Source organism: Peribacillus sp. NPDC097675 (assembly GCF_050277655.1).
In the GTDB taxonomy this organism is placed as follows: domain Bacteria; phylum Bacillota; class Bacilli; order Bacillales; family DSM-1321; genus Peribacillus.
On the sequence record NZ_JBNNSK010000006.1, the window covers coordinates 1 to 57,671 of the forward strand.

General features: G+C 33.6%; 54 protein-coding genes (1 of these 54 running past the window's edge). 48 read left to right on the forward strand and 6 right to left on the reverse strand.

The window, feature by feature from the left end; all coding sequences use genetic code 11:
* The first annotated feature begins 302 nt into the window (after window positions 1-302).
* The 8 genes from glgB to ACQKL5_RS10205 all read left to right on the forward strand — a co-directional run bounded on the left by glgB (window position 303) and on the right by ACQKL5_RS10205 (window position 9,179).
* Window positions 303-2,243, forward strand: coding sequence for a 1,4-alpha-glucan branching protein GlgB (gene glgB, locus ACQKL5_RS10170; RefSeq protein ID WP_427608492.1), 1,941 nt, complete (start codon window positions 303-305; stop codon window positions 2,241-2,243).
* Entirely contained in the window at window positions 2,243-3,409 is a 1,167-nt protein-coding gene (locus ACQKL5_RS10175; protein WP_427608493.1) for a glucose-1-phosphate adenylyltransferase, read from the forward strand. The genes glgB and ACQKL5_RS10175 overlap by 1 nt, the downstream gene beginning before the upstream one ends.
* Window positions 3,410-3,426: 17 nt before the next feature.
* Window positions 3,427-4,533 (forward strand): glucose-1-phosphate adenylyltransferase subunit GlgD, encoded by a 1,107-nt coding sequence (gene glgD, locus ACQKL5_RS10180; protein ID WP_427608494.1) that lies wholly within the window; start codon window positions 3,427-3,429, stop codon window positions 4,531-4,533.
* Between the two features lie 13 nt (window positions 4,534-4,546).
* Complete coding sequence (gene glgA / locus ACQKL5_RS10185; protein ID WP_427608495.1) at window positions 4,547-5,983, forward strand: glycogen synthase GlgA; 1,437 nt, start codon at window positions 4,547-4,549, stop codon at window positions 5,981-5,983.
* 107 nt (window positions 5,984-6,090) lie between these two features.
* Window positions 6,091-7,596 (forward strand): cardiolipin synthase, encoded by a 1,506-nt coding sequence (cls, locus tag ACQKL5_RS10190; protein WP_427608496.1) that lies wholly within the window; start codon window positions 6,091-6,093, stop codon window positions 7,594-7,596.
* A gap of 76 nt (window positions 7,597-7,672) precedes the next feature.
* A complete protein-coding gene (locus tag ACQKL5_RS10195; RefSeq protein ID WP_427608497.1) occupies window positions 7,673-8,428 on the forward strand; it encodes an exodeoxyribonuclease III in 756 nt (251 codons plus the stop codon).
* Window positions 8,429-8,490: 62 nt separating this feature from the next.
* The gene (locus ACQKL5_RS10200; RefSeq protein ID WP_427608498.1) at window positions 8,491-8,883 is read left to right on the forward strand and encodes a cytosolic protein; all 393 of its coding nucleotides are present in this window, start codon (window positions 8,491-8,493) and stop codon (window positions 8,881-8,883) included.
* Window positions 8,884-8,900: 17 nt separating this feature from the next.
* A complete protein-coding gene (locus ACQKL5_RS10205; protein WP_427608499.1) occupies window positions 8,901-9,179 on the forward strand; it encodes an HNH endonuclease in 279 nt (92 codons plus the stop codon).
* A gap of 42 nt (window positions 9,180-9,221) precedes the next feature.
* Here ACQKL5_RS10205 and ACQKL5_RS10210 read toward each other — a convergent pair whose 3' ends face one another.
* Window positions 9,222-9,752, reverse strand: coding sequence for a DUF2179 domain-containing protein (locus tag ACQKL5_RS10210; RefSeq protein WP_427608500.1), 531 nt, complete (start codon window positions 9,750-9,752; stop codon window positions 9,222-9,224).
* Between the two features lie 319 nt (window positions 9,753-10,071).
* On the opposite strand from ACQKL5_RS10210, the gene ACQKL5_RS10215 reads away from it, so the two are divergent.
* The 8 genes from ACQKL5_RS10215 to speD all read left to right on the forward strand — a co-directional run bounded on the left by ACQKL5_RS10215 (window position 10,072) and on the right by speD (window position 17,616).
* Complete coding sequence (locus ACQKL5_RS10215; protein ID WP_427608789.1) at window positions 10,072-10,650, forward strand: histidine phosphatase family protein; 579 nt, start codon at window positions 10,072-10,074, stop codon at window positions 10,648-10,650.
* 73 nt (window positions 10,651-10,723) lie between these two features.
* Window positions 10,724-11,392, forward strand: coding sequence for an NAD-dependent epimerase/dehydratase family protein (locus ACQKL5_RS10220; RefSeq protein WP_427608501.1), 669 nt, complete (start codon window positions 10,724-10,726; stop codon window positions 11,390-11,392).
* A 332-nt stretch (window positions 11,393-11,724) separates the two neighbouring features.
* Entirely contained in the window at window positions 11,725-12,783 is a 1,059-nt protein-coding gene (locus ACQKL5_RS10225; RefSeq protein WP_427608502.1) for a S1C family serine protease, read from the forward strand.
* A gap of 404 nt (window positions 12,784-13,187) precedes the next feature.
* On the forward strand, window positions 13,188-14,339 hold the full coding sequence (locus tag ACQKL5_RS10230; protein ID WP_427608504.1) for a betaine/proline/choline family ABC transporter ATP-binding protein: 1,152 nt from the start codon (window positions 13,188-13,190) through the stop codon (window positions 14,337-14,339).
* Between the two features lie 12 nt (window positions 14,340-14,351).
* Window positions 14,352-15,005, forward strand: coding sequence for an ABC transporter permease (locus ACQKL5_RS10235; protein WP_427608505.1), 654 nt, complete (start codon window positions 14,352-14,354; stop codon window positions 15,003-15,005).
* An 11-nt stretch (window positions 15,006-15,016) separates the two neighbouring features.
* Complete coding sequence (locus tag ACQKL5_RS10240; RefSeq protein ID WP_427608506.1) at window positions 15,017-15,925, forward strand: osmoprotectant ABC transporter substrate-binding protein; 909 nt, start codon at window positions 15,017-15,019, stop codon at window positions 15,923-15,925.
* A 17-nt stretch (window positions 15,926-15,942) separates the two neighbouring features.
* On the forward strand, window positions 15,943-16,614 hold the full coding sequence (locus ACQKL5_RS10245) for an ABC transporter permease (RefSeq protein ID WP_427608507.1): 672 nt from the start codon (window positions 15,943-15,945) through the stop codon (window positions 16,612-16,614).
* Window positions 16,615-16,782: 168 nt separating this feature from the next.
* Window positions 16,783-17,616 (forward strand): adenosylmethionine decarboxylase, encoded by an 834-nt coding sequence (gene speD, locus ACQKL5_RS10250; protein ID WP_427608509.1) that lies wholly within the window; start codon window positions 16,783-16,785, stop codon window positions 17,614-17,616.
* Between the two features lie 52 nt (window positions 17,617-17,668).
* Here the strand turns inward: speD and ACQKL5_RS10255 are convergent, their stop codons facing one another.
* Together ACQKL5_RS10255 and ACQKL5_RS10260 are read right to left on the reverse strand one after the other, a co-directional pair.
* Window positions 17,669-18,337, reverse strand: a complete 669-nt coding sequence (locus ACQKL5_RS10255; RefSeq protein WP_427608510.1) for a DedA family protein — start codon at window positions 18,335-18,337, stop codon at window positions 17,669-17,671.
* A 735-nt stretch (window positions 18,338-19,072) separates the two neighbouring features.
* Window positions 19,073-20,962, reverse strand: a complete 1,890-nt coding sequence (locus ACQKL5_RS10260) for a sigma 54-interacting transcriptional regulator (protein WP_427608511.1) — start codon at window positions 20,960-20,962, stop codon at window positions 19,073-19,075.
* A 523-nt stretch (window positions 20,963-21,485) separates the two neighbouring features.
* On the opposite strand from ACQKL5_RS10260, the gene ACQKL5_RS10265 reads away from it, so the two are divergent.
* The 32 genes from ACQKL5_RS10265 (at window position 21,486) to ACQKL5_RS10420 (ending at window position 54,411) form a co-directional block, all read left to right on the forward strand.
* Window positions 21,486-23,444, forward strand: a complete 1,959-nt coding sequence (locus ACQKL5_RS10265) for a lasso peptide isopeptide bond-forming cyclase (protein ID WP_427608513.1) — start codon at window positions 21,486-21,488, stop codon at window positions 23,442-23,444.
* A 4-nt stretch (window positions 23,445-23,448) separates the two neighbouring features.
* On the forward strand, window positions 23,449-23,580 hold the full coding sequence (locus tag ACQKL5_RS10270; RefSeq protein WP_427608515.1) for a paeninodin family lasso peptide: 132 nt from the start codon (window positions 23,449-23,451) through the stop codon (window positions 23,578-23,580).
* A 231-nt stretch (window positions 23,581-23,811) separates the two neighbouring features.
* On the forward strand, window positions 23,812-24,747 hold the full coding sequence (locus ACQKL5_RS10275) for an HPr kinase/phosphorylase (protein ID WP_427608516.1): 936 nt from the start codon (window positions 23,812-23,814) through the stop codon (window positions 24,745-24,747).
* A complete protein-coding gene (locus tag ACQKL5_RS10280; protein WP_427608517.1) occupies window positions 24,740-25,036 on the forward strand; it encodes a lasso peptide biosynthesis PqqD family chaperone in 297 nt (98 codons plus the stop codon). Before ACQKL5_RS10275 ends, ACQKL5_RS10280 begins: the two co-directional genes overlap by 8 nt.
* Before the next feature lie 29 nt (window positions 25,037-25,065).
* Complete coding sequence (locus ACQKL5_RS10285; RefSeq protein WP_427608518.1) at window positions 25,066-25,548, forward strand: lasso peptide biosynthesis B2 protein; 483 nt, start codon at window positions 25,066-25,068, stop codon at window positions 25,546-25,548.
* Window positions 25,541-26,728, forward strand: a complete 1,188-nt coding sequence (locus ACQKL5_RS10290; RefSeq protein WP_427608519.1) for a nucleotidyltransferase domain-containing protein — start codon at window positions 25,541-25,543, stop codon at window positions 26,726-26,728. The genes ACQKL5_RS10285 and ACQKL5_RS10290 overlap by 8 nt, the downstream gene beginning before the upstream one ends.
* The gene (locus ACQKL5_RS10295) at window positions 26,725-28,515 is read left to right on the forward strand and encodes an ABC transporter ATP-binding protein (protein ID WP_427608521.1); all 1,791 of its coding nucleotides are present in this window, start codon (window positions 26,725-26,727) and stop codon (window positions 28,513-28,515) included. Before ACQKL5_RS10290 ends, ACQKL5_RS10295 begins: the two co-directional genes overlap by 4 nt.
* A gap of 120 nt (window positions 28,516-28,635) precedes the next feature.
* Window positions 28,636-29,376, forward strand: a complete 741-nt coding sequence (locus ACQKL5_RS10300; protein ID WP_427608523.1) for a YveK family protein — start codon at window positions 28,636-28,638, stop codon at window positions 29,374-29,376.
* A gap of 18 nt (window positions 29,377-29,394) precedes the next feature.
* A complete protein-coding gene (locus ACQKL5_RS10305; protein ID WP_427608524.1) occupies window positions 29,395-30,099 on the forward strand; it encodes a CpsD/CapB family tyrosine-protein kinase in 705 nt (234 codons plus the stop codon).
* Window positions 30,100-30,373: 274 nt separating this feature from the next.
* Entirely contained in the window at window positions 30,374-32,200 is a 1,827-nt protein-coding gene (locus ACQKL5_RS10310) for a polysaccharide biosynthesis protein (protein WP_427608526.1), read from the forward strand.
* Between the two features lie 12 nt (window positions 32,201-32,212).
* Entirely contained in the window at window positions 32,213-33,091 is an 879-nt protein-coding gene (galU, locus tag ACQKL5_RS10315) for a UTP--glucose-1-phosphate uridylyltransferase GalU (RefSeq protein WP_427608527.1), read from the forward strand.
* 35 nt (window positions 33,092-33,126) lie between these two features.
* On the forward strand, window positions 33,127-34,281 hold the full coding sequence (locus ACQKL5_RS10320) for a glycosyltransferase family 4 protein (protein WP_427608529.1): 1,155 nt from the start codon (window positions 33,127-33,129) through the stop codon (window positions 34,279-34,281).
* Window positions 34,266-35,372, forward strand: coding sequence for a glycosyltransferase family 1 protein (locus tag ACQKL5_RS10325; RefSeq protein WP_427608530.1), 1,107 nt, complete (start codon window positions 34,266-34,268; stop codon window positions 35,370-35,372). The genes ACQKL5_RS10320 and ACQKL5_RS10325 overlap by 16 nt, the downstream gene beginning before the upstream one ends.
* A 7-nt stretch (window positions 35,373-35,379) precedes the next feature.
* On the forward strand, window positions 35,380-36,261 hold the full coding sequence (locus ACQKL5_RS10330; RefSeq protein ID WP_427608532.1) for a glycosyltransferase family 2 protein: 882 nt from the start codon (window positions 35,380-35,382) through the stop codon (window positions 36,259-36,261).
* 22 nt (window positions 36,262-36,283) lie between these two features.
* Window positions 36,284-37,366, forward strand: a complete 1,083-nt coding sequence (locus ACQKL5_RS10335) for an EpsG family protein (protein ID WP_427608533.1) — start codon at window positions 36,284-36,286, stop codon at window positions 37,364-37,366.
* A 65-nt stretch (window positions 37,367-37,431) separates the two neighbouring features.
* Window positions 37,432-38,523 (forward strand): glycosyltransferase family 1 protein, encoded by a 1,092-nt coding sequence (locus ACQKL5_RS10340; protein ID WP_427608790.1) that lies wholly within the window; start codon window positions 37,432-37,434, stop codon window positions 38,521-38,523.
* Between the two features lie 16 nt (window positions 38,524-38,539).
* Window positions 38,540-39,739: a glycosyltransferase gene (locus tag ACQKL5_RS10345; protein WP_427608535.1), complete on the forward strand. Its 1,200-nt coding sequence runs from the start codon at window positions 38,540-38,542 to the stop codon at window positions 39,737-39,739.
* A gap of 28 nt (window positions 39,740-39,767) precedes the next feature.
* Complete coding sequence (galE, locus tag ACQKL5_RS10350) at window positions 39,768-40,838, forward strand: UDP-glucose 4-epimerase GalE (RefSeq protein ID WP_427608792.1); 1,071 nt, start codon at window positions 39,768-39,770, stop codon at window positions 40,836-40,838.
* 10 nt (window positions 40,839-40,848) lie between these two features.
* Complete coding sequence (locus ACQKL5_RS10355) at window positions 40,849-41,001, forward strand: hypothetical protein (RefSeq protein ID WP_427608537.1); 153 nt, start codon at window positions 40,849-40,851, stop codon at window positions 40,999-41,001.
* A 19-nt stretch (window positions 41,002-41,020) separates the two neighbouring features.
* Window positions 41,021-41,635 (forward strand): sugar transferase, encoded by a 615-nt coding sequence (locus ACQKL5_RS10360; RefSeq protein WP_427608538.1) that lies wholly within the window; start codon window positions 41,021-41,023, stop codon window positions 41,633-41,635.
* On the forward strand, window positions 41,632-42,276 hold the full coding sequence (locus tag ACQKL5_RS10365) for an acetyltransferase (protein ID WP_427608540.1): 645 nt from the start codon (window positions 41,632-41,634) through the stop codon (window positions 42,274-42,276). The genes ACQKL5_RS10360 and ACQKL5_RS10365 overlap by 4 nt, the downstream gene beginning before the upstream one ends.
* Window positions 42,277-42,325: 49 nt before the next feature.
* A complete protein-coding gene (locus ACQKL5_RS10370) occupies window positions 42,326-43,432 on the forward strand; it encodes a DegT/DnrJ/EryC1/StrS family aminotransferase (RefSeq protein ID WP_427608794.1) in 1,107 nt (368 codons plus the stop codon).
* A gap of 69 nt (window positions 43,433-43,501) precedes the next feature.
* Window positions 43,502-43,843: a helix-turn-helix domain-containing protein gene (locus ACQKL5_RS10375; RefSeq protein ID WP_427608542.1), complete on the forward strand. Its 342-nt coding sequence runs from the start codon at window positions 43,502-43,504 to the stop codon at window positions 43,841-43,843.
* Between the two features lie 28 nt (window positions 43,844-43,871).
* Entirely contained in the window at window positions 43,872-44,903 is a 1,032-nt protein-coding gene (locus tag ACQKL5_RS10380; RefSeq protein WP_427608543.1) for a glycosyltransferase family 2 protein, read from the forward strand.
* A gap of 22 nt (window positions 44,904-44,925) precedes the next feature.
* Window positions 44,926-46,140 (forward strand): CDP-glycerol glycerophosphotransferase family protein, encoded by a 1,215-nt coding sequence (locus ACQKL5_RS10385; RefSeq protein WP_427608544.1) that lies wholly within the window; start codon window positions 44,926-44,928, stop codon window positions 46,138-46,140.
* A complete protein-coding gene (locus tag ACQKL5_RS10390) occupies window positions 46,100-46,516 on the forward strand; it encodes an adenylyltransferase/cytidyltransferase family protein (RefSeq protein ID WP_427608546.1) in 417 nt (138 codons plus the stop codon). Before ACQKL5_RS10385 ends, ACQKL5_RS10390 begins: the two co-directional genes overlap by 41 nt.
* 153 nt (window positions 46,517-46,669) lie before the next feature.
* Entirely contained in the window at window positions 46,670-47,848 is a 1,179-nt protein-coding gene (locus ACQKL5_RS10395; RefSeq protein ID WP_427608548.1) for a glycosyltransferase, read from the forward strand.
* 26 nt (window positions 47,849-47,874) lie between these two features.
* Window positions 47,875-49,059, forward strand: coding sequence for a glycosyltransferase (locus ACQKL5_RS10400; RefSeq protein WP_427608549.1), 1,185 nt, complete (start codon window positions 47,875-47,877; stop codon window positions 49,057-49,059).
* Window positions 49,060-49,079: 20 nt separating this feature from the next.
* Window positions 49,080-49,994, forward strand: coding sequence for a glucosamine inositolphosphorylceramide transferase family protein (locus tag ACQKL5_RS10405; protein WP_427608550.1), 915 nt, complete (start codon window positions 49,080-49,082; stop codon window positions 49,992-49,994).
* Between the two features lie 181 nt (window positions 49,995-50,175).
* Window positions 50,176-51,717, forward strand: a complete 1,542-nt coding sequence (locus tag ACQKL5_RS10410) for an oligosaccharide flippase family protein (RefSeq protein ID WP_427608551.1) — start codon at window positions 50,176-50,178, stop codon at window positions 51,715-51,717.
* A gap of 106 nt (window positions 51,718-51,823) precedes the next feature.
* Window positions 51,824-52,990, forward strand: a complete 1,167-nt coding sequence (locus tag ACQKL5_RS10415) for a glycosyltransferase (RefSeq protein ID WP_427608552.1) — start codon at window positions 51,824-51,826, stop codon at window positions 52,988-52,990.
* A 701-nt stretch (window positions 52,991-53,691) separates the two neighbouring features.
* The gene (locus ACQKL5_RS10420; RefSeq protein ID WP_427608553.1) at window positions 53,692-54,411 is read left to right on the forward strand and encodes a metallophosphoesterase family protein; all 720 of its coding nucleotides are present in this window, start codon (window positions 53,692-53,694) and stop codon (window positions 54,409-54,411) included.
* 388 nt (window positions 54,412-54,799) lie between these two features.
* On the opposite strand, the gene ACQKL5_RS10425 is transcribed toward ACQKL5_RS10420, so the two are convergent.
* From ACQKL5_RS10425 to ACQKL5_RS10435, 3 genes are all read right to left on the reverse strand, one after another.
* Window positions 54,800-56,848: a right-handed parallel beta-helix repeat-containing protein gene (locus ACQKL5_RS10425; RefSeq protein ID WP_427608554.1), complete on the reverse strand. Its 2,049-nt coding sequence runs from the start codon at window positions 56,846-56,848 to the stop codon at window positions 54,800-54,802.
* Window positions 56,849-57,219: 371 nt separating this feature from the next.
* Window positions 57,220-57,372, reverse strand: coding sequence for a hypothetical protein (locus tag ACQKL5_RS10430; protein ID WP_427608555.1), 153 nt, complete (start codon window positions 57,370-57,372; stop codon window positions 57,220-57,222).
* Window positions 57,373-57,387: 15 nt separating this feature from the next.
* A protein-coding gene (locus tag ACQKL5_RS10435) for an Ig-like domain-containing protein (RefSeq protein ID WP_427608556.1) crosses the window boundary here: on the reverse strand, window positions 57,388-57,671 show its final stretch. 2,155 nt of this gene lie beyond the right edge of the window; 284 of the gene's 2,439 nt are visible here — the last part of the coding sequence; its start codon lies beyond the right edge, outside the window; its stop codon occupies window positions 57,388-57,390.

Sequence of the window (57,671 nt, forward strand, 5' to 3'; positions counted from 1 at the left end):
ATTTTACAAGAAAAGACGGTTTTTTTGTATGCTTTTTTCAATAGAAAAAGGGCTGCCCTCAAAAGTCATTTTCCTGACTTTTGGGACAGCCCCTTAATTGATTTTTCGGGAAATATAATAACATTTATTGGTATTGTTTCCATTTAAATGTTTCGAAAAAGATTATATTGGGCATTTATTACAATATATCGCCTTTGGTTGAAGGATAAATCCTATTTTTAACGAATATATATATGAACTGGTAATTATTGAAACGAGTATGCTATCGAGTTTATATTGTTCATGTTGATGGAGGCGAATAAATGAAGACAGTGATTGGCCAACTAGAAGAAAGTTATCCAAGTGACTTTGATTTATATTTATTTCATGAAGGTACGCTTTATGAAAGTTACAAGATGCTTGGGGCACACATTCTAACATCATCAGGTAAAGAAGGTGTAAGATTTGCTGTTTGGGCACCTCATGCCAAGAAAGTGTCAGTAGTGGGGAATTTTAATGACTGGAATGGTACTGACCATAATATGAAACGTATCGAGCATTCGGGAATCTGGGTATTATTTGTCCCGGGATTAAAAGAAGGTGATTTGTATAAATATGAAATACACTCACCGGAAAATAAGCGATTTCTCAAGGCAGACCCTTATGCATTTTATTCCGAAAAAAGACCTAATACAGCCTCTATCGTTCAAAGACTGGATACTTTTGAATGGAAAGACTCTAAATGGGTAAGCGATAAGAAAAAGGGAAATATTTATCATAAACCTATGTCCATCTATGAAGTGCACCCAGGCACTTGGAAACAGACGGAGTTGTCGGACTTTTACTCGTATCGGGAGTTGGCAGATAGCCTAGTTGAGTATGTCGTTGACAATGGGTTCACCCATATTGAATTAATGGCAATAATGGAGCATCCATTCGACAAATCATGGGGTTATCAGGTGACAGGTTATTACTCAGTCAATAGCCGTTATGGATCTCCGAATGATTTTAAATATTTTGTAAACCTCTGCCACCAAAAGGGCATAGGTGTCATTCTGGATTGGGTTCCTGCTCACTTTTGTAAAGACTCACATGGGCTTGCCCGTTTCGATGGGACTCCACTCTATGAACCAATTGATCATAATCGAGCGAATCGGCCTATATGGGGAACCTTTAACTTTGATTTTACGAAACCAGAGGTTAATAGTTTTCTCATTTCAAATGTGATGTTCTGGATGGATGTTTACCATATTGATGGTGTCCGTGTTGATGCCGTCTCTTCAATGATCTATCTGAATCATGATAATCCCCTGCCAGAAAAACTTCATAATCAATATGGCGGAGAAGAGAATATAGAAGCGATTCAGTTTTTAAAAAAACTGAATGAAGTGGTTTTTAATAAATATCCTCATGCTTTAATGATGGCTGAAGAAGCAACAGATAGACCCCTTATTACTTCACCAACGGATATAGGAGGTCTAGGCTTTAATTATAAATGGAATATGGGATGGGCTAATGATATCCTCCGATACATGAAACTAGATACACGAGAAAGACCAAATCATCATAACCTCTTAACCTTCTCTTTTTATTATGCATTTTCAGAAAATTTCGTCTTACCCTTTTCACATGATGATGTAGTCCATGGAAAAAGGTCCTTACTAAATAAGATGCCTGGCGACTATTGGCAGAAGTTTGCAAATTTACGTTTGCTCCTTGGTTATTTCATGGCACATCCAGGGAAAAAGTTGCTATTTATGGGCGGAGAATTTGGACAGTTCATTGAGTGGAAAGATGATGAGCAATTGGATTGGTTTCTTTTGCAATATGAGTCCCACACAAAATTGGCTCTTTACTTTCGAACGCTACAACAATTTTATCGGGAGACCTCATCACTATGGAGACAGGATCATGACCAGGAGGGCTTTGAATGGATAGAACCAAATAATAGTTCCCAAAGTATCCTTACGTTTATGAGAAAAGGAAAGCGAAAAGGTGATTATTGTATCGTCGTTTGTAACTTTTCAGAAGAGACACACTATCAGCACCGAATCGGTGTGCCATCTCAAGGGAAATATATGGAGGTCTTTAACAGTGATGCTCTAAACTTTGGAGGGTCAGGTCAAATCAATCAAGGATCTCTTCAAGTGAAAAAAGAACCTTATCACAATCAGAGATACAGTATGAATATAACGGTTCCACCACTAGGAATATCAATTTTCATGAAACAAACAAAAAAAAGGGCGGGGAGAGTGATCGATTAATGGGAGCGAAAAAATGGATTGCGATGTTGTTGGCAGGAGGTCAGGGGTCAAGGTTAGGTGAATTGACCATAGGTTTGGCCAAACCGGCTGTTCCTTTCGGAGGGAAATATAGAATCATAGATTTCCCGCTAAGTAATTGCACTCATTCTGGTATCGATACAGTCGGGGTACTAACTCAATATCAGCCATTGATACTTAATGATTATGTTGGAAACGGAAAAGCATGGGATTTGGATTTAGATGTTGGGGGTGTGTCCGTCCTACCCCCTTACCAAGGCAAAGAGGGTGGAGAATGGTATAAAGGAACAGCTAATGCCGTTTACCAAAATATTCAATACATTGATAATTATGATCCTGAGCACGTCCTAATCCTTTCGGGTGATCATATTTATAAAATGGACTACAGCAAAATGCTTGACTATCATATCGATAAATCTGCAGAAGCAACTATAGCCGTTATCCAGGTTCCATGGCAGGAAGCAAGTCGTTTCGGTATTATGAATACGAATGAAGGTGACAGAGTCACTCAGTTTGATGAAAAACCTAAATACCCAAAGAGTAATCTGGCTTCTATGGGTGTATACCTTTTTAATTGGAAAACTTTGAGGAAATACCTTATAAATGACGAAAAGGATTCGAATTCTTCGAATGATTTTGGCAGCAATATCATTCCTAAAATGCTGGAAGATAGAAAGAATTTGTATGCTTACCGATTTAATGAATATTGGAAGGATGTCGGGACGGTGGAGAGCCTGTGGCAAGCGCATATGGACTTATTGGAAGAATCTCCGAGTTTCCAGTTGGATGACCCACAATGGAAAATTTTCGCCCGTAATGCAAATCATCCGCCACAATATATTTCGAGAGAAGCAACTGTCACACAGTCGCTTGTGAACGAAGGCTGTATGATATATGGTACCATCGATCACTCCGTCTTATCCTATAATGTAAAGGTCGGCTATGGTTCAACCATTAAAGATTCTGTCATCATGCCAAATGTGACAATTGGCAATAACGTTCATATTGAAAGAAGTATCATTGCAAGTAATTGCGTCATTGAGGATGGAGCAATTGTTGGTAATTCCACAGTGACTGCCGATATCACCTTAATTGGTGAAAATCAGACCATTACTGATTCAAATAAAAAAAAGATCACTCTTAATTAAATCATGGGGGCGTTGCTATGGAAAATGTGTTAGGAATCATCAATTTAATTAACGAAAAACAACATTTAAAAGAATTGACCGCTCATCGCAATGTAGCTTCTGTGCCTTTTGGTGGTCGATACCGTCTTATTGACTTTACCATGTCAAATTTCATTCATGCAGATGTTTCAAAGGTTGCCGTATTTCCAAAAGAAAAATATCTATCTGTCATGGATCACTTAGGATCTGGGAAGGAATGGAACTTGGATCGCCGTTCAGGTGGATTATTCATTTTGCCTCCTATTCATCCCGACGAGACGGTAACGGGAGATATGAAACAATTCTATGATCATCTCAGCTTTTTTGAGCGGGCAGAGGCAGATACAGTCATCATATCTCCTGGATGTCATGTTTGTAAATTGGACTTCAATGAAGTTCTTGCTTACCATAAAAAAGAGAAAGCGGATATCACTGTGGTTTATAAGGATTATGTAGGTAAATCCATTGAAAAACCCATTTACCATAAGTGCTCAGTGAGTTCGGATGGAGCTATTACAGACATAAGCTTTTTTACTATACCTCAACCAGGTGATCATGTTTGTCTTGAAACCTTCATTATCAGTAAAAGCCTTTTGGTGAATTTAATTAAGAGTTGTGTTGCCAATGGAGAATATGACTTCTTGAAGGATGCGGTTAAAGCCAATCTTCACCGTTTAACTGTTAAAGGCTATCATTTCAATGGAGATATGCCATTCATACATTCAATTGAAAGTTTTCACTCCAGTAACATGAACTTCTTGAATCCTTCTGTTATTCGTACTTTCTTTGGAGATACATGGGATGTCTATACCAAAATTAAAAATGAAGCACCGGCTAAATACACACAATCTTCTAAAGTTACAAATTCCTTGATAGCCAATGGGTGTAATATTGAAGGTACGGTTGAGAACAGTATTCTATTTAGAGGCGTCAAGGTGAAAAAAGGGGCAGTAGTTAAGAATAGCATCATCATGCAAAAAGGTGAGATAGAAGAAGGGGCAGTCGTAGAAAATATTATAACGGATAAAGAAGTAATAATAACAAGAGATAAAGAAATTATTGGCCCACAACAACCCACTGTTATAAAAAAAGCAGAAGTTATTTAATGGAGGTACAGCTATGAATGTTCTATTTGCTGCTTCAGAATGCGCTCCCTTTATTAAGACGGGAGGGCTTGGAGACGTAATAGGAGCGCTGCCAAAAGCGCTTAAAAAGCAGGGAATCAATGTAAGTGTTATTCTTCCTAAATTTGAAGACCTTCCCTTTCATATCAAACAGGAAATGACACATGTAACCAGTATCGAGGTTCCTGTAGGGTGGCGCCAGCAATTTTGTGGAATTGAAAAATTGGTTGCGAATGGTATTACATATTATTTTCTTGATAATGAATATTATTTTAAGCGACACGGCAGTTATGGGTATTTTGATGATGGTGAGAGATTTGCATTCTTCTCCCGTGCGATATTAGAGGCTATTCCTTATATAGAAGATCTTCCTGATATCATCCACTGTCATGATTGGCAAACGGGATTGGTCAGTGTATTGCTAAAAGCACATTATCAAAAGCATCCTTTATATGAAAATATCAAAACGGTATTCACCATACATAATTTGCTCTATCAAGGTGTCTACCCTAAAACTGTACTAGCGGAATTACTTGATTTAAGTGAATTATATTTTAATATCGATGGTCTTGAATTCCATGGTAATGTGAGTTATCTTAAAGCAGGTTTGGCCTTCGCAAACTATGTCACAACCGTAAGCCCTAGTTATGCAGAAGAAATCCAGACTCCCTATTACGGAGAGCAATTGGATGGCTATCTGCGTAAAAGAAATGGTGATCTTAAGGGTATCATCAATGGAATAGACAATGAATCCTATGATCCTTCAACGGATGAATTTTTACCAATACCTTTTACGACATATGATGGAAAAATGAAGAACAAACGTAATTTACAGGAGACATTGAATCTCCCCGTGAATGATGAGGTACCGGTCATTTCAATGGTGACACGATTAGTTGATCAAAAAGGGATGGACCTTGTCCTTCATGTCTTTCATGAAATGATGGCCCAAGGCATCCAATTCATATTACTAGGTACTGGTGAAGAAAAATATGAATCAGCTTTTCGTAATTTAGCCGAGCAATATCCTAATCAAGTGTCAACGAATACGTATTTCGATGAAGGAATGGCTAGAAGGATTTATGCGGGCTCTGATTTATTTTTAATGCCATCACAGTTTGAACCATGCGGGATCGGTCAGCTCTTAGCCATGCGTTATGGTGCATTGCCGTTGGTCAGAGAGACTGGAGGACTTCGTGATACTGTCATTCCTTTCAATCAGTTTACAGGTGAAGGTAATGGTTTTAGCTTTGCGAATTATAATGCCCACGATATGCTCCATACAATTGAACAGGCTGTAGGGATGTATAAATTTCAACCAAAAAGGTGGAAGCAGCTTGTCGAAAACGCCATGAAGGAAAATTTTAGTTGGGATTCTTCATCCTTACACTATATGAATTTATATGAAAGCTTAATTCCAATCAAAAAATAAAACCATGACAAAACACTTACGAAAAAATAAATCGTAAGTGTTTTTGTTTCTTTTGTGATGATTTATGGGTATATATAGATATAAATTTTTTAGTAGGAGAATGAGAGATGAAAAGTAGAAGAAGAATGGAAATTGTATTTTTATTTATTTTAATCGCATCTGTTTATATGGTTTTATTTAGTTCGGTTAGCTTCAACGTGAAGCTATTTTTTATGGGATTATACATAGTTGTTATGCTGATAACTATATTTTCGCTCATGCTTGAAAATAGGTTTGCTCATGATACGCTTTTATGGATGTATGTGCTTTTGTTTTTTCCTGTTTTCGGCTATATTTTCTATTTGTTTTCAGGTCAACTCTATCTTAAAGGCTATTTATTTCAAACTAAAAGAAGAAAAGATCGAGATGAATGGAAAAAACTTGTCAATGATATAGCGGCTCCAGACTTGTCTTTTTTGAATAACCATCAACATTCCTTTACAGATTTTGCAAAGAATGCTTCAGAGACGACCATCAGCACATCTTCGAAAACAAAGGTTTTAAAAAATGGGAACGAAACGTTTGCAGAAATCATTGATCAGTTAAAAAAAGCGGAAAAATTTATACATATTGAATATTATATTTTTCGGTCTGATAGGCTCGGTAAGGAAATCATAGATATCCTGATTGAAAAGGCAAATAGTGGGGTAGAGGTATTATTCATTTTTGATGCTGCAGGAAGCTTAAGTCTTGCAAACAAAGAAATTAAGCGCATGAAAGAGGCAGGCGTTAAAGCTTTTCCATTTTCTCCATTAAAGCATGGATTTTTCAATCAAAAATTCAATTTTAGAAATCATCGGAAAATTATCATTGTTGATGGAGAGATTGGTTTTGTGGGCGGCCTGAACGTTGGGGAAGAATACTTAGGAAAAAATAAAAACATTGGATTTTGGCGTGACACCCATATGGTCCTTAAAGGGGAAGCGGTTTATATGCTTCATACCGTATTCCTAATGGACTGGGAATATGTAAGTGGAGAGGATGTTTTAGAAGAAAGACCGAAGATGAATAAGTTTGAAAAAGGAGATGGGGCTGTCCAAGTAGTTGCAAGTGGACCAGATACCCAGCAGGGAATCATGAGTGATTATTATTATTCACTTATAACGAATGCAACCAAATCGGTTTGGATAGCAAGCCCATACTTTGTGCCTAACCAAGCCATTAAAGCCGCGATGAAGCATGCTGCGTTAAAAGGGATTCAAGTCCGCCTGATGGTCCCGGCCGTAAATGATGGTTTCTTAACCCAATACGGCAGTCGATCCTATTTTGGTGAACTTCTTCAATTTGGCGTGGAAGTATACTTATACAAAAAAGGGTTTTTACATCAAAAAATTATCATTGTAGATGGGGACATGGCTTCTATAGGCACAGCGAATATGGATATGCGAAGCTTTCATTTAAACTTTGAGGTGAATGTCTTTTTGTTAGGGAACAGTTCCATTGATGATTTAGTAAGGCATTATCAAGAAGATATAAGAGATAGTGAAAGAATTGATCCCCTCACCTATAAAAACAGGACCTTAATGGAACGTTCAAAGGAATCATTTGCTCGCTTATTTTCCAATATACTCTGATGGGCAAGCAATCGAAACAATAGTATAGTAGGGGTAGAAATGAAAACAGAGAGAGATAAGGAGAATATAATAAAAAATGAAATTGGTTTCTTGGAACGTTAATGGGATTAGAGCATGTGTGAAAAAAGGATTTTTGGAATATTTTAAAGAAGTGGATGCCGACATTTTTTGCCTGCAAGAAACTAAGCTTCAAGAAGGGCAGATTACACTTGAATTAGAAGGGTATCATCAATACTGGAATTATGCTTTGAAAAAAGGATATTCAGGTACGGCGATATTCACGAAGGAAAAACCTATTTCGGTTAAGTATGGAGTGGGTGACCAGGAAGAAGAGCCAGAAGGCAGAATTATTACACTTGAATTCGAGAAATTTTATATGGTAAATGTATATACGCCTAATGCTAAACGGGATTTGACGAGGCTTGATTACCGACTTGAATGGGAAGATGAGATCATTGAACATTTAAAGGCATTGGATAGAGTGAAACCAGTTATTTACTGTGGGGACCTTAATGTAGCTCACTCTGAATTAGATTTAAGAAATCCTAAAACTAATGTTGGAAACTCAGGTTTCACTCTAGAAGAAAGAGGCAAAATGACCGACTTGCTAGAAGCAGGTTTTATTGATACTTTCCGCCATTTTTATCCCGAGCAGGAAGGGGCATACTCCTGGTGGTCTTATATGAGCAAGGTGAGAGAAAGAAATATTGGATGGCGTATTGACTACTTTATAGTTTCGGAGCGTTTGGCTGAAGATTTAAAAGATGCCAGCATACACTCCAATATATTGGGAAGCGACCATTGTCCCATTATCTTGGAAACAACTTTTTAACTAGGATAAATCTGTTGAGCTGGGAATACTATCTTTTAACCAGGTTAACAGGAGGTTAAGAGATGAACACGTTTATCGTAAGTTTCCACCAGGAAGATAATATAGATAGTATGCAAGTACAAAAACTGACATCAAGTGAATTTATTGAGGCGAGGACAAGGGGATTTCGCCGGCTATTCGAACTTGATACGAATGTAGGCAGCTTTGTCTTTTTTGATGCAGAAAATGAAGGTGGAGACCTTTCCCATCTAGTACTTCATTATCCCGAGGAAAGTAAAGATCCTAGTGATTGTTATTCATTTTCAAGAAATGATTTTTATGAATTCATGGCTCTTTATTTACAAGGTTTGGAGGAAGAGGAAGAAGGGGAAGAAGAGGAAGTGTATGGTCCGATTCATCATTTGGCACATTTGATGTTTCATATTGTGGATGAAGGTAAAAACATTGAACCCTGATTATACGAGGTGGAGTCATGCGTGGGACGTGTGAATTATGTTCTAGAAGTGAAATTGAACTGACTGTACACCATTTAACACCCAGAGAGGAAGGGGGCAGTCGATTACCAACAGCTCTTCTTTGTAAATCATGCCACAAACAAATCCACGCGTTGTATTCAAATCGTGAGTTAGCTATTCGATTGTATAATATTACTTTATTAAAAGATGATGAAGCTTTGAAAAAATATATAAAATGGATCAAGAAACAACCGGCAACAAAAGCTGTCAAAACAAGGAAATCAAAAACTAAATAACCCAAAAAACCCATCTTGGATGTAAGATGGGTTTTAGTATATCTATCGATTAGTGCTTCCTCTATTCTTTAAGCGGTCGAGTAAAAATCCGCCTTTAAAATACCTTGGTTCATAAGAGATAATGAAAGCTTTGGGTTCAAACTTTTCAACTGTTGCAATTAATTCTTGTTCTCGGTTACGTTTCGTTAAAATTTCCATCCGGTAACGATTACTATCCCTACCTTCGCCCGTATAGAGGGTAACACCGAATCCATTGTCTCTTAGAGTATCGATCAACTGACCATTTTTTGTCTGGGTATTGACGGTAACATTGATAAAACCAATAGCAAGTTTCTGCTCAATTTTCGTTCCGAAAATAATCCCTATACCAAACCCTACCGCATATACAACCATGGCGAGTATGCTTTGGTCACCGCCAAATACGAGGGACAAACCAAAGACGTAAACTAACATCTCAGCAATACCTAAAACAGAGGCTAAAGAGGTTAAATTTTTGACTAAGAATATAGTGCGTAATGTATAAATGGGAACATATATAAGTTGCAACAATAAGATTAGAAGAATTTCCTTCATGTGAGCACCTCTCCATTTTATTTAATCTGTGAGATATCTCATATGAAACATCTTCCATAATCTAAACATATGACAATAAATAAAGCTATGGAAATATTATGTAGTAATACTAAATTCCTATATACATTTATAATGTCTATGATTAATCAATGTTTAAGGTTCCCTGATTCTTAATTCACTAAAAATTTGGTATCATTATTTATTTAAAGGGCCTATGCCAAATCTTCAAGCAAAATCATTGTGGTTTTTAACATATGTAAGACATGTAAGAACAGAAAGCAATGAACTTCGTCGAGTATCACAATATATTTTGAAAGGAATGAATATCATTACAACGATTTGTATAGTACGCCATGGAGAAACCGATTGGAATGTACAAGGGAAATTACAGGGACAAACGGATATACCATTAAATGAAAGCGGAAAGATACAAGCGAGGAAATGCGGGGAATTTTTATCGAAAGACACTTGGGATGTCATGATCTCTAGCCCTCTAAAAAGAGCAAAGGAAACAGCGGAGATTATAGCTCAATTGGTCGATTCTCCAATTATCCTTAAAGAAGAATTCATTGAAAAGAATTTTGGTGATGCTGAAGGTATGTCAGCTGATGAAAGAGAAGTAGCATTTGTTGATAAAAACTATCCGAATCAGGAGAATGATGAATATTTACGAGAAAGGCTCTTGAAGGGACTTCAGGACATTGTAACGGAATATCCTGATAAAAAAGTGATTTTAGTTGCACATGGAGCAGTTATTCATATGATTTTACGGATGATGTCGAATGAAAGTATCGTATCAAAACAAACTAAACTTTCCAATGCTTGCTTAAGTACGATTAAATATGAGCTGAATTCATGGATTATAACCGATTTTAATCAAGTGAACCATTTGTCCTGATATATAAACAGTTATCTTTTGTGCAATAGGAATAGGATGGCCATTTCGCATATTAAATGGAAAGAAGGATATTATGACAAAAAAAACGGCATTAATCTTAGGGGCTACTGGAGTCGTAGGTACCCAATTAATTAACGTGCTAAGTACGAATAAGAATTATGAAACTATCCATCTGTTATCGAGAAGAGAATTCGATTTTAAGGACCCTATTTGTGAATTGCATATTGTTAATTTTGATAATTTGGAGCAGTACGTGGATCTATTCTATGTCAACGATGTATTCATATGTTTAGGCACTACCATCAAAAAAGCCAAAACAAAAGAGGCTTTTCGTAAAGTTGATTATGATTATGTTATAGAGGCTGGAAAATTGGCCAAAGTGGTAAATGTCGATAATTTACTGGTGATAAGCGCTATGGGAGCTGACGTTAAATCAAAGTTTTTCTATAGTCGAGTAAAGGGAGAGATGGAAGAAACACTAAAACAGTTAAAATTGAATTCTTTACATATTTTCCGACCATCGATATTGCTGGGAGATCGAAGTGAACTTCGGATAGGAGAAAAGGTTACTGGTACACTGAGTTCATTTTTTAAATTCTTATTAATTGGCCCATTACGCCCTTATCGTGCAATACGTGCAAAAACGGTCGCTACTGCCATGAGTATTGCAGCACAATCCAGCTCAACTGGAAATCATGTTTACCACTCTAACGAAATAGAAAAGCTCACTAGCGGAAGATAAATGACTTATTCGAAAAACGTTAGCAAATAAAAACGAGTCTTATATAATGGACTCGTTTTTATTGTGATTATTTTAATATACATATTCCTTATATTTCAATATAATAGGTATAAAGTCTTATTGAAACGGGTGGTTTTTTGTATTGTTCGACATGTGGTGAGAAATTATCAAGTAAAGATATCTATTGTTCTAGTTGTAGAAATAAGAAAAAGAAATCAAAATTAATACCATTTTTAGTTATATTAAGTATTTTAAGCACATTAACTTTTGCTTTTTCCATCAAATACTATTGGGATAAGGCGGACAACAAAAAAACTGCCTTATCTACTGCCATGGAAACTAAAAACGATAAAAAGCATAAGAAGAAAGAAGTAACAAGGGTTGTAGCCTCAAAACCAGTTGAGAAAATGAAAGAAGAAACAAAAAAAAGTGTGACACAGATCATTGAGGAATCTCAGAAAAAAGTGTTTACGATTTTTGCCGGAAACAGCCAAGGTTCAGGATTTTTGATTAATGACAAAGGCGATGTTCTTACTAATGCTCATGTCGTGGAGGGGTATCTTGAGGCAAGCATAAAAGATAAAAGTGGTACGGAGTTTAACGGGAAGGTTATCGGTTATTCAAATGACACGGATGTAGCCGTTATTCGAGTCCCAAAACTAGCCGGGGAAAAGCCGATAGATGTAGAAAAAACAGGAGGAGCTAAAATCGGCCAGGAAGTAGTAGCATTAGGAAGCCCTTTAGGTCTTGAAAATACGGCTACCCTAGGGACGATTACCGGGATAGACCGTAGTTTCCTTATTGGAGAGCGGTCATATGACAATATCTATCAAATGTCAGCTCATATTGCTCCAGGAAGTAGCGGCGGCCCTCTTGTTTCCATAGAAACAGGTAGAGCTGTGGCCATTAATTCTGCAAGATTAATAGCGGATGAATCAGTAGGATTTAGCATACCGATAAAGGATATATTGCTAATGATTGAAGGCTGGATCGCCAATCCACTCTCAGAACAGGAAATTAACGATTTATTTTATAATGACTCTGGCAGTTACTATTATGAAGATGAATCAGATGATGAATGGTATTTCGAGGGGGGCGATTACGATGATGACGAAGACAGTTATTATGATATCCCAGAAGAATGGTCAGAAGCAGAAGAAGACGGAGCATATGAAGAAGACTACGAAGAAGAAATAGAAGAAGATGATAGCGACGATAGTTATGAAGATTATGAAGAAGACGATGATTCGTACTACGAGAACGACGATGAAGACTACGACGAATATAATGAATACGATGAAGAAGACGAAAACGAAGACTATGAAGTTGAAGAGGATGAAGAGGACTTCGAGGATTATGAAGACTATGAAAGTGATGATAGTGACTTCTAAATGCAAGCTTTGAAATACAGCTTGAAACTACAAAAATGTAAAAAATCCATTCCGCATATACGGGAATGGATTTTTTAGTGAAAATAAGAGAACTTATCCTAATTCCCGGATTATTTATTTCAAAAATAACCTCGGTAGAATATATAATAATAAAACAAACACAGTAGTTAAGAATTTTTTAAAATCTTTCATATAAAGTGAAAATTAAAATTCCTATAGAAATACCAGAGCATTAACTGTTTCTTCAAAAAAGCCATTTCACATTTAATTCCAAATGCCTAAGTAATTTGAATTTTAGGTTTACATGGTTAAAGGGGTGGGTAAATAAGACTGTCTGTATAATATTTGTAATGTTATTGTAAAAAATGTAAATTTCATTTGTGAGATTGATGGAGGTGCTTCTTTTGTTGAAAATTGAAAATGTATCAAAAGTATATAAAGGAGGAAAGAAAGCTGTAAAGAATATTTCACTGGATATTCAAAAAGGGGAATTTATTTGTTTCATTGGTCCAAGTGGTTGCGGAAAAACGACAACAATGAAAATGATTAACCGCCTAATTGAACCTTCTGATGGAAAAATACTCATTAATGGAGAAAATATTATGGAGAAGGATCCAGTTGAGTTAAGAAGACAGATAGGCTATGTCATACAACAAATTGGCCTTTTTCCTCATATGACGATACTCGAAAATATCACTCTCGTTCCAAAGCTACTTAAATGGAGTGAGCAGAAGAAAAAAGAACGTGCCTTAGAACTGCTACAACTTGTTGATATGGGTCCGGAATACCTAGATCTGTATCCATACGAATTAAGCGGTGGACAGCAACAGAGAATCGGTGTCCTTAGAGCTCTCGCTTCCAATCCTCCTCTCATTTTAATGGATGAACCATTTGGTGCACTTGATCCGATTACACGTGATGCCCTACAGGAAGAGTTCAAGAAACTCCAACGTACCCTCAATAAAACCATTGTGTTTGTCACTCATGATATGGATGAAGCAATTAAGCTCGCGGATCGTATTGTGATCTTGAAAGCTGGCGAAATCATCCAAGTGGGAACTCCGGATGAAATCTTAAGAAATCCCGCCAACGAATTCGTTGAGGAGTTTATAGGGAAAGAACGTTTACTTCAACCAAGACCTAACCTATTAGTCGAACAAATTATGAGTAGAAATCCGATTTCAATTACCGAAGAAAAATCTCTTACCGATGCCATTACAATTATGCGTGAGAAACGTGTTGACTCATTATTAGTAGTAGGTGAGAACAATGTGTTAAAAGGTTTTGTAGACGTTGAAACGATTAGTGAATATCGTAAAAAGGCAAAATATATAAGTGAAATTATCAACCCAGAAGTTTATTCGGTGAACCAGGACTCTTTACTCCGGGATTCAGTACAGAAAATTTTAAAACGCGGATTCAAATATGTGCCTGTAGTTGACCAAAATAAACATTTGGTCGGTATTGTCACAAGGGCAACATTGGTCGACATTGTATACGACAGTATATGGGGTGAAGAAGAAAATCTAGAGGCAGAAATGGCCGGGGCGTTGTAGGAGGAGAAAGAAATGAATACATTCTTAGATTTTTTACAAACAAACTGGCAGGAATTGCTCTATAAAGCATGGGAACATTTATATATTTCATTGATTGCTGTTTTACTAGGGATCATAGTCGCAGTCCCATTGGGCATTTTGTTAACACGGATGAAAAAGAGTGCATCGATTATTATCGGAATCGCTAACATCATGCAGACACTTCCTAGCTTGGCTGTACTGGCCTTTTTCATACCATTTTTCGGAGTTGGCAAGACACCTGCCATTATTGCATTGTTTTTCTATTCTGTATTACCTATTCTTCGAAATACATATACAGGCATTAAGGGAGTAAACACTACTCTTCTCGAATCAGGAAGAGGAATCGGGATGACAAGTTGGGAACGAATACGGCTTGTTGAATTTCCACTCGCGCTTTCGGTCATTATGGCCGGGATACGTACAGCTTCCGTTTATTTGATTGGCTGGGCTACATTGGCCTCATTCATAGGTGGCGGTGGGCTAGGGGATTATATTTTCATCGGTTTGAACTTATACCAAACAGAATATATCATCGCAGGTGCTGTACCGGTTATTATCATGGCCATTCTTATAGATTATATATTCTCAATCATTGAACGGAAAGTCGTTCCAAAAGGATTGAAAGGCATGAAGGAAGTAGCTTGAGGAGGATTACCATGTATAGAAAAACAAGTATTGCGGTCCTTTTATTATTTACCTTATTCATCAGTGGTTGCTCATTGCCAGGCTTAGGTTCGTCTTCTGATAATACTGTTAAAATCGGTGCGCAGAGTATGACAGAATCTGAAATATTGGCGAATATGATAGCCCAGCTGCTTGAGCGAAATACAGATCTTGATACGAAAATCATTAAAAATCTTGGATCGAATTTCGTCCAGCAAAAAGCAATGGAAAGTGGAGATATTGACATTGCAGCTACTCGGTATACAGGGACCGATTTAACCAGTGTTTTATCACAGGATATTGAAAAAGACCCTATAAAAGCTATGGAAATTGTTCAACGAGAATTCGAAAAACAATACAATTTCAAATTTTATGATTCATATGGCTTCGATAATACCTATGCATTTACAATCTCACAAAAATTATCCGCAGAAAAAGGCTATAAAACCATATCGGATTTGAAAAAAGACGCTGAGGATTTAAGCCTTGGTGTCGACAATGCTTGGCTGAAAAGAGAAGGCGATGGTTATAAAGGTTTTGTCGATACTTATGGAATAAAGTTTGGTGAAACGTACCCTATGCAAATTGGCCTTGTTTACGATGCCGTTAAAAATGGCCAAATGAATATAGTTTTGGCTTACTCGTCAGACGGTCGGATAAAAGCAAACGACCTGTACCTTTTAGAAGATGACAAAAACTATTTCCCACCTTATGATTGTTCGCCAGTAGCAACAGAAGCTGTGTTAGAACGATTTCCGGAAATTGAGCCACAACTAAACAAACTAATTGGCATTATTACAACAGAAAAGATGCAGGAACTAAACTACGAAGTTGATGGGAAATTGAAAGAACCATCAACTGTAGCAACTGAGTTTCTTGAAGCTAATAATTATTTTGAGTAAATAGGAGGTGCAGATTAATGAATACCTTGCAACAACTCGGCACGTATTATTCGCAGAATTGGATGTACGTTCTTACTGAATTTTACCGCCACTTTTTAATGTCTGCTTACGGTGTTCTTTTTGCAGCAATCGTTAGCATCCCGTTAGGCATCTTTATAGCCAAACATAAAAAGTTAAGCACATGGGTTTTTTCTATTACAAATGTCATTCAAACGACACCGGCTTTAGCCATGTTAGCTCTTCTTATGCTCGTGATGGGACTAGGAACGAACACAGTCATTGTCTCTCTATTCTTATATTCTTTGCTACCAATTTTAAGAAATACATATATTGGAATTTCAAGTATCGATCACGCCTATTTAGAATCGGGTAAAGCGATGGGGATGACTAAATTTCAGTTACTGAGATTGGTCGAACTACCTTTATCCTTATCGGTTATCATGGCCGGCCTTCGTACTGCCCTTGTTGTCGCCATTGGTGTAACTGCGGTAGGTACATTCGTGGGATCAGGTGGTTTAGGAGATATCATTGTCAGAGGAACCAATGCTACCAATGGTACAGCAATCATTCTAGCCGGTGCAATTCCGACGGCTTTAATGGCTATCCTATCTGATTTTCTATTAGGTTGGGTAGAACGAACTCTTTCACCGGTAAAAAGAAAAAAATTAAGCCCTTCTGAAGTAAAATAAACTTCTTAAAAAGACAGTAGCAAATCAAATGCTACTGCCTTTTTTTAACATGATTATTTCTAAGAAAGAGAAGCAAGTAGTAAATCCTTCTACCATAATTAAAAGTTTTTAATCTCAAATAATGGGTAATTATAAGTATGTTGGTAAAAAAAATAAGGGGAATCGTACATGAAAATTACACCTGAGCAAAGAATTGAACTTCATGGCTTCAACAATCTCACTAAATCATTGAGTTTTAATATGTATGATATTTGTTATACGAGGACGAAAGAAGAACGTGAAGCATACTTAGAATACATTGATGAACAATACAGTGCAGAAAGACTCTCAAGCATATTAAAGAATGTGTCAGATTTAATCGGTGCCCATGTTTTAAATATTGCTAAACAGGATTATATACCACAAGGAGCAAGCGTAACGATGCTCATTTCCGAGGGCCCAGTTGTAGAAGTCCCCACAGATACCTATAAAGAAACACCTGGACCTTTGCCGAATAATGTTGTCATGCAATTGGATAAAAGCCATATTACGGTTCATACATTTCCTGAGTTTCATCCGAATGAGGGAATCAGTACCTTCAGAGCGGATATTGACGTATCTACATGTGGAGAAATATCCCCATTAAAAGCACTTAATTACCTCATCCATTCTTTTGACACTGATATTATCACAATCGATTATCGTGTCCGAGGCTTCACTAGAGACACAAACGGTCATAAGCTGTTCATTGATCATGATATTAATTCCATTCAAAATTATATCCCTGATGAAGTAAAAGGTTTATACGATATGATTGATGTAAATGTCTATCAAGAAAATATCTTTCATACTAAATGTAAGTTAAAAAGATTCGATATTAATAACTATCTCTTTGGTTATACGGAAGACAAACTTAAACCAACTGAACGTGATGAAATTATCGAAAGACTTCAAACCGAGATGGATGAAATTTTTTACGGGGCCAACGTTCCTGTACTTAAGAAAGATAAGAACCTAGAGTAAGTATAGTTTGCTAACTTTAAATTTAGGTAGACAAAACGGCTGCATGCAAAAGTCAGATTTCAAGGACTTTTGCTTCAGCCGTTTTCTTTTTCATATATTCAATGGCGAATGCAATGAATGGAGGTATAAAACTAACAAGAGTAATTCCTAGCAATGATAGGAATAAATGACTGCCTACCCATGCAAGATTACCAAGTGCATAACCTGCACATACCCAAGTAAGCGTCCAAACTATTGCACCAATTATATTGTGTCCTAGGAAGCGTTTAAACGAATAGCGTGTAAACCCACTAATGAAGGGTAAGGTTGTGCTAAGTAAGGGAACGAATCGTGAAAACATGATTGCATATTTTCCATAGCTGGTTAAAAAACGCTGTGTTTTTTCAATTGATTTATTGGGAATATACTTAAATAACGAGTATTTCTTTTCTTTTTTCGATGATTTTCTCACCAAGCTGCCAATCAAATAGTTCTGAGCATCTCCAGCAACAGTCGCTAGGAAGAACAGTAGCAAAAGTATAGGAAAATTCAGGTGCCCAATCGCCGCAATCGTGCCACTGGCAAACAAGGTCGCATCGCCAGGCAGAAAAGTCAGGACGATATAAGCCGTCTTCGCGAAAATAATGATGAATAAAATAAGATAAATCTGTTTACCGAAAAGAGTGATATATTGATTCATATCGGTATCAATCGATTGAGTAAAATGTAAAAGGTTATGCAAATGAATGCAACCTCCTTTAAAGAAATATAAGATTCATGGAATGAGTATTAAAATAAGCTTTCGGACGGATATAAGTTTAATGGAAAGAACAATATTACACCCTAAGTAATATTACATAGAAAGGTATGACAAGTAAATGGTTTATAAATGGGAATGGATAGGGCAGCTATGATTCATTTCATTGAAGGGGAGGAATAGCTCATTCCTTGATGTGGACTTGGAGGGGACAGTTTCTTATGGATTTAAATCCATTGCCATATAAGTATTTTATGAATATTATATGTATGGCCCTGTGTAATATTGACAAAATTCCACACGGAATTAAAATCATTCTATAGGCTAAGGTTTAGTTATTTACCGTATGTTTGGGGAGGAAGGTTTTCTTAATCGAGATGAATCTTGTTTCGAACACTCCATCTATACTGTATCTAATTCTTAAAGGGAAATTAGTGATAACTAAAATAAATTAAATGATATCATGAATTACAGTGGGCGTTCTATTGCACTGTTATCTCTATCGTTCGTATAAAAGATTTCAAAATTAATGGTTCAGAAAAAGGTAAAAGAAGATAACAAATTGTATATAAGGAGGGGTAGCCGCAAGAGGGTAATTAGGTATGAAATTATGGTAGGCAAATAGGTCAATAGCATCGACATATCTGCCTCTTCATTTTTCTGTTAGTAAAATAGATTTCTGAGACATCTCGTTTCTTAGAGGCTAATACGATTGGTAGGTTATTTAACATTTTTTAATTTTCTCCAAAGGGTAGTTCTACTTATTCCAAGTAATTCAGCAGCTTTTTCCTTATTTCCTTCAGCTTTCTCTAGAGCAATCTTAATCCTTTCTAACTCTTCCGCGAAGAAACCATGTGGCTTTTTATTATCTTTATTAGAAAGTACAGAATGTGGATGATATAGAGCCATATGTAAAGTGCTTTCAAGAAACTCGCTTGTTAAGTCTTCACAATCGCAAAGAACAAGAAAACGCTCAGCAACATTTTGTAATTCCCGGACATTTCCGGGCCAATGGTAAGTAGTTAATGGATTCATGTTAACTTTAGATAGTACATGTAAAATTCGTTCATTTTTTTGTATAAAATGTCGAAATAAATGTAAAATATCTCCTGGTCGATGCCGTAAAGGTGGTATATAAAGCTGCAATACACTAATTCGAAAATATAAATCATCACGAAATGTCCCTTTTTTTACACAGTCCAAGAGGTTTTTATTAGAAGCTGAAATGATTCGTACATCAATAGGAATGACTTGATCTCCACCAATCCTTACAATTTCTTTTTCTTGAAGAACCCGTAAAAGTCTTGATTGTAAGTGTAAGGGCAGTTCACTAATTTCATCGAGAAAAATTGTACCTTGATGGGCCATTTCAAATAATCCCACTTTTCCTCCTTTTTTTGCACCAGTAAAGGCTCCTTCTTCATAACCAAAGAGTTCACTGTCAATAAGGCTCTCTGGTAAAGCTGCGCAGTTAACCGTAATAAAAGGGTGAATACTCCGATAACTATATTGATGAATACTTTGCGAAAATAGTTCTTTTCCCGTTCCTGATTCACCATGTATAAGAATAGAAGGATTTGCTCGACTATATTTTTTCGCTTGTTGTATGGTTTCTTTAATAGATGGAGAGGAGCCGATAATATCAGCAAAAGAGTAACCGGCCATCATTGGTTTCTGATTAATATTTTTTCGAATTTTAAGTTCTTTCTCCTTTAATTTGACCACATCTTCAATAGAAATAAGATGCCCCATGCTATCGCCTTGAAATGAAACTGGGATAATATCAGCCATTAGTTTTTTACTATCATGCTCAAAAATCAGATTATATTGAGGCTCATTCCATTCTTCTGATGCTTGGTTTGGCATTAGATTAGGTATTAGTTTATTTAGATTGATATCATGTGTTTGTCTTCCTTTAATCCCAAGAAGCCGTTTAGTGCTTTCATTTATACTTATCACATTAAAATCGGAGTCAGTGGAAATAAGTCCATTACGGCTAATATTCATCATGGTTTTAAACAGATTAACACCCTCAAGTTTGCTACGATAAACCTTTACTACATTTAAGGCATCCTGAAGTGTATTTTCCACGGCTCGTTTGGAATAATAAAACACACCATTCATTCCTAATTGATTTGCTGCTTCGCATACCCAACTTCCACCGATTACATCCTTGACTCCCTCATCTCTTAAGTGTTCAAGAATAGTGTACGCCTCTTGAATGTCATTAAATTGAATTTGCCGAACCTTAATATTTAAAAGTGAGGAAATATTATCTAATGCTTTAATATCTTCACCGTAATTCATGATAACTACTTCTTCTTTACCTACTTTTTGAATGAGTTCTAATAAATCAAACCCAGTCATCTTCACAGGAATCACTAGATTATTCAAGTTTTGTTTAAGTGAAAGGGAACTGCGATTACCACTTACCACAATCGTAGCAGGGTCAAAAAATGATTCCAATTCACGGATTGATTCTGGAGAACTTAGGAATTTAAGAGGTAATTCAGTAATTTCATAAGTTACCCATGGCGGAAGATCGATGAGAACTTCTTTAGCCAATTTAGAAAATGGCGGAAAACCAACTATAGCAATCTTAATCTGCATGTAATTAACCTCCCCAATTAATTAAATTATACATTTTTTTGGTTTTTTTGTTCAGTATGTAACGGGGTGAGGTGATTGTCAATGCTCTTGATTATTTGTTTACTTACTGAAAAATCAAATTATGATTGATAGCTGAAATAACTAGGTAGAGGAACTAAGGGTTTAATAAATGAACTATTTAAGGAGAGAATTTCATAAGTCTGAGCTGTACAGGCTAGTGCTTTCGGAATATAAAAAATGAAGAACCTCCAAAGATCTTCCCTTTAGTCTAAGCGAGTACATTATAGTATGCTAAAACATTGATAAAAAATAAAATATAATTGTCGTAATAACTAGATAAATAATTAATTAAACAAATTATTTTTCTAGTTATTGACAGTTAATAGGGAGAGGTGTTACTTTGAACTTATGTAGTTCTTTATAAAGAACGAAATGAGAATCTTACATCTTTTTATCTTTTATTTAATGTTTGTTAATAAGGACTTTAATTAGCTTTTTAAATCATTGCTGGGAGGAAGAGAACATGAGTGCAATCGCTGGACTCTATCATTTAAATGAAGAGCCAATCAATCTCCAGCATGGAGAGCTATTAATGAAGTCATTTCGTAAGTTCCCGGCCGATAGCATACAAGCTTGGAATGGTGAGAAAATCTTCCTTGGTTGCCATAATCAATGGATCACTCCTGAATCAGTAAATGAAACTCTGCCATTTTATGATTATGCCAGACAGCTAGCAATAACAGCCGATGCCATCATTGATAATCGAGATGAATTATTTAATCGATTACAGATTGAAAAATCTGATCGACCATATATGACCGATAGCCAGTTAATCCTACTAGCTTACCATAAATGGGGAGAGGAAACCCCAAAATATTTAGTTGGTGACTTCGCTTTTATGATTTGGGATCAAAAACAACGCAAGCTTTTCGGAGCTAGAGACTTTTCAGGAAGTCGGACTCTTTATTATTTCATGAATAAAGATAAATTAGCATTCTCAACGACAATTGAACCACTGCTTTCATTACCTTATGTAGAGAAGAGATTGAATGAGGAATGGTTGGCTGAGTATTTGGCTATATCAGGAATGGTTGATGCGGTGGATTCTTCCATTACCCCTTATTTAACTATTAACCAAGTACCTCCTTCACATAGTATTTCATTAGAAAACAATAAAATTACTTTTAAAAGGTACTCGTATTTAACAGATGTTAAAACTCTTAAACTAAAATCAAATGAAGAGTATATCGAGGCATTTCAAAGTATCTTTCAAGAGGCCGTTACATCACGGTTAAGAACACATAAGAAAGTAGGTTCTCAATTAAGTGGTGGTCTCGATTCAGGAGCCGTTGTTAGTTTTGCTGCTCAGCCATTAAAAAAGCAAAATAAAGAATTACATACCTTTAGTTATATTCCTCCTGATGATTTTAAAGATTTTACTCCAAGATATTATGTGGCAGATGAGAGGCCTTATATTAAATCCACCGTAGAATTTGTAGGGGGAATCAAAGGTCACTATTATAACTTTCAAGGGAAAGATTCATTTTCTGAAATTGAGGATTTTCTTGAAATAATGGAAATGCCTTATAAATTTTTCGAAAACTCCTTTTGGTTAAAAGGCATGTTTGAAAAAGCAAATGAGGAAGGAGTGGGTGTATTACTAAATGGTGATAGAGGGAATTTTACTATTTCCTGGGGTTCGGCCTTAGACTATTACTCCATTTTATTAAAAAGGGTTAAATGGGTTCGGCTTTTTCAAGAACTAAACCAATATAGCAAAAAAGCAGGTGGAGCTAGAATAAGAAATTTACCACTAATCGCAAGAATAGGATTTCCTATAATTGATCGTATATTTCCAGATAAAAGCTCGAATAGTTTTAGTTACCCTCAACTTATTAATCCTGAATTTGCGGAGAAGAGTGGAATTTATAAAAAATTAGGTGAACATGGAATCAATCAAAGAGGACAAATGTCTTCCTCAGATAATATATATCAGATGAGAAAAAGACATTTTTATGATGTCTTTAACTGGAATGCTGGAAATACGCTTTCTACGAAACTTTCATTACGCTATTCATTATGGAAGAGAGACCCCTCTAATGATGTACGAGTAGTTCGGTTTTGTTTGTCTCTACCAGAGCATCAATATGTTCAAGATGGATTAGATAGGGCTCTAATTAGGAAATCAACTGTAAACTACTTACCAGATAATGTGAGACTAAACCAAACTTTTCGCGGTGTACAAGGAGTAGATTGGATACATCGAATGATTCCTATGTGGGAAACGTATAAAATTGAACTCGAACTACTGAATACAGATAAAAGCCTTTTAAAATACGTCAATGCTCAAGTGATTCAAGAGGGATTATCAAAAGTTAAGTCAGGGGTTAAACCTGAACAAGCTATTGACCCATATCTCAAGCTTTTAATGCGCAGTCTAATTATTAATCGATTTCTTAAAAAAATACCTGAGGGGGGGTGAAAATATGAAAAAAGAATGGAAAAAACCAAATTTAGAATTACTTGATGTCAATATGACTATGTTAGGAAAAGATGGTGACTTCACAGACGCAACTTTTCCAGCAGACACACCAAGAGGCAAACTAACATTTAGTTAATGAAGAAGTGAAAGTTAATTAGATATATCTAATTTGGACTCCTGAAATATTAAATATATAAGGGTCTTCATTAATCGTTTCAAAACATAAGTAGACTAATAAATATAAAATCTACCATGAACTACATACTGGTTAGTCTATAAGAATGGTTCGTTATCCCCTATATATAAAATTATATAGGGGTCTCCTATACAATAATAAAGTTACTTTAACTAATGGGGGAAAATTTACATGCAAGATATGAATATATATGAGGCATTCGGATTTACCTTTTCTAGTGAGTTTTCATTTCCAGAGTTAAACAAAAGTGAAAGATTGAATCCAAAAGTTGATATTGTAATTGAAAAAGATGAGTTATATAGTCTTTGGTCTGAACAAGAGGATTTAATTAACGACGGATTTATCATCCAAAGAAATTCAGTGATGTTTTTGGTTCCAGGTACGGCAATATTTTTAATTCAAGGCGGGAACAAGATTATTATTTCACCTCTAGACCCTATTAAAGAAGATGAAATTCGATTATATACTCTTGGTACTTGTATGGGTGCAATCTTATTACAAAGAAAAATTCTTCCCTTGCATGGGAGCGCGGTTGTAATAGCTGGAAAAGCTTATGCTATTATAGGTGATTCTGGAGCAGGAAAATCAACCCTTGCATCTGCCTTTATAAGAAGGGGATATCAACTGCTTACTGATGATGTGGTTCCGGTCAGCTTAAATAGTGAAAATGTTCCTGTTGTAACACCAGCTTATCCTCAACAGAAATTGTGGCAAGAAAGCTTAGATTATTTTGGAATGGAATCGGGGAATTTTCAGCCAATTATTGAGAGGGAAACAAAATTCACTGTTCCTGTCAAATCTCACTTCGCTTCCAAATCCATTCCACTTGCAGGAGTCATTGAATTGGTCAAATTAGAAACTGAGGAAATAAAATTACATTCAATGCAAGGAAATTTACAGAAACTCAATACATTGTTAACACATACATATCGTAACTTTTTTCTTGCTGATTTGGATTTAATAGAATGGCATTTTAATATTACGGCTAAAATTATCGATAAGATACATTTGTATCAATTAGGGAGACCTACTTCTCATTTTACTGTAGAGGATATAACAGTTTTATTATTAAAAACCTTGAATAGGGAGGAAAAAGTATATGATTAATAGTGCGGTTATTAAGGAAGATTATGTAATACGTCAAGTCCCTGGAAATCTAGTAAGTGACATGGCTGGGGAAAAGGTAATGCTGAGTATTGAAAATGGAAAGTATTATAATCTAGGAGAAGTTGGAGGGGATATTTGGGGTTTATTGAGCAAGCCTATTTCCATACAAAACCTTATTTTAACCCTTCAATCTCAATATGAAATAGATCTAACGGAATGCGAGCAGCAAGTAACAATTTTTTTAAATCAATTATTAAAAGAAGGATTAGTTCAAGTGGAAGCTCCATAGATTTAAGATGAGAGTCTTAGGAGGGAAATGTGATTTTATTCAAAAAAATAAGAACATTCTTTGGGTTAGGTAGTCAAATGCAAGTTATGCTTTTAGAGGCGTACTGTTACTTAGCATGGGGAAGATATTTAAAAACGTTGAATTTTTCAAGAGTTGCGCCTACTTTAGGAAAAAGTATGTCTGAAACATCTTGTTCGACTAAGACATCTGATAAACAAACTTTACAAAATGTATCAGCAGCGATTCATCTTATGAGTAGGTATACATTTTGGGAAAGTGAATGTCTTGTAAAAGCAATTGCTGGAATGAAAATGCTTGAAAAAAGAAGGATCGAAAGCACGCTTTATTTAGGAACAGCAAAAGAAAAAACAGGGAATTTAGTTGCTCATGCATGGTTGCGCAGTGGTCCATATTATATATCAGGATCGGAAACGATGAATAAATTTACGGTTGTAGCCTCTTTTGCAAAGGAAAACAGGAATAAAAAGGCTGAAGGTGAAAAAAATGAGTAATGCTCTTGATGTAGCCAATATACCTAAAGAATTAAGTTTGTTACTTGAACTTGTGAAAATTGATAATAATGAAGACACTTTAAAAAGGTTTAATAAAAAAGAGATTAATTGGGATCTTTTTTTAGATCTCACATGGCACCATCGTCTTTTTCCTGTACTATATCCTAAGTTGAAGAAGATAAAAGAACAACTTCCCCCATTCGTTTTAGAAATCTTACAGGCAAAATATCAGGAAAACACTATTCATATGTTGCAATTAACTGCAACCATGATAAATATAAGCCATGCTTTAAAGAATAATCAGATTCGCACCCTCTTTTTAAAGGGACCTTTGTTGGGTTTAGAGCTATATGGTGATATTTCGCTTCGTACATCAAGTGATTTAGATTTTCTAGTTCCACTTGAAGACTTAGATAAAGCAGAGAATATACTTATTAGCCTAGGTTACGTAAAAGATGATTATTTTCAATCTGTATTAGGTGACTGGAAATGGAGACATCATCATATAGCCTTTTTTCATCAAGAAACTAATACGAAAATTGAAGTACATTGGAGATTAAATCCAGGGCCAGGAATGGAACCAGATTTTTATGATTTATGGGAAAGGAAAAGGACTAACATAATAACAACTTCCCCAATTAACTTGTTAGGAAAAGAGGACTTATGCTTTTTTTTGATAACACATGGAGCACGTCATGGATGGTCACGACTTCGTTGGTTATTAGACATTAAACACTTGTTAGGCCAAGAATTAAAATGGTCAGTTTTATCAAAATTACTTAAAAAGTATCATTATCTTCACTTAGGTGGTCAAGCTGTCATTCTATCCTCTCAACTGTTGGGTGTATCAATAAAAAAAGAAATGGAATCTATGACAAGAGGGGCGCGGGCACAAACATTAGCTCAAGAATCTATATTCTATCTGGAAAGAATGGTAAACCTACATACAGAACCCTTACCTGATGATATTGCACGTTTCCATAAAAAACACTTATATTCTCTGCAGTCCTTTCAACAAAAAACATTGTATATCCTAAGTATAATGTACCCTTACCCGACTGATGTAGAGACATTGCCATTGCCAAAGAACCTTCATTTTTTATATTTTCCTTTACGTCCTTTCTTAACAGTTTGGAGAATAACAAAGAAAAGTGCCTATTCTAGGAGGGCAAAGGAATGAAAGAACTCCTATATTTCGCAAAACAAATACATTCATATTCAGGTAAAATCTTATATGTAAATATGATAGCCATGCTCTTAATTAGTATTTTTGAAGGGATTGGCATTTTTTTATTAGTACCTTTACTTGGTCTCATTGGTGTTGTGGAACTAGGAGAAAATACAAGATTATCATGGGCTTCTAATTTATTCGATGGTATTCCTGAATTGATAAGTTTATTTATTATCTTATGTTTTTTTATAGTTTTAATAATTGGCCAAGGTTACTTTCAACGCCAACAATTAATTTTAAATGTAAGGATTCAACAGAGTTTTACAAGGTATTTAAGAGAGGAGACCTATAGAAACCTAATTCAGGCCAATTGGCTTTTCTATCTAAATAAGCGAAAATCAGATCTTATCAATTTAATGACGACTGAAGTGTTTCGTGTGAGTGGAGGAATTAGCTTATTTTTTCAATTTATTTCTTCATTAATATTTACAATGATTCAAATTGGTTTAGCCTTTTGGTTATCCTATCAGATGACTAGTTTAATTCTCCTATTTGGATTAGTATTGATGGTTTTCTCAAGAACCTTTTTAAAGAAGTCCCAAACCTTAGGAGAAGAGACCCTTCAAATTTCTAAAAATTACTTAGGTACAATTACTGATCATTTTAATGGAATCAAAGATATAAAAAGCAATACAATGGAACAATCTCAATTAACTAGTTTTCTTAATTTAAGTGAAAAAATGGAGAAGAATTATGTCAATTTCACAAAACTAAATACACTATCAAGTTTGGTCTATAAATTGGTATCAGCTTTCCTCATAGCATTTTTAGTTTTTTTTTCTTTTAGTTACTTTGAATCACAACCTACACAGATGCTAATGATTTTAGTTATTTTTTCAAGAATATGGCCTAGAATCACTGGTATCCAGTCTAATATGGAGTATTTAGTAAGTGTTATTCCTTCTTTTAAGGCCCTAATAAAGCTTAAAAATCAAAGTTCAGAGGCCAAAGAAATCAATACGAGTAATATTCAAAGTATAAAACCATTAAAAATTGAAATGGGTTTGGAATTTTCTCAAGTATCATATCGTTATAATTCAAATGAAGATTCGTATGCGCTCAAAGATATTAACCTATTTATTCCCTCTAATCAGATGACCGCTGTTGTAGGTAGGTCTGGTGCGGGGAAAAGTACATTGATTGATATGATATTGGGTTTAAACCGTCCTGAAAAAGGAGAAATCCTTATAGATCATGCAGCTCTTACATCCGATAATTTATTATCCTTAAGAAAATCTATTGGTTATATTTCGCAAGATCCGTTTTTGTTCAATACTACTATTAGAGAAAATCTATTATTAATGAAACCCGATGCAACTGATGAACAAATCTGGGAGTCATTACACTTTTCAGCAGCTGCGGATTTCGTAGAAAAACTTCCATATGGATTGGATACCGAAATTGGAGATAGAGGAATACGGCTCTCGGGCGGTGAACGCCAAAGAATAGTCCTTGCAAGGGCCATTTTACGTAAACCAGCAATTCTTATATTAGATGAAGCTACAAGCGCATTAGATACCGAGAATGAAACTAAAATTCAAAAAGCACTAGAGAGCTTAAAAGGCCATATGACTATAGTCGTAATTGCACATCGTCTTTCCACCATTTCAAACGCCGATCAAGTACTTGTTCTAGATCAAGGTAATATCATCCAACAAGGACAATTCCATGAACTTGCCCAAAATATGGGGTTATTTAACCAACTATTAGGAAACCAATTAGAAGGTATTTCTTGAAAAAAATAATTGTATAATATGTTAAAAATTTTATAATTTTGTAACGTTTTGTTGACATGTTCTTTATAACGAACTAAAATAGTGGTATAGTCCTTACAAAATATTGAAAAAGGTGGTTCTATGTCAAACCCATACAATATAAACTATGAAAAACAAAAATCAGCAAAAGAGATAAATATAAAACAATTATTTGAAATTATTGTTAGGCGATTATGGATTGTTATTATCGTAGCACTATTATTCACTCTCGCAGGCTATCTTAAAACATTATCAACCACACCTCTATATCAGTCTTCCACTAGGATTATCATAGAAGCTAATCAAGATAAAATGAAAACACTGCAAGTAATTATAAAAGATTCTACGGTTTTACAAAAAGTCATTAATGAGATGGAATTACCAATGTCTCCAGAGGCCTTAGCTGGTTCTATTAACGTCAACAGTGTTGAGGATTCTGAGGTTGTAAGTATAAGTGTAACATCATCAGATCCTTATATGGCTGCTAACATTGCTAATAAAACAGCTGAAGTTTTCAGAAATGAAGCACCTAATATTGTCAACTTTAAAAAGATTAGGAATTTGTCACCAGCAAAAGTAAACCTATCACCCATTAATGGTGATGATAATGGAACCATTATGAAAAGCGGTATTATCGGTCTTGTTATAGGGATTGGGTTAACATTTCTATTTAATTCTCTGGATTATACAGTCCGTAGCGAGCAAGAAATAGAAGATATTATAGGTTACCCGGTTATAGGACGTGTTTCCAAAATGAATAAAAAGAATTCAAATCTTAATAAAAAGAATATACAAAAATTCAAAGAAACGCAGCAAGCTAAATATACAAAAACGCTAGGGTAGAATTGTGAGGCGAAATAAATGTCGATAATTCCACAAAAACAAGGTCATATACTTAAAAAAAGAAATCTGATAGCTTATTCAAGTCCAGATTCACTAATCTCTGAACAGTTTAGAACGATTCGAACAAACATCAAATTTTCAGCGATATCGAAAAAAAGGAATATTATCATGGTTACTTCTCCAACAGCAGGAGAAGGAAAGTCAACCACTGCAGCAAATCTGGCAGTTTCAATGGCCCAAAATAAAGAAAAGGTTCTGCTAATAGATGCTAATTTTAGAAGCCCTACTATTCACTCGATTTTTAAGATTTCAAATAAAGTAGGGTTGACTAACATATTATCTGAAGTATTAGAACCATCATTGGAAGAGACTGTATATAAAACAGGAATGGAAAGCTTAGATGTGTTAACAAGTGGCCCTATACCCTTCAATCCAGGGGAAATAATAGGATTAAAAGTTATGCAGGAGTTTTTAACTGCATGTGAAAAGGTTTATGATGTGATTCTTATAGATTCTCCATCCATACTAGAATTTACAGACACAAAAATATTGGCGAATTATTGCAATGGAATCGTTCTCGTATTCAATAATGGAAAAACACAGTTGAAAAACGCTATAGCAACAAAAAGAATTCTAGAATTTGTTGAAGATAAAATGGTTGGAGTCATTTTAAATACAAATCCACAAAATTGGCTTACTAAATTATTCAAGAGAATCATTTAACTAGGCAAAAAAATTTTACCAATAAGTTCTTTATTAAGAACAAACAGACCGTTTACAAATAAAATAGTATTTGGTGATGTCTCCTTGCCAATATAAACGGAGGCACTCGATCATGCTGTGGGTTGCGAAACCTTAGACGCTAGTCGTCAAGAGTGTGGGGTGAGGAGGGGTTAAATGCCCTATATTACTATTAAAGCACTAATGCATAGAGTTTTATCTAAAACTCTATGCATTAGTGCTTTATTGATAAAGAGAAAAAGTGAGGTGAATGAATGTGACATATAGACAAAGGCTATCCCTATTTATACTGATAGATTCATGTATTGTAATATCAGCTATTTTCTTAGGCCGTTTTTTAGTAAATGCAAGTATTTATGTTTTTACCATTCCCATTGTGCTCAGTTCAATTACACTACTACTCAGTCACCATTTATTTGCCATTTCATTTCACTTATATAAAAAGGCTTGGGAGTATGCGAGCATAGGTGAATTAGTCATTATTTTCAGGACGGTTTCAGCTTCAATCTTCTTAACAGGACTTTTGCAGGCACTTCTTTTTCAAGAAGTGTTTTACCGATTATTGGCCGTAACTTGGCTACTTCATATTTTGTTGATAGGTGGTTCTAGATTTTTCTGGAGAATGTATAGAGATCAATATTTACTTAAAGATGAAAATAAAAAAAGAACATTAATTGTAGGAGCTGGATCAGCCGGCACAATGGTAGCAAGGCAATTACTCAAAAATAATGATGTGGATTTATTACCTGTAGCATTCATTGATGATAACTCTCGTAAACAAAAACTCGATATTTTAGGAATTCCAGTAGTGGGTGACGTAAGTAAAATTGCAAGTAAAGTTGAAGCTTTAAAAATTGAACATATCATTATTGCAATTCCATCCTTGAATAAACAGGAAATGAATCGGATATTTCAAGAATGTGCAAAAACAACCGCTAAAACTCAAATCCTCCCTATGTTAGAAGATTTGTTGACAGGAAAGGTATCTGTCAACAAATTTAGGGATGTGGAGGTACAGGATCTTCTTGGAAGAGAACCTGTAGAACTCGATATCGATGGGATTTCAGAATATGTAACCGAAAAGGTTATCTTAGTCACGGGCGCGGGGGGCTCAATTGGTTCAGAAATCTGTCGACAAATTTCAAAATTTAGACCAGCCAAGTTAATTTTACTTGGGCATGGAGAAAACAGCATTTATACAATAGAGATGGAATTAAAAGAATCATATCAACACTCTAAAATAGAGTTTATTACAGAAATTGCAGATCTTCAGGATCATAAAAAAATGCTTTCAGTCATGGCTACATATCAACCAGATGTCGTCTATCATGCAGCTGCACATAAACATGTACCACTTATGGAACGAAATCCGGAAGAAGCGGTCAAAAATAATATGATTGGAACAATGAATGCAGCCAATGCAGCCAGTTGGAGTGGGGTTAAAACCTTTGTGATGATTTCAAGTGACAAAGCCGTTAATCCTACAAGTGTAATGGGTTCTACCAAAAGACTCGCAGAAATGACGATACAGCGAATGAATAAGGACAGTGAAACTAATTTCGTAGCAGTTCGTTTTGGAAATGTACTGGGTAGTCGTGGAAGTGTCATACCTCTATTCACAAAACAAATTGAAAAAGGTGGACCCATTACAGTTACACATCCTGATATGATTCGTTATTTCATGACCATACCAGAAGCTTCTAGACTAGTCATTCAAGCGGGTGCACTTGCAAAAGGTGGAGAGATTTTCGTGCTAGATATGGGGCATCCTGTGAAAATTGTAGATTTGGCTAGAAACTTAATCAAGCTTTCTGGGCATTCAGAAGAAGATATATCCATTGAATTTACTGGAATGCGACCTGGAGAAAAGCTATTCGAAGAGTTATTAAATAAAGATGAAATTCATGAACAACAAATCTATCCCAATATATATGTCGGTAAGACAGGCAAACTGTATACCAGTGAAATTGAGCAAATTCTAAATAGTTATTCAGATATGGATAAAGAAACATTACGAAAAAATCTTGTGGATTTGGCTAATGAGCGTGTCACCACACCTTCGCTAGTACCAATCTCAAACTAGGGAGGACTCGTTTTGGAAATTAGAAAAGCTATCATACCGGCTGCAGGATTAGGTACTAGATTTCTTCCGGCAACAAAGGCTATGCCCAAAGAGATGTTGCCAATTGTTGATAAACCTACTATTCAATATATTGTAGAAGAAGCAATAGAATCAGGTATCGAAGATATTATTATTGTAACTGGGAAGGGGAAACGAGCAATAGAAGATCATTTCGATCATTCTTTTGAATTGGAACAAAACCTTTTCCAAAAAGGAAAGTTCGATTTATTAAAGGAAGTTCAGAAATCTTCTAAATTAGTTGATATCCATTATATTAGGCAAAAAGAACCTAAAGGATTAGGACATGCAGTATGGTGTGCTCGAAAATTTATAGGTGATGAACCATTTGCAGTCTTGCTGGGTGACGATATAGTAGATGCCCAAAAACCTTGTCTACAACAGATGATTGAACAGTATGAAATGTCTAAAGCTTCAATCCTTGGAGTACAAAAGGTTTCTAATGAAGAGGTATCCAGATATGGAATTATTGAAGCAAATGAGATTGGAAATCGTTTATACAATGTTACAAGTCTAGTTGAAAAGCCAAAACAAGAAGATGCACCTTCCAACTTAGCTATTATGGGAAGGTATATTTTGAATCCTGAAATTTTTAAAATTCTTGGAGACCAACCTCCTGGTGCAGGTGATGAAATTCAATTAACAGATGCAATCAGCCGCTTGAATGAATATGAGAGTGTCTATGCGTATGATTTTGAAGGAATCCGGTATGATGTCGGGGAAAAGATCGGCTTTATCCAAACAACTATTGAAATGGCTCTCCAACGTGGTGACTTAAGAGAAAATATATTAAATTACTTAACAAACGTATTGAACCGAGAATTAATAAAATGAAAAGCTTGAGTAGGATATCGAAAGGATGGTGACTCATGGAAAAGAAAGTCCTATTTTGTGCAACAAAGGATTTTCATTTTGAAGCATTTCACCTACCTTACTTTAAATGGTTTAAAGAGCAAGGATATGAAGTTCATACAGCTGCACATGGTGATTTAGTTCTTCCGTTTGTTGATAAAAAACACATTATACCCATACAAAGGTCTCCACTTAAAAGGGAAAACCTTAAAGCCTACAAAGATCTAGAAAAGCTCATTGAAAGTAACAACTTTCAACTTGTTCATTGTCATACGCCTATGGGCGGAGTTCTTGCTAGGCTCGCTGGACGTAAAGCAAGAGAAAAAGGAACTAAAATGATTTATACGGCACACGGATTTCACTTTTGTAAAGGTGCTCCTTTAATAAACTGGCTGCTCTACTATCCTATAGAAAAATACTTGGCAAAACTAACAGATTGTCTAATTACAATCAATGAAGAGGATTTTCAACTTGCAAGGAAAAGAAAATTCAAAGCACATGAGATTAAACATGTTCATGGTGTCGGGGTTGATACTGAGCGTTTTCATCCAGTTTCCCCAATTCACAAATCTGTACTCAGATTAGAGAAAGGGTATTGTGATGATACTTTTCTTATGTTCTACGCGGCCGAATTTAATAAAAATAAAAACCAACAATTACTCTTGCAATCCTTTTCCTCAATAAAGAATAAGATACCTAATGCACGACTACTACTGGCTGGAGAAGGTCCTTTATTAGTTGAGTGCCGGGAACTGGCAGAGACTCTGGGAATAAGTGAAAATGTCGACTTCCTAGGTTATCGGAATGATATTGATGTGTTACTGAAGATAAGTGATCTTGCTGTGGCATCAAGTTTGAGAGAAGGGTTACCTGTTAATATCATGGAAGCAATGGCATGCGGGCTTCCAGTTGTTGCAGTCAAAAATAGAGGACACTCTGAATTAGTAAAGAATAACCAGAATGGGTGGATAATTGAGAGAGGTAATGAAAGTAATTTCACAGAAAAAATCTTAAAGGCTCTAGGTGATAGCGAACTAAGAGAGAAATATGGAAAATATGGTCGGAAAATGATTGAAAATAAATATAGCACAAAAAAAATATTAGAAGCAAAAAGCGAAATTTATAAATTATATCTATTAGATAAGGAGGATATTATGTGGGCAGCCCACTAAGAATCTTACATGTTGTCGTTAATATGAATAGGGGAGGAGCGGAAACCCTTATCATGAACTTATATCGTAATATTGACCGCTCAAAAATTCAATTTGATTTTCTTACATCCAAAGTAGGTGTATTTGATACTGAGATCTTAAATCTTGGCGGGAAAATTCATAGAATTCCATACCTTACCGATGTCGGACATTTTAAATATAAAAAACAATTAAACGAATTTTTCAAGCAGAATGGTGACTATAAAGTTGTTCATGCTCACATGGATAAAATGAGCGGGCTCGTTCTTCAATCAGCAAAAAAAGCTGGAATTCCAAAAAGAATATCACATAGTCATAATACACAAAGTGAAGGAAGCTTGGCAGCAAGAATTTACAAATGGTATGCAGGAACATTAATTATGCCCAATGCAACAAATTTTTTAGCTTGTTCAAGACAGGCAGCAAAATGGTTATTTAAAGAAAAAACCAATGTCAATATCTTAAAAAATGGGATTGATTACAATCTTTATTCATACTCATCTGAAATAAGATATAAAGTGAGAAAAGAACTGAATATTGCAAATGATGCATTTATTTTAGGGCATGTCGGAAGATTTGCTCATCAAAAAAATCATACTTATTTGATTGATATCTTTTCAAATTTTAATAAACAAAAAGAAAATTCTATCTTAATTTTAGTAGGTGATGGTCCACTAAAACCAGAAATCTTAGCAAAAGTTAAGTCTCTTAATCTAGAAAGTAAAGTAAAATTCATAGGGGTCCGCAGTGACATTAATCGAATACTCCAAGCATTCGATGTTTTTGTCTTTCCTTCTCTACATGAAGGCCTCCCAGTTTCACTTATTGAAGCCCAAGCAACAGGGCTACCATGTCTGATATCCAATCGAATTTCAAAAGAGGTAGATTTGGGTATCAATCTTATTGAATTTCTCCCTATTGATAATAGTTTACCATGGGCATCAAATTTAATAGAAATAACTTGTCGTAACACGTCAAGAACTATTAAATCTGATTTCTTAACTAAACAAGGGTATTCCATATACGAAACAGCCGATAAAATAAAAGATTACTATTTATCGATGACAGGGTGAATCATATATGAAAACTTTAACAGTGTTTACACCAACCTATAATAGAGCTTATTGTCTCGGGAGATGTTATGAAAGCTTAGTTCGCCAAACTAATAAAGATTTTATTTGGTTAATCATTGATGATGGATCAACAGATCATACAAAAGAATTAGTATCTGAATGGATAAATGAAAATAAAATTGATATTAAGTATAGTTGGCAAGAAAATCAAGGAATGCATGGAGCGCATAACACAGCCTACAACCAAATAGAAACTGAATTAAATATATGTATTGATTCTGATGACTATATGGCAGATGGTGCAATAGAAAGCATCCTTTCATTTTGGAGAAAGCATGGCAATGCAAAGGTCAGTGGAATCGCAGCTCTAGACGCTACAAGTAATCATCAAATCATCGGTTCAAAATTACCTGAAGAACTTTTTTCTGCAACTTTATTTGATCTTTATAACAAATATGGTGTTACAGGAGATAAAAAACTTGTTTACCGTACTGAATTAACTAAGCTATACCCTTATCCCATCTTTAATAACGAAAAATATGTAGGGTTAGCATATAAATACTATATGTTGGATAAACAATATGAATTGTTACTGATGAATGAAGTGGTTTGTCATGTTGAATACCTTCCTGATGGATCTTCTCTCAATATGTTTAACCAGTACCTCAAAAATCCAATGGGCTTTTCATTTTATCGGAAAGAACTTATGAAGTTACCCTTTGGAGGGTATTTTTTTAAATATAAACAAGCGATTCACTATGTTTCTAGCAATCTTCTTATGAAAAACCGGAATTTATTTCATGATACACCTAAGAAAATTTCAACTTTTTTTGCTTTTCCTTTTGGCTTCTTATTATATGTATTCATTATAAGTAAAACTAGGTCTTAAATTATTGAAGGGAAATATTTAAATGACCATACTTTGGATGAATCTCGCCATAGTATTAATTTTTTCATACCTAGCAAGATATTTTTCTGCTTATTCCCTTATTACACCAACTGGCTTTAAAATTTATAAGCCTAATAAGATATGGGTTTGTGGAGTTGTTTTGTGTCTGGTCTTTATTTCAGGCCTGAGAACAAATATCGGTGATACTTTCAACTACAAAAATATTTATAGAGAAAATGACTTTACTTGGGAGTATATTACTTCACAAAAAGATATAGGCTTTGGAATCTTACAGATGATTTTAAAGTATTTTTCGGAAGACCCACAGATCATGATATTTACTACAGCTCTAATAACAAATGTTTTAATAATTATAGTCCTATATAAATACTCAAGATTTTTCGAACTTAGTACTTTTGTATATGTTACTGGTGGGTTGCATTTAGTTTCAATGAATGGAATACGACAAGTACTAGCAGCAGCCATTTTTTTCACTGCAACCAAGTATTTATTAAATGGGAATTTTATAAAGTATGCTGTAATAGTTCTTATTGCATCGACCTTTCATCAAAGTGCACTTATACTACTCCCTATTTACTTTTTAGTAAGAACAAAAGCTTGGACTAAGTCGACTCTAGCCTGGTTATCTTTTTCGGTAATTATCGTCCTTGGTTTTGGTCAATTTACTTCTTTATTATTTTCAGCTTTAGAAGATACTCAATATAGTGATTATTCAAATTTCAATGAAGGTGGCGCCAGTGTAATAAGAGTAGCAGTAGGTGCTGCACCATTATTAATTGCTTACCTAGGTAAAGATAAACTTCGAGATATATTTCCCAAAAGTGACTATATAGTAAATATGGCTTTATTAGGCTTGGTCTTTATGATCATTTCAACCCAACAATGGATATTTGCAAGAATCTCTATTTACTTTAATTTATACCAGTTAATTCTAATTTCATGGATTATTGAGCTTTTTAGTAAAAAGGATCAAAAACTAATATATTATTTAATTCTTGTGTTATTTTTTATTTTTTATTTTTATGAAAATGTCATCAGTTTAAATATTTTATATAAAAGTGATATTATAGAAAACTTATTTTAAGGGAGAAGGTGGAAATATTGGATGGGTTAAATTCTCCAAAGAGGATATTACATATTGTAAGTGCAATGGATCGTGGCGGGGCCGAAACGATTATTATGAATATATATAGACATGTAGATAGAAAGAAAATTCAATTTGATTTTATAACTCATTCAAATATGAAACAAGATTTTGAGGATGAAATTATCAGTTTAGGTGGAAAATTATTTAAAATTCCAAGTTTAGGTGAATCTGGACCTATAGTATATCTTAAAAGGTTAGCTAAAATTATGTCTTCTTATCCATATCAAGCCGTTCATGCTCATACAGATTATCAAGCTGGCTTTCCCGCTTTAGCAGCAAAGTTGGTTGGAATTAAAATAAGGATTTGTCATTCCCACAGTAATAATTGGAATAAAGGGAACCATATAAAGGGAAAATTAACTCATAAAGCTCTGCAAACTATGATGAAAGTTTCGGCAAATAGATATTGTGGATGTAGCCCTGAAGCTACACGTTTCATGTTTGGTAAACAAATCGTTAAAAATAAAAAGGTTTTAATATTAAAGAATGGGATTAATCTTACTGAATTTACTGAAACAAATAACAATAGCAAAACAAGCGTCATAAGAGAATTTGAATTAAGAAAAGATGTAAAAATCATTGGACATGTGGGACGTTTTTCAGATTCGAAAAATCATATTTTTATTTTGAAGTTTTTAGAAACTTTATTAAAGAAAGATAGAAGATTTATAGCTCTTTTAATTGGAGATGGACCCTTGAAGTTAGAAATTGAGCAAAAAGCTGATGCTTTAGGAATAAAAGACCATATAAGGTTTTTAGGGGTAAGAACGGATATACCTAGATTAATGAATGCCTTTGATGTTTTTTTATTTCCATCTTTATTCGAAGGGTTTGGAATTGCAGCCTTAGAAGCACAAGGAGCCGGTACACCTTGTATTATTTCAGATACCATACCAAAAAGTACTGATATGGAATTAGGGCTAGCCTCCTTTATTAGTTTAGATGATCCACTTGATATTTGGTGTGAAGAAACAATTAATTCCTTACTTATTGCTACACCTGACAATGAAACAATAAAAAAATTCATATCGACTAAAGGATATGATATTAAAAGTAATGTTAAAGATTGGCTAAAACTATATGAAGTATCCTAAAAAAGAGGTTTTAAGAATGAAGAAAAAAATCTTGATTACTTCTTTTGATTTGGCAATAGGCGGGGTTGAAAGAAGTCTCATAGGGTTGTTAAATCAAATCGATTATAATAAATACGACGTCGATTTATTATTATTTAAACATGAAGGAGAATTTCTTTCTCTTATTCCAGATGGCCCCACTTTATTGCCGGAAGAACCATCTTATACAACATTTAGAAAATCTATTCATCAAATAATGAAAGACGGTTTTTATCCAATTGCTATTTCTAGAATTATTGCAAAATATACTGGTCTTTTTCATGGTAAAGTAAAGAAAGTTGAAGAGCCAGGTTATTTATCTATTCAATATGGATGGGAGTTTTCTAATCGTTTGCTACCAAAACTGAATAAGGAATATGATGTGGCCATAGGTTTTCTATGGCCACATCATTTTATCGCAGATAAGGTTAAAGCCAAGAAAAAAATCGGCTGGATTCATACCGATTATTCAAATATATATATAAATGAAAAAATAGAGAAAAAAATGTGGCGGAAATTAGATGAAATTGTAGCGGTTTCAGAAGAATGTTCTCAAAGATTTTTAAATATTTTTCCTGATTTCAAAGATAAAACAACAGTAATTGAAAACATATTATCACCTGAATTTATTAAGAAACAAGCACAGGTTGAAAATCCAAAAGAGATTACTAAAGTTCTAGGAAAAACTATATTATTAACTGTCGGTCGCTTAACACATGCAAAAGGTTTAGATGAAGCTATAAGAGCTTGTAAAAAACTGGTAGACGATGGATTTGACATTGAATGGTATGTTGTTGGTTATGGTCCTCTAGAAAATCAACTAAGAACCTTGATAAAGAATTTAGAAGTGGAAAAGCAATTTATATTATTAGGGAAGAAAACTAATCCATATCCATATATCAAGGCATGTGACATCTACGTTCAACCATCCCGATATGAAGGAAAGGCAGTGACAATTCGTGAAGCGCAAGTCCTAGGAAAACCAGTGGTGCTAACAGATTTTCCTACTGCTAAAAGTCAAGCGGTCAATGGGTTTGATGCCTTAATTACAGATTGTGGTCAGGATGGAATTGTTGAAGGGCTCCGGGAAATCATTAATAATGATGTTTTTAGAAAGAAATTGGTTTCAAATGTCCTTTCTAAGGATTATGGTAACGAAAATGAAATTAATAAAATCTATGGATTAATGGATGCTTGATCTTATACGAAGGCGAGGTACTTCTAAATTGGGAATACTTGTTACCGGCGGAGCTGGATTCATAGGAAGCCATACATGTGTAGAACTCCTGAATGAGGGCTATGATATTATTGTGGTTGATAATTTTTCTAATAGTAAACCTGAATCTTTAAAGCGTGTTTGTGAATTAACGGGGAAAATAATAAAGATTTATCAGGTCGACCTTTTAAATCGAGATTTTCTCGAAAAGGTGTTTATGGATAATCAAATAGAAGCCGTTATCCACTTCGCTGGACTTAAAGCAGTGGGAGAATCAGTCGATCTTCCTCTCAAATATTTTAAAAACAATATTACATCTACTATTATTCTTTGTGAAATCATGCAGAAATACCAAGTGAAAAATCTTGTATTTAGTTCTTCTGCTACTGTCTATGGGATGCCGGAAAGAATGCCAATTTCAGAAGAATTTCCATTACAAGCATTAAATCCCTATGGAAGAACCAAGTTAATGATTGAAGAAATACTTCAGGATTTATATATTTCAGATACTGATTGGAGTATTTCAATTCTGAGGTACTTCAATCCAATTGGTGCTCATGAAAGTGGAAACTTAGGTGAAGATCCTAGCGGAATTCCCAACAACTTAATGCCATACATCACGAAAGTAGCTGTAGGAGAATTGAAAGAATTACAGGTTTTTGGGGACGATTATCCAACTATCGATGGTACAGGTGTCAGAGACTATATTCATGTAGTCGATCTTGCACAAGGACATGTATTAGCGCTTGAAAAAACTCTAACAGCATCTGGAGTAAACATCTATAACCTTGGTACTGGAAAAGGGTACAGCGTATTAGAAGTCTTATCAGCATTTGAATCAACAACTGGGGTTAACATTCCATTTAAAATTACGCAACCTAGACCAGGAGATGCTGCAGTGTGCTATGCTGATCCTACAAAAGCGGAAAAAGAGTTGAACTGGACTGCAAAGAGAAACCTTGATGATATGTGTCGAGATTCTTGGAGATGGCAATCTCGAAATCCCAATGGGTACAAACAGAACAAAGATACAGAAAATCCTCGCTTGGAACAAAGTGAGGATTTTTTAATACAAAATTAATCGAAATATGGTGAAAAGAATGGAACAAGAAGATTTAAATAAGGAAAAGTTCAAAGATTTATTATTGCATGCTTACAAATTAGGTACAGAATCAGAAAACATGAAGGTAGCAAATTTAATAGAAGAAATCAAACAACAATTAGTTGTTTCGAATCGTAAATAAATCCGCCGGAAGTGAAATTATGAAGAGAATGTTTGATTTATTCATATCAATCATTTTATTACTTTGCTTAAGCCCACTATTAATAATTATTGGTACCTTAATAAAGATTAGACTTGGATCACCTATTCTATTTAAACAGATGAGACCAGGTCTAAATGGAACTCCATTTTTTCTTTACAAGTTTCGTTCCATGAATAACCAAAAGGATGATAAGGGAAACCCTCTACCCGATCACTTGAGATTAACTCGATTTGGTAACTCCCTTAGAAAGTTCAGCCTTGATGAATTGCCTCAGTTAGTTAATGTGGTTAAAGGAGATCTAAGTTTAGTAGGGCCACGTCCGCTTTTAATGGAATATCTACCGTTATATACAAAAAATCAAGCTAAACGACATCATGTACGCCCTGGTATTACTGGATGGGCACAGATAAATGGGCGAAATGCTATAACATGGGAAGAGAAATTCAATTTGGATGTTTGGTATGTTACTCATCGAACATTCCTACTAGATATTAAAATTTTATTATTCACGGTATACAAAGTGATTCAATCTGAAGGTATAACTTCTGCAACACATGTAACAATGAGTCCTTTTAAGGGTTCAGCCGGAAATGAAAGAGGGGAGCAGAGATGAGAATTGTAATAATCGGAGAAGGTGGTCACAGTAAAGTTATAAAAGACATAATAGATTCAATTAAGGGCTACGAGATTATTGGATATTTAGACGACAAATATGAACAAACACTCGTTAAAGAAAATCTTTTTTTCTCACCGCTTTCAACGGTATCTAATTTACTAGATTATTTCACGGATATAAAGTTTATTATTGCAATTGGTGACAACCATGTTCGAAAAAAAATTGTTCATCAATTGAATATCCATGATTCTTTTTACGTTACGTTACGGCATCCTTCGTCAATTATTAGCTCTAGTACACAAATGGGCGTAGGCACTGTAATCATGCCATTTTCAGTCATTAATGCAGACACTAAAATTGGTCACCATTCAATTATCAATACTGGTGCTGTGATTGAACACGATAACAATATTGGAGACTTTGTACATATATCTCCTCATGCTACATTAACGGGTTCTGTCAAGGTAGAAGAAGGAGTTCATATTGGTGCCGGCTCTACACTAATACCAAATGTAGAAATTGGAGAATGGTCTGTTATCGGAGCTGGGGCTACAGCTATTCATAACATTCCACCTCATAGTTTAGCTGTTGGTACTCCAGCCAAATTGAAGAATAAAATTGGATTAGGAGGTGTGTAAAGTGTTAAATGCTACTATTAAAAAGCGAATTTTCCTTTCATCACCACATATGAGCGGAAATGAGGAGAAGTATATTAAAGAAGCTTTTGAAACAAATTGGATTGCGCCGACAGGACCCAATATAGATGCCTTCGAAAAAGAAATAGCGGAGTATGTAGGAGTACAAGAAGCTGTTGCAGTCAGTTCAGGAACTGCAGCGATTCATTTGGCTCTTTCTTTATTGAATGTGAAGAAAGGGGATACCATTTTTTGCTCAAGTCTTACATTCGTTGCAACTGCAAATCCAATACTCTATCTAAACGCGGAACCTATTTTCATTGATTCAGAACCGGAAACTTGGAATATGTCTCCGATTGCCTTAGAAGAAGCATTTAAAGATGCAGCATCTGTAGGCAAGCTTCCTAAGGCTGTAATTATTGTGAATCTATATGGTCAACCCGCTAAAATGGATGAACTGATAACTATCTGTAATCAGTATGAAGTTCCAATAATTGAAGATGCAGCAGAGTCACTTGGTGCCACTTATAAAGGAAAGGCGAGTGGTACACTTGGAGACCTAGGTATTTATTCATTTAACGGAAATAAAATCATAACAACTTCTGGCGGGGGAATGATTGTTTCTAATAACAATTCAGCAATGAAACGATCTCGGTTTTTAGCCACTCAAGCAAGAGATACAGCATCTCATTACCAGCATAGTGAACTAGGTTACAATTATCGGATGAGTAACATCCTTGCTGGAATTGGAAGAAGTCAATTAGAGGTATTGGAGGATAGAGTAAAAGCCAGAAGAGCAATTTACGACCTATATTATCAAGAATTGGCTTATCTACCTGGAATTACGTTTATGCCCGAATTAGAAAATACCCGATCTAATCGTTGGCTGACAGCATTGACAATTAATGAAAATGAAATAAAGATTTCCATACCAAAGATACTTGATTTTCTAGAAAGAGAAAATATTGAAGCAAGACATGTCTGGAAACCGCTTCACTTGCAACCTCTCTTTCAGACTTACAATTACTATCCTCATAATAAAAAAACTGATGTTTCTGAACATCTTTTTCAGACGGGAATTTGTCTTCCATCCGGGTCCAATATGACTCGTGACGATCAAATGAGAGTAATTCATTCATTAAAGAAAGCACTAGTATAAAGAATGGTTACACTCCATTAATCCATTACTCCTAGTGGTAAATGGAAAAAACATTGAAGAGGTAAACATATGATTGGTAAAAATATTGCAGAGTTAAGAAAGAAAAGAGGTTATACTTTGTCGGAACTTGCTCAACAGGCAAAAATCTCGAAGTCTTATCTAAGTAATATAGAACGTAACCTTAATAAAAATCCGTCATTGCAAGTTATGGAGAAAATTGCGAACGTATTAAATGTTGATTTCATAACACTACTAAAACAAGAAACTACCAAGGTTAACCCATGCTACTTAGAAAAAGAATGGATAGATTTCGTAGAAGAACTTAAAAAAAATGGTCTTAAAAAAGATCAAATCAAAGAGTATAAACCGTTAATTGAGTTTATAAAATGGCAAAATGAATCATCAAAATGAAAAAGTATTATTAGTAAGGTGGTGAAAAATGTTACCGAAAGTAAGTGTTATAGTACCAATCTTTAAAGTAGAAAAATATTTAAAACGCTGCGTGGATAGTATTCTAAATCAAACTTACACTAATTTAGAAGTAATCTTAGTTGATGACGGATCACCAGATAATTGTGGAGAAATCGTAGATGGTTATGAACAAGCAGATTCGCGTATTAAAGTTATTCATAAAGAAAATGGTGGGTTATCTGATGCTAGAAACTTTGGGGTGAAAATTGCTACAGGAATTTTTACTCTTTTTGTAGATAGTGATGACTGGTTGGAACTTAATATGATTGAAGAGCTTGTTCATGCAAGTTTATCCTTTAAAGCTGATATAGTTCAATCAGCTTTTTATTATGCTTATGATGATTATTTGCTTTTCGATAATCGATATTTTACCAAAGATGACACACCTCTGGTTTTAGATAACCAAGCACTTATGACTGAGTTAGTCATAAATGAAAGAGTTAAGAACTTTGCCTGGGGAAAGTTGTATAAGACAAGCCTTATTCAGGATCTACCTTTCAAAAAAGGTGTTTTATTTGAGGATGTATTTTGGGCACATCATGTTATGCAGCGTGTCCAAACATATGTTATTATTCATAACCCTTTGTGCTACTATTTCCAAAGAAATGACAGTATAGTTGCAACATATACTCCTAGAAATTTGGATATTATTAAAGGATTAAAAGAAAGACACTGCTTTATTGGAAAATTCTACGGGGAATTAGCTAATGATTCGTACCAGTTGTTATTAAAAAATATTTTCATTCATTATAATCTCCTTTTAGCTAACCGTTCAAAAGATAAAGATGGGTTATTACGGAAAGACCTTCATAAGTACGTAAAGGACCATTTTATTGAATTTAATGAATCCGCTTCGAATAATCATGTATTACAAAAGCAATTGTATCTTTTTAATATTCACCCTTTATTTCATACTTTATATTTGATAGTTAACAAGTTTTTAAGAATAGCACGCTTCCAATCGAAGACTTCAAAACTAGAACGCATAAACTTGTCTTAATAAAAAGGAGCTATTAATCATAATGAATAAGATAAATTATTATTTTAAAAAAAACGTAGCCCTTTTGTTAATTTATATCTTTAATATGTTTCCTGTTAAGAATAATAAAATCTTTCTTTATAGTTATTATGGTAGCCAATATGGTTGTAATCCAAAATATATAACAGAATATATCCTGGAGCATTATCCGCGAGATTATTTCGATCTTGTCTGGGCATTTAATGATTTGGAATCTAAAAAATCTCTAACTAATTTCAGGAAAGTTAAAACTATGAGCTTGAAATACTTCTACGAATTATGTACTTCCAAAGTTATAATTACAAATTTCAGAACAACTGAATTATTCATAAAAAGGAAGAGTCAATATTACATTCAAACTTGGCATAGCTCCTTGAGATTAAAGCAAATTGAGAAAGATGCAGAAGATAATCTTCCTGAACAATATATCAAAATGGCTAAAAATGATTCGTTGAAATGTGATTTATTATTATCCGGATGTAAGGATAGTACAGATATTTTTAAACGAGCATTTTGGTATAAAGGGGAGATATTTGAGCAGGGTATACCTAGAAATGATTTTCTTTTTCAATATAATTCAAAAATAAAGCAAAAAATACTAAATAATTTAGGAATACCAGAACAATATAATGTCATTTTATATGCTCCTACTTTTAGAAAAGGTAATGGCGTTGAAGTATATAACATAGACTACTCAAGTACGCTACAAACTTTGAAAGAAAAGTTCGGTGGTAAGTGGGTTTTTTTAATTAGACTACATCCTCATCTACTCTCTGTGAGGAATCAAATATTTAAAGGGAAAGATGTAGTTGATGTAACTTCATATGATGATATTCAAGAACTGCTATGTGTTTCGGATGTTCTAATTTCGGATTATTCATCAATGATCTTTGACTACTCAATAACTAAACGTCCCTGCTTTTTGTATGTACCAGACTTATTGAAATATACAAAAACAGATAGAAAATTATATTATAACATTTCAGAATTACCATTTTTAAGTTCAAAAACAAATAGTGAATTACAAGAAAGAATTAAACAGTTTAACTCTGATAAATATATAAGAAATTTAAATGTATTTCTTAATCAAATAGAATCATATGAAAATGGAAAAGCGAGTGAGAGCTTAGTAAAGCATATTGAAAAAATTTGTTTTTACAGACCTGGAGGGAAATTCGATGAATCACTACAAAATAGGCTACACAACGGGAGTTTTTGATTTATTTCATGTTGGTCACTTAAATATTTTGAAAAGAGCAAAAGAAAATTGTGACTATCTTATAGTAGGGGTTAGTACAGATGATTTGGTTAAAGAATATAAGAATAAATTGCCTATTATCCCTCATAATGAAAGAATAGAAATTGTGGCTGGAATAAAATATGTCGATCAGGTGGTAGCTCAAACAAGTCATAACAAGTTTTCAGCATGGGAAAATTTTAGATTTAATACAATGTTTCATGGTGATGACTGGAAAGGAAGCCCTCTTTTTAATGAATTGGAGGAAAAATTTAAATTGGTTGGTGTGGATATAGTTTATTTTCCTTATACTAAAGGTATTTCAACTACAGCTGTAAAAGAAAAAATAAAAATTTAAATTTTTATATATTTTTTAAAAGCTTCTGATTCCATATAATTCTATTTTACTCCTGACTTATAGCAAATAATTAAAGAATCTAAGAAGAATAGTAGGACAATGAAAAATTCATTAAAGAAACGAAGTGAATACTACTTAATGAAGAGGAAAAAAATGATTTTTGTAATTGATTCATTAGTTGGAGCTGGAGCAGAAAAAAGTTTAATTACACTTTTATCATCGATAGATCATTCTAAATATTCAATTGATTTAATGTTGTTTGCTCATGGCGAACTTTTAGAAAGTCTACTACCAGAAGAAATAAATATATTAAAACCATTAAAATATACTGAATTTTCAAATATGAACTTAAAGAATTCATTAATCTACTCTATTCGAAAATTTAATTTCAGGATGCTTTATTCTAGAATTAAATATTCAGTGAATATTCGTTCAAAAAAGTATAGTAATCCCCAAAAAGCAAGATTGTATTGGGAAGCAGTTTCATCGGTCATTGAAAAAAATCATAAAGAGTATGATATTGCTATTAGTTATGCTCAAGGTATTCCGACCTTCTATGTTGCGGATAAAATTACTGCAAAAAAAAAGTTTGCATGGGTAAACGTAAGTTATCGTTTAGATAATAAAGAGAGAGATTTTCAGGCTGAATATTACAAATGTTATGAAAAGATCGTTGCTGTATCCGACTCAACTAAGAAAATATTCTTAGAGACTTTTCCTTTTTATAATGAAAAAATAAATGTTATGTATGATATTAATAACCCTGACCTTTTAAAAGAGATGGCTGAAAATGGTGTTGGTTATGAAGATAATTTTGAAGGGTTACGTATCTTGACTATAGGAAGACTGGCACACCAAAAGGGATATGACATTGCTTTGAAAACTTGTAGATTACTAAAAGAAAAGGGTATTAACTTTAAATGGTATGTACTCGGAAAAGGTCCTTTGAAATTTGAGATTGAAAAATATATTAGAAATTACAATTTAGAAAATCACATTAAGTTATTAGGTGTAAATGCAAATCCTTATCCCTTTATAAAAGGTTGTGATATTTATGTACAAACATCTAAATTTGAAGGATTCGGTCTTGCAATTGCAGAAGCAAGATCACTTAATAAACCGGTGGTAACTACTAGATTTGATTCAGTATATAGTCAAATGATAGATGGTAAAAATGGTTTAGTTGTTGATATGAACGAAGATGCTGTATATCACGGTATCTTAAGATTAATAAATGATAAAGAACTAAAAGAAAATATTATTAATTATTTAATAAAAGAAAAAAAAGGGAATATAGAGGAAATTGAAAAATTTTATAAAATGGTGGATTAAATTCAACATAAAAGAAGGTAATATAATTGAAGAAAAAAATTTTCTTCATGTTAATCAACATGAATGTAGGTGGAACTGAAAAAGCGTTACTTAATATGCTATCAGAAATTCCAACTGATAAATATGATATTACAGTTTATATGCTAGAAGATTTTGGTGGGTTTGCGCCCTATATACCTAAAGAAATTAAAGTTGAATATTTTCCGGATTATTCTAAAATTAAAGATACTTTAAATAACCCACCCCATTTAACTGCATTAAACCTTTTAAAAAGGGTAAGGTTAATAGCTGCATTTAAGTTAATATTCATTTATACAATTACAAAAATCACTAAAGATAGAAGTGTTTTTTTTAATTATTTACTAAGAAGTGTTCCTAAAAGTGATATTAATTATGACTTAGCAATAGCTTATGATGGTCCAATGGACTTTATAAGTTATTTTATTTTAAAAAAGGTAAGAGCAAAACAAAAGTTACAATGGATTCATTTTGATATTACAAAAATAGGATTTAACAGAAAATTTGCAAGAAAGACCTACAAAAAATTCGATAAAATTTTCGTTGTTTCTAATGAAGGTCTGGGAAAAGTAAATACATTGCTTCCCAGTATTGCTTCCCAAACAGAAGTATTTTCAAATATTATTTCTACTAAGTTAATATATTCTGAAGCTAAAAAAGGGAAAGGGTTTTTAGATGAATTTCAAGGTATTAGAATTTTAACCGTTGGTAGGTTGTCTAGCGAGAAAGGTCAAGATATAGCAATTAGAGTCCTAGCTAGGTTGGTTCGAAATGGTTATAACGTAAAGTGGTACTGTGTTGGTGAAGGTAATTTAAAATCCTCCTATGAAAAACTAATAAAAGAAGAACAGATAGAAGATAAATTTATACTATTAGGTTCAGATCCCAATCCATATACTTATATGGATCAGTGTGATATATATGTACAACCATCAAGACATGAGGGCTTCTGTATTACTTTAGCTGAAGCTAGGTCTTTAAATAAAGCTATAATAACGACTGATTTTACTGGCGCTAAAGAACAAATAAAAAATGGCGAAACAGGTTTAATAGTAAGTTGTGAAGAAAATGAAATTTATGATGGAATCATAAAATTAATAAATAACCCTGATTTATGCATAAGATTTTCAACTAACCTTTCCAATGAGAGCATTGATTCAACAGAAGAGATAAATAAATTAATGAGTATATAATAATTTTTAAGGAGAAAGTAATGAAAAATATTTTGAAGAAGAAAATTACGCTAGGAATTTGGTCCATAAAAGTATTTAAGACTTCATCATATATTTTGAATCCCCCTACTAACAATTTAGAATGTCCAACAATACAAGCAAAAGATGTTACTGATTTACATGCGGAATTTGTAGCAGATCCATTTATCTTACATAAAGATTCAATATTCTATATGTTTTTTGAGGTTCTTGATAAATCCTCTAATAAAGGTGTTATAGGGTTAGCGACTAGTGAAGATGGAGATAAATGGAATTACGATAGGATTGTATTAAATGAGAAGTTCCATTTATCCTATCCATATGTATTTAAATATAATAATGAATTTTATATGATTCCAGAATCAAGTGAAAGTCAAAAGGTTCTATTATATAAATCTAAAAATTTCCCATATGATTGGAGTTTGGTTTCCAAATTAATAGAAGGAAGTTTTGTAGATTGTAGTGTATTTAATTATAACAATAGGTGGTGGATGTTTGCTGGAAAACGTGGAAGGCTACACTTATTTTTCTCAGATAAAATAGATAGAAACTGGAAAGAACATCCTTCTAGTCCCATTATATCCAATAACTCTTCTATTACTAGACCAGGTGGAAGAGTAATAGAAAATAATAATGTTTTATATAGATATGCTCAAGATGGTAATCCTAATTACGGGAGTGCATTAAGAATAATTAAAATTAAAAAAATTTCTGAAACTGAATATGAAGAAGAAGAATCAAATTTGCTTTTAAATGGTACGAAGAGAGAGAATGACTGGAGGAAAGATGGTATGCACACTATCGATCAATTACAAATTTCCAATGATCAATGGCTTATCGCAGTTGATGGACATACATTAAAAGAAAAAAAATATTTACTTTGGAAGTTTCAGCAAATTTTATCTATATTCAAATAAATATAACAGCTTCCTTTAAATCTATCTAATGGTTCTTGTAATCCTTAATACTTCTTTATTACTATTTAAATACGCTTATATATTGCATGTGTTTTAAAAGTTATGGGAAGTTTTATAAATTTTGATTTGACTCAAAATTTGAGATACACAAAACATAAATATCAAGATGGAAGGTTATACGATGAAAAATCAACTTAAAGCTGGTGCAAGTTTATCGTATGTTGCACTTTTCATTAACATACTTATTTCAATAATTTATACACCAGTTATGTTAAATATACTTGGTCAATCAGAATATGGGTTATATAGTTTAGCTAGCTCAGCAGCAGGATATATTGGTATTTTAAACTTTGGACTTGGAAATGCTGTAATAAGATATACTGCAAAATACCGTACATTAAATGATGAAGAAGGATGCTCAAATTTATATGGATTATTTTTAAAAATTTATTTAACTTTAGGATTTTTAGCGTTAATAGCAGGTAGTCTACTGACATTAAATGTTGATTCTATTTTTTCAAGTTCTATAAATGTAAATGATATTCATAAACTTAAATTATTAATGGGTATAATGGTGTTGAACATTTCTACAGGAATAGGGCTAGGTTTATTCAGTGTAATAGTATTGGCACATGAAAAGTTCATATTTCAAAAAATGATTGTGATTGTTTCATCTCTTGTAAACCCAATACTGATATTGCCATTGCTATATATGGGTTATGGTTCTATAGCTATGGCCATTATAACGACATTATTAAATGTATTATTTATTGCTCTTAATATATATTATTGTTTCAAAAGATTAAAAATTAAAATATCATTTGGGAAATTTGAACCTAAACTATTTAAAGAGATTATTATTTTTTCTTCTTATATATTCTTGAATTTAATCATTAGCCAATTATATACATCAACAGATCAAGTTATTCTCGGGATATTTAGTGGAACTGTAGCGATATCTGTTTATGCAATTGGTGCTTCTTTTACAGGATACTTTTCAGGATTTTCTTCAGCAATTTCAAACGTTTTTTTAACAAGAGTATCAGGAATGGTTATTAAAGAAGTAACTAATAAAGAGTTGTCCGATTTATTCATCAAGATCGGAAGGATTCAATATATAATCATTTCATTTGCTTTAAGTGGTTTTATTGTATTTGGACAGGAATTTATAAACTTATGGGTTGGTAAAGAGTATGCGGATTCCTATATTATTGCTTTGATTATTTTAATACCCATGGTGGTCTCGCTTATTCAGGGAATGGGCGGAGTCATACTTCAAGCTAAAAATATGCAAGGTTTTAAATCAATAGTTAACATTTTTATTGCAATGGCTAATGTTGTTATTAGTATTATCTTTGTTAAAATTTGGGGAGTTATAGGGTGTGCTATTGCCACAGCAATTTCATTTACCATAGGAAATATTATTATTATTAATATTTTCTACTGGAAAAAAATCAAATTAAACATACCAAATTTTTGGGTTAATATAACTTTCATGAGCATACCACTTATTGTAAGTGTAATATATGGAAACACTTTAAATAAATTGCTAATAGCTGATTTATGGATGGTTTTAATTGGGAAAATTTCGGTGTTCTCAATAATTTATATATTAGCTATGTGGTTTACAGGAATGAATAAATATGAGAAAAATTTGTTCATTATACCAGCCAAAAACTATTATCAAAAGTTTAGGGTAAGGGTTAAAAATCATATTACCTAGTTAATTAAGGAATTAAAAATTGGAATATATAGACAGTATATACTATTACATTACAATATAATATTTATCATTATTCTTACTAATATTTATTAAGGGAGGTTAAAATTTGAAAAAGATTGTTATTGTAACTCGAAGAATGGTCATGGGTGGTATTGAAAAATCCCTTATATCATTGTTAAAGGAACTTTCTAAAGATAAATACGATGTTACAGTTTTAGTTATGGGGAAAGGTGGAGAATTATTAGAGGAAATTCCAAGCCATGTAAAAGTACAATGTTTATATGGAAATGAAAGAACAACAATTGAAAAAATAAAAAAATACATTATAAAAGGAAAATTATTAATCGCTTTAAAAATAGCTTGGTATACATTTTTATCAAAAAAAACTAAGAGTGTGTTTGAACAAGAAATGTATCACACCAGGATGGTTCCTGTTATAACTGAAGATTTTGATCTTGCTATTGCATATCATACTCCGGCCTCATTACCGGTAGTATATGTAATGAATAATTTAATAGCTAAAAAAAAAGCGGCTTGGATACACAGTGATGTTTCTCAATATAAAGAGGTTTTAAAAAGATATAAAGAATTTTATCTTGATTATGATAGAATTTTTTGCGTATCTAATTATGCTCTTGAAAAATTCAATCAACTTTTCCCTGAATTAAAGAACAAATCAAGTGTATTCTATAATATTTTAGACAAAGAGTTAATTGAAAACGAAGCATTAAAAGAAGGTGGATTCAATGATTCTTTCAATGGAATAAGAATACTTACTGTCGGGAGATTAACGTTAGAAAAAGGACTTAAAGTTTTACCTTCAGTAAGCTTAAAACTAAAGTCTGAAGGTATTAATTTTAGATGGTATTGGATTGGGGATGGGGAACTACGAGCAGATTTAGAAAATATGATAAAAGAAAAAGAACTTGAAGATTACATAAATTTGTTAGGAACTCAGTTCAACCCATACACTTTTATCAAACAATGTGATTTATATGTACAACCTTCACATCATGAAGGATATTGTATAACGCTTGCTGAAGCAAGGGCATTGAGTAAACCTATAATTACAACTGATACAATAGGTGCAAGGGAGCAAATCAAAAGTGGTGAAAATGGTATAATTGTGGATCATAATGAAGAAGAGTTATATCTGGCTATAAAAAAATTAATTATTGACAAAAAATTATGCACTAAATTCAGCAGTGAATTGAATAATGAAAAAATTAATACCTCTTCTGAGATTCATAAGTTAATAGAATGTATAGATTGATTTCTATGACTTGGAACATTTAAAAAGTTGACTATCAGATTTTCATTGGCTATTAAATATTTTTTTTATTCTTTTCATACATTTCTCTACGCACTATTGTGACTTAAGCAATAATCAACAGTTTCTTATAATCGAACGATTATTTTTATCCGATTTTTGGTTAGAACGAGATATAATAGTAGTAAATCGTTTAGCTGTAGGATTTGAAAGTTGGGGAATTACTATTATTTGTTGAAGTACATCAACTAAAGAAACAAGAATTTAAGTGGCTGCAATCGTCAAAAAAATATATTTTGATGAAAGCCAAATAAAAAAAGAAATTTATGATTTCGTAGAGGAAGCCTAAGTTATCCCTTTCGCCGCTTGATAAAAGGGATGGCATTGAGAAGCCCGCATTATTTGTTCCATTAGACCATGATTCCCTTAAGGAGCAACGGGAGCCTTTTCCTTAGGATAACCTAAGGATTGTATGCGTACTAAACGCCAAGAGACACAAGGTCGGGTAAGTCATCATAAGTAATGTAGAAGTCCAATGTGCACATCGCAAAGAATTATAAAGCAGTTAACTTTGCTCAATTAATTTCAGTAAAACATATCTACGTAACATTAGAGAATTGTATATTTTAAAAAATGTAAAACAATGTGTTTTTTATCTTAATAAACTATTCACATTGTTAACATTCATGGAGGTAGATTTAAATATGAAGATTGCGTTTATATCGGATATACATGGTAATGCTGTAGCTTTAGATGCTGTATTGGAAAATATAAAAAAACAAGATGTGGATAAAATTTATGTTCTTGGTGATATTTGTTTTCGAGGCCCGGAACCAAAGCGTTCTCTTGATTTAGTTCGTTCCCTAAATACAGATGTAATTAAAGGAAATGCGGACGAATGGATAGTTAGGAGTATAAGGGAAGGAGAGGTACCTAAAAATACTTTAGATATAATGAATTCAGAAGTCAATTGGTCAAAATCTAAACTCACACCTGAAGATAAAGATTACTTGGAGAATTTACCGATGGATTTAACCTTTGAATATGAAAATATTAAGGTTCATGCTTTTCATGCAACTCCGAATGATTTATTTAATGTTGTATTACCTACTGAAAGTGATGAATTAATAAATGAAAAATTAATAAAGGATAGCTCAGCTGATATATTCATTTATGCTCATATACATAAACCGTATATTAGATATATAGCTAGTAAATGTATAATAAATATTGGCAGTATAGGCTTACCCTTTGATGGACTTACTAAATCATCATATGCATTACTTGATATTGAAAAAGATAGTTTTCAATCGTCTATAATTAGAGTTGATTATGATATTCAGAAGGTTATTCAACAGTATCAAATTTTAGACTATCCAAATAAGGACCAAATGATCAATATCTTATCTAAAGGGAAGGTATAACTTAGGATTCAGCAGCACCGTCAAATATATTGTATCAAAATTTGTACATCCATTAATAAGTTTTTTCGTTCCTTATTAAATGGATGTACTTAATATTTTACTGAAAGTTAAGAATACAACTAAATGGTGTCCATGAAACTTCAACTAACTCATTATCCTTAATATATAAAATAATCATTGATTAAAGATGGATTGTTATTTCATGCCCCCTTGCATAATCCTAAACTAACTAGAACAAAAAAATAGCTAACGTATCATAAAATCCTCAAAAGAATGTGCCTTCTTACAAATTCCAATCCTATTTGAAGGAAGTAGCTAGTTTTTACCACTATTTTCTTGCGATTTTTACAATATTATTATAACCTAATGGTGGAATTTCTGACACGACTTAGTACGGATCAAGAACTCCGTCAATATAATTATTTAATTTTACATGTTTATTATTAAGTCTTATTTGTACATTTTGTAAAATATTATCTTTAAAAAGTAAGGGAACGTTAGGCGAACCTTCCGAATATACAGCAATAAGAGAGTTGTTAGAGATAAATCTATTATTAGTTATTGTAAGACTTTCAACGGTAATAGTGTTTACTAGCTCTATCATCGGACCAATCGACGACGAAGAAGAGTAATTAAATACATTATTTTGAAAATCCAAATTACCCCAAGCGCCTCTAAGATAAAAAGCATTAGTCTTCCCATTAAAATAACAGTTATTTATTTTAAAATGATTTATTATATCAGATGTTCCCATATAAAATAATGAATAGCCCTCCCACTCAAAGTAACAATTATGAAATTCATAAACTGACTTAGATGCTGAAAGTCCTTCGCCTAAACGACCAGTATTTATAAATCTGCAACCAATATATGTTCCTGCCGGTAATCTGATTAATCGATTATCTCTATGTTTAATATCCTTAAAAATAACGTTAGTTAAATGCCATCCGTAAGTTCCACTAGGTACTACTGTAAATGTTTCAACTCCACTACCTTCAAATATGCAATCAGAAATACTTTGTGGTTCAACACTAAATATTAATGGTGAACCAGGATTCTCAGTAGCTCCGTAAAAATCTTCATCATATGAAAATTTACAATTATTCACTTGTGCGACATAAGCTTTTGTTTTCCCGAAATTTATAGGACTATTGTGAAAAAAGCAGTTTTCTAAAAGTACTTCTTTTTCCCCTAATAAAAGCATTCTACAATTAAATAAGTGGTTATCCGAAAAAATTGTGTCACCCGAAAGTCGGGGGCCTACATCATGAAAGTAGTTATTGTTTAAAATAGTTTTATTGACTCCTGAATTCACAGTGAATATTCCTTGTTTTAACTTATTATTAGTGATATTAATGTGCCTTCCAGCAACTACTATAATATTATAACTTGGATTGTCATATATATTATTTTTTTCTAAATATATATACTGGTTCAAATCATAACCATCCTCGATATCAATGGCTCCAGCTGGCGAAGTTCCACTTATATGGTGGATTTCGCAACCTCGAACATAGAAATGTTTTACTCCACATATTGCAATCCCTAATCTTCTACAATGATGCAAATTACATTTTTCAATGTACACATGCTTGGGAAATTCGGGTGTTCGAACAACAATTGTGTTCCCATTTTTTGAGGGTATTGAACTTTGATGTAATACTGCCCTAGCATAACTAGCACCGAAAGGTACTTCTACCTCATCAAAAAAATGGACATTTGTTACAGATGTTAAAAAAGTATCATTACTCTTATAGAAAATTATATCATACGTATCTGTTGTTATTTCTTTTCCAATACCTCCGTAACTATCCCCATATAAACCAAAATAACCTGTGTTTAATATCTGAGTAACAATAGGTAATTTAACTTTTGTACGTATTCGCTTTGTATTAGCTACTAAGGTTCCATCTGTAGTATTTATTCCCCCATTTTCAAGGTTTCCAGAAATTGAGGGGTATCCACCGCCGATACCTCCGTAAGATGTAATTGCAATAATGGCATCACCTGTAGTATTGAAAATCTCTAAGTTGTCTAAACTAATGTAACTAACACCTTGCTTTAATTCAATTCCTACTCCAAATTCATGGGTTCCTCCACTAGTATAATTATGATTGTATCGATCACCTTCAATTTTCCCGTTTGTTACCCTTACATATTGTTGCTTGTTTTTAATAGAGAGAATTGCATAAGCAATTAAACTATTATCATTAATCCTCAATACTGAACCACCTAAATTAAATGTCATAAAGCTTTGTGGTTGTATGGGATTGTTTTCATCAATTAAGTAGGTTCCTTTTGGTAATACAAATTCAACATATCCTTCTCTTGAGGCCCAAGCTAATGCGCTATTTAGACCTTTAGAAGTATTAACTGCGTCGGTACCATTATTTTTTACACCCCAACGTTCTAAATCAAGTACATATGAACTTTCCATAAAAATCCTCCTTAAGATACGAATCAATATAGTGATTTTTATAAATAAAATTGATATATAATTTAATATATGCAAGTATGGACAAGTTGTAAGGGCAAACAATATATGTCATATGTATTTTTGATATTTAAATGAAAATAGAGAAATAAAAAGTAATAATGGTAAATGTATTGTAGAAAAGGATTTGGAGTTTGCTTATTTCAATATTAAACATGGGATAGAGGACTGAACAGAAAACTGTATCAAAAATTTAATATAGAAAGAAATTATAGGAAAACGAAATTTTTATTTTAATTTTAAAATAAAAGCCCGTTATCATCGTAATTAAAACGATGATAACGGGCTCTTTATATATTAAATTTCATTTACCATTAACCAGGAACAAAAACCCTCACCCAGCCACCATCTACAAGTTGAAACTCCCAATGTCCAGCAGAAGAGATCGCTGTCTCAAATGTTACATTCTGATGATGTAGAACTTTTGGGGCTTCATATTTCATCTTTACTTTGTTTTTCTTTTCCATAATAATTCCTCCTTTTTACTTGGAGCAAGAGCATGTTCCTTTGTCAAAATCGTATATGTTGATTTTTTCTTTGTTGTCTGCTTTATCGATACTGTAGTATTCCAAGGTGTGGGTATTCTCGGCATAGACATCAAATGGATTTGTATAAACCTGCCAAGTACCCCCGTTTATACGATATAAGGTTTCTTTTACACCGGATTTATCATCAGTTGCGGTGTAAGTAACGGTTAACGCGATAATATAGGTATTTTTATCGTTAAAAATAGGTGTCATTTTATTTTTTGTAACAGGCGGTAAGG

Excerpts from the sequence above, each read along its gene's own strand:
- ACQKL5_RS10290 (WP_427608519.1), top strand. The coding sequence starts at position 25,541 with ATGAGTAATGCTCTTGATGTAGCCAATATACCTAAAGAATTAAGTTTG.
- ACQKL5_RS10300 (WP_427608523.1), top strand. The coding sequence starts at position 28,636 with ATGTCAAACCCATACAATATAAACTATGAAAAACAAAAATCAGCAAAA.
- ACQKL5_RS10405 (WP_427608550.1), top strand. The coding sequence starts at position 49,080 with ATGAAAAATATTTTGAAGAAGAAAATTACGCTAGGAATTTGGTCCATA.
- ACQKL5_RS10380 (WP_427608543.1), top strand. The coding sequence starts at position 43,872 with ATGTTACCGAAAGTAAGTGTTATAGTACCAATCTTTAAAGTAGAAAAA.
- ACQKL5_RS10425 (WP_427608554.1), bottom strand. The coding sequence starts at position 56,848 with ATGGAAAGTTCATATGTACTTGATTTAGAACGTTGGGGTGTAAAAAAT.
- ACQKL5_RS10420 (WP_427608553.1), top strand. The coding sequence starts at position 53,692 with ATGAAGATTGCGTTTATATCGGATATACATGGTAATGCTGTAGCTTTA.
- ACQKL5_RS10370 (WP_427608794.1), top strand. The coding sequence starts at position 42,326 with ATGAGCGGAAATGAGGAGAAGTATATTAAAGAAGCTTTTGAAACAAAT.
- ACQKL5_RS10175 (WP_427608493.1), top strand. The coding sequence starts at position 2,243 with ATGGGAGCGAAAAAATGGATTGCGATGTTGTTGGCAGGAGGTCAGGGG.
- ACQKL5_RS10220 (WP_427608501.1), top strand. The coding sequence starts at position 10,724 with ATGACAAAAAAAACGGCATTAATCTTAGGGGCTACTGGAGTCGTAGGT.
- ACQKL5_RS10215 (WP_427608789.1), top strand. The coding sequence starts at position 10,072 with ATGAATATCATTACAACGATTTGTATAGTACGCCATGGAGAAACCGAT.
- ACQKL5_RS10275 (WP_427608516.1), top strand. The coding sequence starts at position 23,812 with ATGCAAGATATGAATATATATGAGGCATTCGGATTTACCTTTTCTAGT.
- ACQKL5_RS10320 (WP_427608529.1), top strand. The coding sequence starts at position 33,127 with ATGGAAAAGAAAGTCCTATTTTGTGCAACAAAGGATTTTCATTTTGAA.
- ACQKL5_RS10210 (WP_427608500.1), bottom strand. The coding sequence starts at position 9,752 with ATGAAGGAAATTCTTCTAATCTTATTGTTGCAACTTATATATGTTCCC.
- ACQKL5_RS10295 (WP_427608521.1), top strand. The coding sequence starts at position 26,725 with ATGAAAGAACTCCTATATTTCGCAAAACAAATACATTCATATTCAGGT.
- ACQKL5_RS10305 (WP_427608524.1), top strand. The coding sequence starts at position 29,395 with ATGTCGATAATTCCACAAAAACAAGGTCATATACTTAAAAAAAGAAAT.
- ACQKL5_RS10235 (WP_427608505.1), top strand. The coding sequence starts at position 14,352 with ATGAATACATTCTTAGATTTTTTACAAACAAACTGGCAGGAATTGCTC.
- ACQKL5_RS10340 (WP_427608790.1), top strand. The coding sequence starts at position 37,432 with ATGGATCGTGGCGGGGCCGAAACGATTATTATGAATATATATAGACAT.
- ACQKL5_RS10245 (WP_427608507.1), top strand. The coding sequence starts at position 15,943 with ATGAATACCTTGCAACAACTCGGCACGTATTATTCGCAGAATTGGATG.
- ACQKL5_RS10195 (WP_427608497.1), top strand. The coding sequence starts at position 7,673 with ATGAAATTGGTTTCTTGGAACGTTAATGGGATTAGAGCATGTGTGAAA.
- glgB (WP_427608492.1), top strand. The coding sequence starts at position 303 with ATGAAGACAGTGATTGGCCAACTAGAAGAAAGTTATCCAAGTGACTTT.
- ACQKL5_RS10240 (WP_427608506.1), top strand. The coding sequence starts at position 15,017 with ATGTATAGAAAAACAAGTATTGCGGTCCTTTTATTATTTACCTTATTC.
- ACQKL5_RS10280 (WP_427608517.1), top strand. The coding sequence starts at position 24,740 with ATGATTAATAGTGCGGTTATTAAGGAAGATTATGTAATACGTCAAGTC.
- ACQKL5_RS10410 (WP_427608551.1), top strand. The coding sequence starts at position 50,176 with ATGAAAAATCAACTTAAAGCTGGTGCAAGTTTATCGTATGTTGCACTT.
- ACQKL5_RS10225 (WP_427608502.1), top strand. The coding sequence starts at position 11,725 with ATGGAAACTAAAAACGATAAAAAGCATAAGAAGAAAGAAGTAACAAGG.
- ACQKL5_RS10345 (WP_427608535.1), top strand. The coding sequence starts at position 38,540 with ATGAAGAAAAAAATCTTGATTACTTCTTTTGATTTGGCAATAGGCGGG.
- ACQKL5_RS10265 (WP_427608513.1), top strand. The coding sequence starts at position 21,486 with ATGAGTGCAATCGCTGGACTCTATCATTTAAATGAAGAGCCAATCAAT.
- ACQKL5_RS10205 (WP_427608499.1), top strand. The coding sequence starts at position 8,901 with ATGCGTGGGACGTGTGAATTATGTTCTAGAAGTGAAATTGAACTGACT.
- speD (WP_427608509.1), top strand. The coding sequence starts at position 16,783 with ATGAAAATTACACCTGAGCAAAGAATTGAACTTCATGGCTTCAACAAT.
- glgA (WP_427608495.1), top strand. The coding sequence starts at position 4,547 with ATGAATGTTCTATTTGCTGCTTCAGAATGCGCTCCCTTTATTAAGACG.
- ACQKL5_RS10365 (WP_427608540.1), top strand. The coding sequence starts at position 41,632 with ATGAGAATTGTAATAATCGGAGAAGGTGGTCACAGTAAAGTTATAAAA.
- ACQKL5_RS10395 (WP_427608548.1), top strand. The coding sequence starts at position 46,670 with ATGATTTTTGTAATTGATTCATTAGTTGGAGCTGGAGCAGAAAAAAGT.
- ACQKL5_RS10330 (WP_427608532.1), top strand. The coding sequence starts at position 35,380 with ATGAAAACTTTAACAGTGTTTACACCAACCTATAATAGAGCTTATTGT.
- ACQKL5_RS10270 (WP_427608515.1), top strand. The coding sequence starts at position 23,449 with ATGAAAAAAGAATGGAAAAAACCAAATTTAGAATTACTTGATGTCAAT.
- ACQKL5_RS10390 (WP_427608546.1), top strand. The coding sequence starts at position 46,100 with ATGAATCACTACAAAATAGGCTACACAACGGGAGTTTTTGATTTATTT.
- ACQKL5_RS10430 (WP_427608555.1), bottom strand. The coding sequence starts at position 57,372 with ATGGAAAAGAAAAACAAAGTAAAGATGAAATATGAAGCCCCAAAAGTT.
- ACQKL5_RS10385 (WP_427608544.1), top strand. The coding sequence starts at position 44,926 with ATGAATAAGATAAATTATTATTTTAAAAAAAACGTAGCCCTTTTGTTA.
- cls (WP_427608496.1), top strand. The coding sequence starts at position 6,091 with ATGAAAAGTAGAAGAAGAATGGAAATTGTATTTTTATTTATTTTAATC.
- ACQKL5_RS10360 (WP_427608538.1), top strand. The coding sequence starts at position 41,021 with ATGAAGAGAATGTTTGATTTATTCATATCAATCATTTTATTACTTTGC.
- ACQKL5_RS10200 (WP_427608498.1), top strand. The coding sequence starts at position 8,491 with ATGAACACGTTTATCGTAAGTTTCCACCAGGAAGATAATATAGATAGT.
- glgD (WP_427608494.1), top strand. The coding sequence starts at position 3,427 with ATGGAAAATGTGTTAGGAATCATCAATTTAATTAACGAAAAACAACAT.
- ACQKL5_RS10335 (WP_427608533.1), top strand. The coding sequence starts at position 36,284 with ATGACCATACTTTGGATGAATCTCGCCATAGTATTAATTTTTTCATAC.
- ACQKL5_RS10375 (WP_427608542.1), top strand. The coding sequence starts at position 43,502 with ATGATTGGTAAAAATATTGCAGAGTTAAGAAAGAAAAGAGGTTATACT.
- ACQKL5_RS10260 (WP_427608511.1), bottom strand. The coding sequence starts at position 20,962 with ATGCAGATTAAGATTGCTATAGTTGGTTTTCCGCCATTTTCTAAATTG.